Origin of the sequence: Nitratireductor sp. StC3 (assembly GCF_003015025.1) — a bacterium.
In the GTDB taxonomy this organism is placed as follows: Bacteria; Pseudomonadota; Alphaproteobacteria; order Rhizobiales; family Rhizobiaceae; genus Mangrovimarina; species Mangrovimarina alexandrii.
In genome coordinates this window covers 164,616-213,625 of sequence record NZ_PYBP01000009.1, presented here as the reverse complement: position 1 = coordinate 213,625, position 49,010 = coordinate 164,616, and the positions used below count along the sequence as shown (strand labels likewise).

At 65.9% G+C, this 49,010-nt stretch carries 46 protein-coding genes, 1 tRNA gene and 1 pseudogene (1 of these 48 only partly in view); 37 read left to right on the top strand and 11 right to left on the bottom strand.

What is annotated here, in order from left to right:
* Positions 1-393: 393 nt before the first annotated feature.
* Positions 394-470, bottom strand: a tRNA-Arg gene (locus tag C7T96_RS18275).
* Positions 471-879: 409 nt separating this feature from the next.
* Positions 880-1,791 (bottom strand): annotated as a pseudogene (locus C7T96_RS23940) (IS3 family transposase); the annotation flags it as partial.
* Positions 1,792-2,060: 269 nt separating this feature from the next.
* On the opposite strand from C7T96_RS23940, the gene uxaC reads away from it, so the two are divergent.
* Positions 2,061-3,470, top strand: coding sequence for a glucuronate isomerase (uxaC, locus tag C7T96_RS18265; RefSeq protein ID WP_106572677.1), 1,410 nt, complete (start codon positions 2,061-2,063; stop codon positions 3,468-3,470).
* 19 nt (positions 3,471-3,489) lie between these two features.
* Here uxaC and C7T96_RS18260 read toward each other — a convergent pair whose 3' ends face one another.
* Positions 3,490-4,452: an NAD(P)-dependent oxidoreductase gene (locus C7T96_RS18260; protein ID WP_158264413.1), complete on the bottom strand. Its 963-nt coding sequence runs from the start codon at positions 4,450-4,452 to the stop codon at positions 3,490-3,492.
* A 206-nt stretch (positions 4,453-4,658) separates the two neighbouring features.
* On the opposite strand from C7T96_RS18260, the gene C7T96_RS18255 reads away from it, so the two are divergent.
* From C7T96_RS18255 to C7T96_RS18225, 8 genes are all read left to right on the top strand, one after another.
* Entirely contained in the window at positions 4,659-6,335 is a 1,677-nt protein-coding gene (locus C7T96_RS18255; RefSeq protein WP_158264412.1) for a glycosyltransferase family 39 protein, read from the top strand.
* Positions 6,311-7,147 (top strand): glycosyltransferase, encoded by an 837-nt coding sequence (locus C7T96_RS24085; RefSeq protein WP_158264411.1) that lies wholly within the window; start codon positions 6,311-6,313, stop codon positions 7,145-7,147. Before C7T96_RS18255 ends, C7T96_RS24085 begins: the two co-directional genes overlap by 25 nt.
* A gap of 96 nt (positions 7,148-7,243) precedes the next feature.
* A complete protein-coding gene (hmgA, locus tag C7T96_RS18245) occupies positions 7,244-8,557 on the top strand; it encodes a homogentisate 1,2-dioxygenase (protein ID WP_106572674.1) in 1,314 nt (437 codons plus the stop codon).
* A gap of 99 nt (positions 8,558-8,656) precedes the next feature.
* Positions 8,657-9,238 carry a hypothetical protein gene (locus C7T96_RS23935; protein WP_146149207.1) on the top strand — a complete coding sequence of 194 codons (582 nt, stop codon included), beginning with the start codon at positions 8,657-8,659 and terminating at the stop codon, positions 9,236-9,238.
* Positions 9,231-10,181, top strand: a complete 951-nt coding sequence (locus tag C7T96_RS18240) for an MBL fold metallo-hydrolase (RefSeq protein ID WP_106572673.1) — start codon at positions 9,231-9,233, stop codon at positions 10,179-10,181. Before C7T96_RS23935 ends, C7T96_RS18240 begins: the two co-directional genes overlap by 8 nt.
* Positions 10,178-10,744: a DinB family protein gene (locus tag C7T96_RS18235; RefSeq protein WP_245414169.1), complete on the top strand. Its 567-nt coding sequence runs from the start codon at positions 10,178-10,180 to the stop codon at positions 10,742-10,744. The genes C7T96_RS18240 and C7T96_RS18235 overlap by 4 nt, the downstream gene beginning before the upstream one ends.
* Positions 10,745-10,793: 49 nt before the next feature.
* On the top strand, positions 10,794-12,407 hold the full coding sequence (locus C7T96_RS18230) for an FAD-dependent oxidoreductase (RefSeq protein WP_106572672.1): 1,614 nt from the start codon (positions 10,794-10,796) through the stop codon (positions 12,405-12,407).
* A gap of 2 nt (positions 12,408-12,409) precedes the next feature.
* Positions 12,410-12,607: a DUF2783 domain-containing protein gene (locus C7T96_RS18225; protein WP_106572671.1), complete on the top strand. Its 198-nt coding sequence runs from the start codon at positions 12,410-12,412 to the stop codon at positions 12,605-12,607.
* A gap of 23 nt (positions 12,608-12,630) precedes the next feature.
* Here the strand turns inward: C7T96_RS18225 and C7T96_RS18220 are convergent, their stop codons facing one another.
* Positions 12,631-13,266 carry an XRE family transcriptional regulator gene (locus C7T96_RS18220; protein WP_106572670.1) on the bottom strand — a complete coding sequence of 212 codons (636 nt, stop codon included), beginning with the start codon at positions 13,264-13,266 and terminating at the stop codon, positions 12,631-12,633.
* Between the two features lie 143 nt (positions 13,267-13,409).
* Between C7T96_RS18220 and C7T96_RS18215 the strand changes: the two genes are divergently transcribed.
* From C7T96_RS18215 to C7T96_RS18175, 9 genes are all read left to right on the top strand, one after another.
* Positions 13,410-14,555 (top strand): FAD-binding oxidoreductase, encoded by a 1,146-nt coding sequence (locus C7T96_RS18215; RefSeq protein ID WP_245414168.1) that lies wholly within the window; start codon positions 13,410-13,412, stop codon positions 14,553-14,555.
* A complete protein-coding gene (locus tag C7T96_RS18210; RefSeq protein ID WP_106572701.1) occupies positions 14,552-15,829 on the top strand; it encodes a TRAP transporter large permease in 1,278 nt (425 codons plus the stop codon). The genes C7T96_RS18215 and C7T96_RS18210 overlap by 4 nt, the downstream gene beginning before the upstream one ends.
* 46 nt (positions 15,830-15,875) lie before the next feature.
* Positions 15,876-16,856 (top strand): TRAP transporter substrate-binding protein, encoded by a 981-nt coding sequence (locus tag C7T96_RS18205; protein ID WP_106572668.1) that lies wholly within the window; start codon positions 15,876-15,878, stop codon positions 16,854-16,856.
* Positions 16,857-16,860: 4 nt separating this feature from the next.
* Positions 16,861-17,403 carry a TRAP transporter small permease subunit gene (locus tag C7T96_RS18200; protein WP_106572667.1) on the top strand — a complete coding sequence of 181 codons (543 nt, stop codon included), beginning with the start codon at positions 16,861-16,863 and terminating at the stop codon, positions 17,401-17,403.
* On the top strand, positions 17,400-18,854 hold the full coding sequence (locus C7T96_RS18195; RefSeq protein WP_106572666.1) for a M81 family metallopeptidase: 1,455 nt from the start codon (positions 17,400-17,402) through the stop codon (positions 18,852-18,854). Before C7T96_RS18200 ends, C7T96_RS18195 begins: the two co-directional genes overlap by 4 nt.
* On the top strand, positions 18,851-19,705 hold the full coding sequence (locus C7T96_RS18190) for an alpha/beta hydrolase (protein WP_106572665.1): 855 nt from the start codon (positions 18,851-18,853) through the stop codon (positions 19,703-19,705). The genes C7T96_RS18195 and C7T96_RS18190 overlap by 4 nt, the downstream gene beginning before the upstream one ends.
* Complete coding sequence (locus C7T96_RS18185; protein WP_106572664.1) at positions 19,702-20,694, top strand: ornithine cyclodeaminase family protein; 993 nt, start codon at positions 19,702-19,704, stop codon at positions 20,692-20,694. The genes C7T96_RS18190 and C7T96_RS18185 overlap by 4 nt, the downstream gene beginning before the upstream one ends.
* Before the next feature lie 138 nt (positions 20,695-20,832).
* A complete protein-coding gene (locus C7T96_RS18180) occupies positions 20,833-21,807 on the top strand; it encodes a complex I NDUFA9 subunit family protein (RefSeq protein ID WP_106572663.1) in 975 nt (324 codons plus the stop codon).
* A gap of 6 nt (positions 21,808-21,813) precedes the next feature.
* The gene (locus tag C7T96_RS18175; RefSeq protein ID WP_106572662.1) at positions 21,814-22,581 is read left to right on the top strand and encodes a sulfite exporter TauE/SafE family protein; all 768 of its coding nucleotides are present in this window, start codon (positions 21,814-21,816) and stop codon (positions 22,579-22,581) included.
* 72 nt (positions 22,582-22,653) lie between these two features.
* Here the strand turns inward: C7T96_RS18175 and C7T96_RS18170 are convergent, their stop codons facing one another.
* Positions 22,654-23,460, bottom strand: coding sequence for an undecaprenyl-diphosphate phosphatase (locus C7T96_RS18170; RefSeq protein WP_106572661.1), 807 nt, complete (start codon positions 23,458-23,460; stop codon positions 22,654-22,656).
* A 376-nt stretch (positions 23,461-23,836) separates the two neighbouring features.
* On the opposite strand from C7T96_RS18170, the gene C7T96_RS18165 reads away from it, so the two are divergent.
* The 10 genes from C7T96_RS18165 (at position 23,837) to C7T96_RS18125 (ending at position 32,824) form a co-directional block, all read left to right on the top strand.
* The gene (locus C7T96_RS18165) at positions 23,837-24,529 is read left to right on the top strand and encodes a glutathione S-transferase family protein (protein WP_106572660.1); all 693 of its coding nucleotides are present in this window, start codon (positions 23,837-23,839) and stop codon (positions 24,527-24,529) included.
* Positions 24,530-24,531: 2 nt separating this feature from the next.
* Positions 24,532-25,704, top strand: coding sequence for a tRNA epoxyqueuosine(34) reductase QueG (gene queG, locus C7T96_RS18160; protein ID WP_106572659.1), 1,173 nt, complete (start codon positions 24,532-24,534; stop codon positions 25,702-25,704).
* Positions 25,701-26,585, top strand: coding sequence for an SDR family oxidoreductase (locus C7T96_RS18155; protein ID WP_106572658.1), 885 nt, complete (start codon positions 25,701-25,703; stop codon positions 26,583-26,585). The genes queG and C7T96_RS18155 overlap by 4 nt, the downstream gene beginning before the upstream one ends.
* A gap of 71 nt (positions 26,586-26,656) precedes the next feature.
* The gene (gene mepA, locus C7T96_RS18150; protein WP_106572657.1) at positions 26,657-27,667 is read left to right on the top strand and encodes a penicillin-insensitive murein endopeptidase; all 1,011 of its coding nucleotides are present in this window, start codon (positions 26,657-26,659) and stop codon (positions 27,665-27,667) included.
* 95 nt (positions 27,668-27,762) lie between these two features.
* Entirely contained in the window at positions 27,763-28,182 is a 420-nt protein-coding gene (locus C7T96_RS18145) for a methylglyoxal synthase (protein WP_106572656.1), read from the top strand.
* A gap of 6 nt (positions 28,183-28,188) precedes the next feature.
* Entirely contained in the window at positions 28,189-29,217 is a 1,029-nt protein-coding gene (locus C7T96_RS18140) for a glucokinase (protein WP_106572655.1), read from the top strand.
* Between the two features lie 195 nt (positions 29,218-29,412).
* Positions 29,413-31,266 carry an ABC transporter ATP-binding protein gene (locus tag C7T96_RS18135; protein WP_106572654.1) on the top strand — a complete coding sequence of 618 codons (1,854 nt, stop codon included), beginning with the start codon at positions 29,413-29,415 and terminating at the stop codon, positions 31,264-31,266.
* 5 nt (positions 31,267-31,271) lie between these two features.
* Positions 31,272-32,078 carry a 4-hydroxy-tetrahydrodipicolinate reductase gene (gene dapB / locus C7T96_RS18130; protein ID WP_106572653.1) on the top strand — a complete coding sequence of 269 codons (807 nt, stop codon included), beginning with the start codon at positions 31,272-31,274 and terminating at the stop codon, positions 32,076-32,078.
* The gene (locus C7T96_RS24495) at positions 32,075-32,197 is read left to right on the top strand and encodes a hypothetical protein (protein WP_275069015.1); all 123 of its coding nucleotides are present in this window, start codon (positions 32,075-32,077) and stop codon (positions 32,195-32,197) included. The genes dapB and C7T96_RS24495 overlap by 4 nt, the downstream gene beginning before the upstream one ends.
* A gap of 9 nt (positions 32,198-32,206) precedes the next feature.
* Positions 32,207-32,824, top strand: a complete 618-nt coding sequence (locus C7T96_RS18125; RefSeq protein WP_106572652.1) for a 2,3-bisphosphoglycerate-dependent phosphoglycerate mutase — start codon at positions 32,207-32,209, stop codon at positions 32,822-32,824.
* Between the two features lie 64 nt (positions 32,825-32,888).
* Here C7T96_RS18125 and C7T96_RS18120 read toward each other — a convergent pair whose 3' ends face one another.
* Together C7T96_RS18120 and C7T96_RS18115 are read right to left on the bottom strand one after the other, a co-directional pair.
* Positions 32,889-33,563 carry a GNAT family N-acetyltransferase gene (locus C7T96_RS18120; RefSeq protein WP_106572651.1) on the bottom strand — a complete coding sequence of 225 codons (675 nt, stop codon included), beginning with the start codon at positions 33,561-33,563 and terminating at the stop codon, positions 32,889-32,891.
* 179 nt (positions 33,564-33,742) lie between these two features.
* Positions 33,743-34,330 (bottom strand): outer membrane beta-barrel protein, encoded by a 588-nt coding sequence (locus C7T96_RS18115; RefSeq protein WP_158264410.1) that lies wholly within the window; start codon positions 34,328-34,330, stop codon positions 33,743-33,745.
* Between the two features lie 156 nt (positions 34,331-34,486).
* Between C7T96_RS18115 and C7T96_RS18110 the strand changes: the two genes are divergently transcribed.
* Positions 34,487-36,355: an ATP-binding protein gene (locus tag C7T96_RS18110; RefSeq protein ID WP_106572649.1), complete on the top strand. Its 1,869-nt coding sequence runs from the start codon at positions 34,487-34,489 to the stop codon at positions 36,353-36,355.
* Between the two features lie 15 nt (positions 36,356-36,370).
* A complete protein-coding gene (locus C7T96_RS18105; RefSeq protein WP_106572648.1) occupies positions 36,371-36,742 on the top strand; it encodes a response regulator in 372 nt (123 codons plus the stop codon).
* 228 nt (positions 36,743-36,970) lie between these two features.
* Here the strand turns inward: C7T96_RS18105 and C7T96_RS18100 are convergent, their stop codons facing one another.
* Positions 36,971-37,375, bottom strand: a complete 405-nt coding sequence (locus tag C7T96_RS18100; RefSeq protein ID WP_106572647.1) for a response regulator — start codon at positions 37,373-37,375, stop codon at positions 36,971-36,973.
* A 12-nt stretch (positions 37,376-37,387) separates the two neighbouring features.
* Positions 37,388-38,758, bottom strand: coding sequence for an aminotransferase class I/II-fold pyridoxal phosphate-dependent enzyme (locus C7T96_RS18095; protein WP_106572700.1), 1,371 nt, complete (start codon positions 38,756-38,758; stop codon positions 37,388-37,390).
* 333 nt (positions 38,759-39,091) lie between these two features.
* Here C7T96_RS18095 and C7T96_RS18090 point away from each other — a divergent pair, with 333 nt between their 5' ends.
* Complete coding sequence (locus C7T96_RS18090) at positions 39,092-41,473, top strand: EAL domain-containing protein (RefSeq protein WP_106572646.1); 2,382 nt, start codon at positions 39,092-39,094, stop codon at positions 41,471-41,473.
* Positions 41,474-41,640: 167 nt separating this feature from the next.
* Here C7T96_RS18090 and C7T96_RS18085 read toward each other — a convergent pair whose 3' ends face one another.
* Complete coding sequence (locus C7T96_RS18085; RefSeq protein WP_106572645.1) at positions 41,641-41,823, bottom strand: hypothetical protein; 183 nt, start codon at positions 41,821-41,823, stop codon at positions 41,641-41,643.
* Positions 41,824-41,952: 129 nt separating this feature from the next.
* Entirely contained in the window at positions 41,953-42,627 is a 675-nt protein-coding gene (locus tag C7T96_RS18080) for a TlpA disulfide reductase family protein (RefSeq protein ID WP_106572644.1), read from the bottom strand.
* Positions 42,628-42,657: 30 nt separating this feature from the next.
* Between C7T96_RS18080 and argH the strand changes: the two genes are divergently transcribed.
* The 6 genes from argH to msrA all read left to right on the top strand — a co-directional run.
* Positions 42,658-44,058 carry an argininosuccinate lyase gene (gene argH / locus C7T96_RS18075; protein WP_106572643.1) on the top strand — a complete coding sequence of 467 codons (1,401 nt, stop codon included), beginning with the start codon at positions 42,658-42,660 and terminating at the stop codon, positions 44,056-44,058.
* 74 nt (positions 44,059-44,132) lie between these two features.
* Entirely contained in the window at positions 44,133-44,342 is a 210-nt protein-coding gene (locus tag C7T96_RS18070; RefSeq protein ID WP_106572642.1) for a hypothetical protein, read from the top strand.
* A gap of 62 nt (positions 44,343-44,404) precedes the next feature.
* A complete protein-coding gene (lysA, locus tag C7T96_RS18065; RefSeq protein WP_106572641.1) occupies positions 44,405-45,670 on the top strand; it encodes a diaminopimelate decarboxylase in 1,266 nt (421 codons plus the stop codon).
* Positions 45,671-45,807: 137 nt separating this feature from the next.
* A complete protein-coding gene (locus C7T96_RS18060) occupies positions 45,808-48,360 on the top strand; it encodes a TIGR02302 family protein (RefSeq protein ID WP_245414167.1) in 2,553 nt (850 codons plus the stop codon).
* Between the two features lie 108 nt (positions 48,361-48,468).
* The gene (gene msrB, locus C7T96_RS18055) at positions 48,469-48,939 is read left to right on the top strand and encodes a peptide-methionine (R)-S-oxide reductase MsrB (RefSeq protein WP_106572640.1); all 471 of its coding nucleotides are present in this window, start codon (positions 48,469-48,471) and stop codon (positions 48,937-48,939) included.
* Positions 48,929-49,010, top strand: the 5' end (the start) of a protein-coding gene (gene msrA, locus C7T96_RS18050; protein WP_106572639.1) for a peptide-methionine (S)-S-oxide reductase MsrA. The gene runs 449 nt beyond the window's last position; 82 of the gene's 531 nt are visible here — the first part of the coding sequence; its start codon is at positions 48,929-48,931; its stop codon lies beyond the right edge, outside the window. Before msrB ends, msrA begins: the two co-directional genes overlap by 11 nt.

The window sequence follows — 49,010 nt, the reverse complement described above, 5'->3', positions numbered from 1 at the left end:
CCTGATGCTCCTTCAAAACCCCGATGATCTGTTCTTCCGAGAACCGTGATCGCTTCATTGCCTGTCTCCTTTGTCGAGGAACAGGCTAACCCAAAATCGGGAACATCTCAGGGGAGCACGTCAGGGCGCACTGGTCACCGCATGCGGGCGGATCTGCATACATCGCAAGAAGATCAACGTCTCGACCGTTCTTACCGGTCTCAAGCTCGGGATCAAGGAAATAGAGGTGGTAGTTGGCTGATCAGCTTCATGAGCTAATCTGACATACATCGGCCTAGAGGAGAAAACACTATGGACAATCGGCAACCCGTTCGGCACGGGTTGTCACCCATGTCTCCGGTACATTCTGTTACCCATGTCTCTGGGCTGTACACGGGGCGGACAGGCGGAATTTGGCGCACCCATCAGGATTCGAACCTGAGACCTCTACCTTCGGAGGGTAGCGCTCTATCCAGCTGAGCTATGGGTGCTTGCCGTGTCGCAACTGCTTACGCAGTGCTTACGTGAAGTTTTTGCGAGCTGTAAGATCAGAACGAGGGGCTCGCAAATCCTTGTTCTTACTACTTCTTTTCGTCTCCTCTTTGTCGCCGAGCCCCTTGACATCAGCCTTCGGAGGGCAGCGCTCTATCCAGCTGAGCTACGGGTGCAGGCCGGTTGGCCGGCGGTCGTCGACGACGCGGGATCGAAAGCGCGGCGACGATTGTCGCTTCTTAACCGAAGCCGGGCGGTGCATCAATCAGGAAATCGCCGCCGACCCTCTTCGGGCCGTCCTCGGTCGCTGCCGAACGCGTGGGGCCCGAAGTCGTCTGAACCGCCCCGGGCTTGCCGCAGGCCGATGGATGTAAGCCACGCGGCCATGCCGGACGTTTCCAGAACTGTGTAGAAATTCGCTTCGGCCGCTGCTGGCGGGATGGTGCCGATGGGGTCCAGAAGACGGCGGCGGTCGAACCAGTCGACCGATTGGGATGCGGCATAGCGCACGGCGTCGAAGCCGTGCCATGATCCAAGGCGATGACTGGGCTCTGGCTTGAAGAGGCCGTTGATCGTCTCGGCGAGCGCTTTGTCAAAACTATCGCCGACGCAGCCGACCGACGGGTCGATGCCGGCCTCGGCCAGTCGCCCGGCCTATTTGATCGACAGGTCATGCGCCCCGCGATCAGAGCGATGCACCATCCCGCTCGCGGCCGTCGTTGAGGAACGGCCTCTTGCTGGGCATTCGGGACGAATCCGGCATGGGCCGTGCGGTTGACGCGCCATCCGGCAAGGCGGCGCGCGAAGACGTCGATGACCAACACCACATGGACGCAGCCGACCGGCATGGCGACATAGATGAAACCGCGCCCCCACAGCATGTTCGGGGCCGGCACGCGGACCTGGCGCTTCACCGTCTCCAGCGGGCAGGCTCGGCCTTGTCGGGACGCATGGTCTTGATTTTCTTGCCGCGAAGGACGCTTTCGAGGGCCACGTTGAATCCCTCCCGGCGCATCTGGCGCCAGACCTGGCGCTCGCCGTAGGTTTTGAAATGGGCCTCGAAAACACGCTCGATCTCGGGCCACGGTTCGCCATCACGCCTGGCCCGGTCCGAGAGCCGTTCCGGATCGACCCGCTCGGCCAGATGATCGTAACAGGTGGACGGGGCAAGCGGCAGATGCCTGCTGATCGGCTCGACCCTAAGTTCTCCATGGTGATCGCCGACCAGCGGCTCTCTTGCTGTCCTTGATGATCCAAAACCCTGCGAAGGGCGCGCTTGCGGATTTCGGGAGAACAGGTGTCGGTCGTCCCGCTCACGATGCTCCATCGCACCGGGGAGTTGAAGCCTCCGGCAAAGCCGGGCGGTTCAGGCCGCATGTGGTCCGTGTGTTGCAGTTCTCCTTCCAGGAGCCGATAGCGCGGCGGCGCTATGATCTCCGTTGCCCTTGCCACCGTTATCGCCGTCGGCGTCGGCAGCGACGGCTGGCGCGCGGTTTGGCCGGGCTTTTGTGGTGCCGCCGTGCCCGGCGAGTTGACAGGTCCGCGCCGTGCGAGGCTTGCTGTGCGCGAAACGGTGCTGGAGAGTCATTTTGGGTGCGTTGCTGGACGAAGACCGTCTGTTTCCGATCGAACCGCGCGCCCGCGCGCTGGCGCGGCGGCTTTACGAACTCGTTCGCGCCCTGCCGATCGTCAGCCCGCACGGCCATACCGACCCGCGCTGGTTCGCGCGCGACGAGCCCTTCGCCGATCCCGCCGAACTGCTTGTCATCCCGGACCACTACGTGTTGCGCATGCTCACCAGCCAGGGCGTGCGCCTCGACGCTCTCGGCGTCGCCAGGCTGTCGGGCGAACGGCGCGAAACCGACCGCCGCGCCGTGTGGCGGCTTTTTGCCGAGCATTATCATCTGTTTCGCGCCACCCCGACCCGGCTTTGGCTCGATCATACGTTCGAGACGCTGTTTTCCATGACCGTGCCGCTCGGGCCCGAAACCGCGGATTGCTACTACGACCGCATCGCCGAGCAACTGGCAGGGGCGGAGTTCCGGCCGCGCCGGCTTTTCGAGCGTTTCAACATCGAGGTCCTGGCGACGACGGAGGGCGCGCTCGACGATCTCGCCTGGCACGAGGAGATCGCCGCCTCCGGCTGGGGCGGGCGTGTCGTCACCACCTACCGGCCCGATTCGGTCACCGATCCCGATTTCGAGGGATTTTGCGCCAATCTGCGCCGGTTCGGCGACGTTACCGGCTCTGATACGCAAAACTGGAGCGGATATCTGGAGGCCCATCGCCGCCGCCGCGCCTTTTTTCGCGGCGCCGGAGCCACCGCCACCGACCATGGCCATCCCAGCGCCGATACCGCCGACCTGTCGCCGGCCGAGGCCGCCGCGCTTTACGACTTGGTGGCCGGCGGTCGCGCCGATGCCGGCCAGAAAAAACTGTTCCGGGCGCAGATGCTGACCGAAATGGCGCGCATGAGCGTCGAGGACGGCATGGTCATGCAGATCCATGCCGGTGCGCATCGCAACCATTCGCCGTCGATCCACCGGCTGTTCGGCCGCGACAAGGGTTTCGACATGCCGGCCCGCGCGTCCTATGTCGACGCGCTGAAACCGATGCTCGACGCGGTCGGGTTCGAGCCCGGCCTGGCGGTGATCGTGTTCACCCTCGACGAGACCGCCTATGCGCGCGAACTCGCCCCGCTCGCGGGCGCTTATCCGTGCCTCAAGCTCGGCCCGCCATGGTGGTTTTACGACAGTGCCGAAGGCATGTTGCGCCACCGCCGCGCGACCATCGAAACCGCAGGCTTCTACAACACCGCCGGCTTCAACGACGACACCCGTGCCTTTCCCTCCATACCCGCGCGTCACGACGTCGCCCGCCGCGTCGACTGCGCCTTTCTGGCCGAGCTCGTCCTGACCGGTCGGTTGCGCGAGGACGAGGCCGCCGACCTTGCCGCGGATTTGGCCGTCAATCTGGCCAGGGCCGCCTATCGGCTCTGACCGGCAAACGATGCCGGCCTCAGCTTTTTGGGCGGCCGATACCGATGCTCTCGAGCGCGTCGGAAAGGCTCGCACAATAGGGATCGATGCCGAAATCGGCCGGCGTGACGGCGTGTTCGTAGTCGAGTTCTCGGTGTTGCATGCAATAACGGTCCCACGGCGAAAGCCGGATGCGGAAGATGCGGATCGCCGATTCGGCCATCCAGTCGCGCAGCCGCAGGCGCCGCCCGACCGGGCGGCCGATATGGGCGCAATAGGCCGCGACGAAATCGTCGACGCTCATAGCCGGATTGCCGAGCACCAGCCGCTCGGTGCCGGCGCGTTCGCCTGGCGGCGCGTCGACGAGATGCGTGACGATTCGGGCGATGTCTTCCGCGTGGATGAAATGAAAACGGCCGTCCGCCGAAAGCCGGCGCACGAGACCCGCCCAGCGGCCGGCCTGGATCAAGAGCCTGGCGAAATGCGAATGGGTCTCCGGCCCGCTTCCGCCGATCACCAGCGTGGGAAACAGGCCGACCATGTCGAACCGCTCGGCCATGGCCTCCATGGCGCCGACGAGCTGGAATTTGGAGCGGATATAGTCGGTGCCCAGCGCGTCGGCGGCCGAAAGCAGGGCGCCGTTGCGGGCAAGCACGCTGGCGCTGGAAAAATAGATCACGCGGCCGCCATCGGCGACCAGGGCGGCAGCGGTGCGATTGGCGTCGAGATTGAGCTGAAAAGCTTCCGGTCCGCCCCAGGCGGCGGCAGCGAGCACCGCGGCGTCGATCGCGCCGATCTCGGCGCGAAAGTCGCCGAGCGCGCGCATGTCGGCCGTCACACGTGTGATGCGCGGGTGACCCCGCGTCCACGCCTCCAGCCGGGTGGGATCGCGCACCACCAGCACCTGCTCATGGGGTGTTTGCGCGGCGATGCGCGCCACGATGCGCCGTCCGACACAGCCGGTCGCGCCCGTGATCAGGATACGCTTGTGCGTCACTGTCATCCCCCTGCCGCAAGGCATCGGCGAGGCCCTCGCCCGGGCGTTGCCGCGGCGCCGACGCGCGGCTCGATTGACCTTGCGCCGAAAACCCGTCTATGGCTTGCCGATGGTTGGGCCAGGGGCGCAATAGCCCCGCCGGCTGGCGGATGCAATCGCGTCGCGGGCGCTGCGTCCGAAACCGGATGTCGAGAGGCCCTGGGAGAGGGTGCGTGCTGGCCAAGGTGATGAGGCGAGCCGTCGAGCGGCCGATGCTGGTGCTGACGCCGATCCTCGCGCTCCAGACCCTGCCCACCCTGTGGGCGAAAGAGGTTTGGTTTCCCGACGAACCACGCCATGCCGCCGCCTTCATGCAGATGATGGAAAACGGCCACTGGCTGGTGCTTCACATCGGCCAGATCCCCTATCCAGACAAGCCGCCGCTCTATTTCTGGATGCTGGCGGGGCTGAGCTGGCTGTTCGACAGTCGCGACCCGGCCCTGTTCCAGTTCGCCGCCGCGCTGTCGGCGCTTTTTTTCCTCGCCTCGACGGTTTACGCCGCGCGGGCCTTGTGCCTGCCGCGCAGCATCCCGCTGCTGGCCGGGCTCGTGCTCCTGACGGACCATTTTTTCATCGAGCGTGCGCATTTCCCGCGTATGGACCTGTTGTTTTGCACCTTCATCCTGTTGAGCCATGTCTTTTTCTACCGCGCGGCGACGGGACCGCGGGACCTCACGCCGCGCGCGGCGATGCTCGCCTTCGCCATGGCCGGCCTGGCGACGCTGACGAAGGGACCGATCGGGATCCTGCTGCCGCTGGCCGGCCTCGTTCTCTTTCTCGCCCGCGAACGCCGGCTCGCCGCGCTGCTCGACCGTGGCTACGGGGCGGGCCTAGCCGTCTACGCCGCCATGATGGCGACCTATCTGGCCGGTGTCGTCGCCGTCGAAGGTTTGGGCTTCCTGCACGCCATTCTCGTCGAGCAGACGCTTGCGCGCGCGCTCGATACCTGGATCGCGGCGGAGCCGTTTTATTATTATCTGCGCCGGCTGCCTGAATTCTGGCTGCCCTGGAGCGTGCTGCTTTTTTTCCTGCCCTGGCGCCGGCTGGGCGAAAGCGGGTTCTGGCGTGCGCTCTGGCGGCCGGATCAAACGGGTAGCGAGCACAAGGGGCGCGCCTATCTCTGGATTACGGCGCTCGGCAGCCTGGCGATCATATCGGCCTTCGACTACAAGGTCCGCTTTCTGGTGCTGACCTTCTATCCGCAGACAGCGATGCTGATCGCCTTGTTTCTGGCCGGGCTTCCCCGCGCCCGGCGCGTGGCCGTGTTTTCGCTCGTGCTCGCTTTCCTGGCGCTGCTTGTCGCCGTCCTGCCGGTTCTGCCGCAGGCCTTGCCCTGGCCTGAGCGGATCAGGGGCGAATGGGCGATTTTCGCCACCGGTCTGGTGGCGCTGGCGCCATTGTTCGTGTTGCGTCGGCGCGGCCCGCTGGTGTTTGTCGGCGGTCTGGCGCTTGGGCTGGCGCTGGTGTTCTTGCCTTACTACCTGCTGACGATCCGGGGGCTGAACGACACCATGTCGCCGCGCGAGCAGGGCGAGATCATGGGCCGGCACGCCGAGGCCGGTTACGCGCTCTATTATTACGATCCGCCCTTCAGCGAAGGCATGTTCGACTATTATGCCGGACGCGCCGTGCCGAATATCTGGGGCGAACGGGCGCTCGCGGATGCGGTGGCCGGCAGGCCTTGCGGCGTCGTCGCCATGCGCGATCGTTACTGGCGCTCCTGGGAAAACCGGCCCGAAGGGCTGGAACTGATCGACGAGCGCATTCTCGACCGGCGCAGGATCATGCTGCTGCGCTGGCGCCGTGGCACGGACGGGCAGGGGTCGTGTTCGATCCCGGCGGCGTCTTGAACGCGGCGCCCAACCCGTTCCGTCGCACGGTGGCGAGCACGCTCGCCGACCTCGGCAGCCTTGTCGGCATCGACCCGGTCGCGCCGCCACTGGCCGCGCCGGACGCCGCGGCGAAAATCCGCGTTTTCGTCAGCCTGACGACGATCCCGCCGCGCATCGACGGGCTCGGCCGCTGTCTTGCCTCTCTCTTGGCCCAGACGCATCCCCCCGAGCGCATTTTCGTCAACGTGCCGCGCGCCTATCGCCGTTTTGGCAGGCTGGACATGGTTCCGGCCTGGCTCGCCGACGGCGACGAGCGCATACAACTTGTCCGCTGCGAACGCGATCATGGCCCGGCGACCAAGTTTCTCGGCGCGCTCGATCGCGTGCCGCGCACGCCGGACACGCTGATGGTGATCGTCGACGACGACGTCGCCTATCGCGACTACATGCTGTCGACATTCGCGCGCGCCCACGCTGCCGATCCGCGCCGCGCCCATTCCTTCTTCACGTTCCGTTATCGCGGCGTGACCGTCGGCCAGGGGGTCGACGGGATCGCCGTGCCGGCGGAGGCGCTTGACGGCATTGTCGATTTCTGGGCCCGGATCGCCCACGACAAGGACGCCTTCTTCGTCGACGATCTGTGGCTCTCCTATTATCTGCAACGTGCCGGATACCCGGTCGCCAGCCTGGCGCGCCACCGGCCGGATCGCGACCCCGTCTACACGATCTACAACGATGCCGGCGCCTTGCTCGGCCTGACCGGCGCGCACCGGCGCTGGAAGGCGATGGCGGGAGCCAGGCGTGCGCTGCGGGCCGCCTTCGGCGCCTGAAACGGCTTGCGGTCCGGGCGCGACCGGCGTTTGATGGTTACATTTTCGGTGGTTACAAACGCAACGACTTGACCGCAACGCCGCAAGGAGGCGCGATTGGCCTTTTCCTACATGCCGGGCTTCGGCAACGATTTCGAGACCGAATCGCTTCCCGGCGCGCTGCCGCAGGGCATGAACTCGCCGCAACGGCCCGCCTACGGGCTTTACGCCGAGCAGCTCTCGGGCTCGCCCTTCACCGCGCCGCGCGGCACCAACGAACGGTCCTGGCTCTACCGCATCCGGCCGAGCGTCCGGCATACAGCGCGCTTTTCAGCCTTCGCGCAACCGCACTGGAAAAGCGCGCCCAATGTCGACGATCACCAACTGGCGCTCGGACAGTTGCGCTGGGATCCGGTGCCGATACCTGCTGTCGAGACCGATTTCGTCGCCGGCATCCGTACAGTGACCACGGCCGGCGATGTGCTGACGCAGGTCGGCATGGCCGCGCATGTCTATGTCGCCAATGTCGACATGGTCGACGATCATCTCTTCAACGCCGACGGCGAACTGCTTGTCGTGCCGCAACAAGGCGGCCTGCGCTTCGTCACCGAAATGGGCGTGATCGAGGTCGCGCCCGGCGAAATCTGCGTGCTGCCGCGCGGCCTGGTGTTCAAGGTCGAGCTGATCGACGGTCCGGCGCGCGGCTATCTGTGCGAGAATTACGGCGCCAAGTTCACCCTGCCCGACCGGGGGCCGATCGGTGCCAATTGCCTTGCCAATCCGCGCGATTTCAAGACGCCCGTCGCCTGGTTCGAGGAAAAGGACATGCCGTGCCGGCTGATCGTCAAATGGTGCGGTCGCTTCCATGTCACCGACATCGGCCATTCGCCGCTCGACGTGATCGCCTGGCACGGCAACTACGCGCCCTACAAATACGATCTGTCGACCTTTTCGCCGGTGGGCGCGATCCTGTTCGACCATCCCGACCCGTCGATCTTCACCGTCCTGACCGCGCCGTCGGGCGAGGAGGGCACGGCCAATATCGATTTCGTCATCTTCCCGCCGCGCTGGCTGGTGGCGGAAAACACGTTCCGTCCCCCCTGGTATCACCGCAACATCATGAGCGAGTTCATGGGCCTGATCCGGGGCCAGTACGACGCCAAGGAAGAGGGTTTCGTGCCCGGCGGCATGAGCCTGCACAACATGATGCTCGCGCACGGGCCCGACGCGACCGGTTTCGAAAAGGCCTCGCGCGCCGATTTGAAGCCGGTGAAGCTCGACGACACCATGGCCTTCATGTTCGAGACCCGCTTTCCGCAGATGCTGACGCGTTTCGCCGCCGAGCTCGAGACCTTGCAGGACAACTATATCGATTGCTGGAGCGACCTGAAAAAGCGTTTCAACGGCACCAAGGAAGGTGACTGGAGCTGAGCTAAAACGCTGTCATGATACCCATTTTCTTCGTGACGCTCCCCTAATAGGCGGAATAACTTATCGTTGGCGCTATCGAACAAGCGCCGGAGAGTTCACATGGAATCAGAGACGATAGGTTGGCTTGTCTTTATCGAGCGCGTCGTCGGTCACATCGCATGGCCCGCGGCTATATTAGCTTCTGGCATTTTGTTCAAATCGCAGATTGTTAGGGCATTGGGCCGGCTCAAGTCGATCAGGCATAAAGATACAGAAGTCACATTTTCAGATTTGCTTGACGAGGCATCTCAGGAGGCAGCATTGCTCCCTGCTCCGACGAATCCACCCGAGCTTCCAGTCCTTCTAGAACAAAAACTCATCTCTGATTTTCCCCACCTTGCTATCTCGGAAGCATGGCGTCGAATAGAGAACAGAATTGCTATGATTGTTTCTTCGGAGTGGCCAAGATTGCCTGAGCGAGAATTTCATGGGATGGCAGGTATCAAGAATTTACAACGCCTTGAGGTCGTTGAGAGTGGAGTTCTACGATTGCTCAATGATCTAAGGCGCGTGCGAAATGAGGCGGTTCACAGTTGGGATGGAGATATTACTGAAGGTCAAGCTCAAGAATTCGTCGCACTCGCCGCTCGAGTTGAGAGCGAATTAGAAAAAGCCAAGCAGAAGGTACCGAAAATTGACTAAGCAATTCGCCTCCGCCGGCGACCTGGCCGAAAAGAAGATCTCCTTCACCGAGATCGGCCGCGATCTGTGGGCTTTCACCGCTGAGGGCGATCCCAATACCGGCGTCATCATCGGCGACGATTGCGTGATGATCGTCGACGCCCAGGCCACGCCGCGTCTCGCCAACAAGGTGATCGAGAAGGTGCGCTCGGTCACCGACAAGCCGATCAAATATGTCGTGCTGACCCATTATCACGCCGTACGCGTGCTCGGCGCTTCGGCCTATGGCGCGTCGGAGACGATCATGTCCGACACGGCGCGGGCGATGGTGGCCGAACGCGGCCAGGAGGACTGGGAGTCCGAGTTCGGCCGTTTCCCGCGCCTGTTCGAGGGTCATGAATCGATTCCGGGTCTGACCTGGCCGAGCCTGACTTTCTCCAAGAGCGCGACCTTCTTCCTTGGCAAGCGCCGGGTCGATCTGCGTTTCCTCGGCCGCGCCCACACCGCCGGCGACATTGTGGCGTTCGTGCCGGACGCCAATGTCATGTTTACCGGCGATATCGTGGAGTACCACTCAGCCTGCTATTGCGGCGACGGCCATTTCGGCGACTGGCCGGCGACGCTGGAGGCGATCCGGGCCTATCGCCTCGACGCGATTGCGCCAGGGCGCGGCGACGCGCTGGTCGGCGAGAAGATGGTCAACGCCGCGCTCGACAACACCGCCGATTTCGTGACCTCGACTTTTCGGCCGATCATGCGCATCGCCCAGGGCGGCGGCTCCTTGAAACAGGCATGGGACGCCTGTCGCGCCGCCTGCGACCCGAAATTCGCCGATTACGCGATCTACGAACATTGCCTGCCGTTCAACGTGGCGCGCGCCTATGACGAGGCGCTCGGCATCGACACGCCGCGCATCTGGACGGCCGAACGCGACCGCGAGATGTGGGCAAGGCTGCAGGGATGAAGACGGCCGACGCCGACAGCGACGCGAAATCCGGCGAGGAAGGAGCCGCAATGCAGCCCTATCGCCTGATGGCGCTGAACAATGCCTGGGCCAATGCGCGGCTATACGGCGCGCTGCGCGGCCTCTCGGCCGCGGCCTTCACCGCCGCGCGTCCGGGGTTTTTCCCGTCGCTGGCCGCAACGCTCAACCATATCCACGAGGTCGATCTCTATTATCTCGACGCGCTCGAGCGTGGCGGCGCCGGGCGCGCGGTCTACGACCGGCCCGAGATCGACGATCCGGCCGCGCTCGGTGCCCTGCAGGCCGACGCCGATCTGCGTCTGGCGCAGTTTTGCCGGGCGCTCGACCCGGCCGCGCTCGCCGAGACCCGCAAGACCGAGCGCGCGGACGGCGCGGTGACGGAACGGGTCGACGCACTGCTGCTGCATCTTTTCCAGCACCAGATCCACCATCGCGGCCAGGCGCATGTGCAAGTGCAGCATGCCGGGATCGCACCGCCGCAGCTCGACGAATTCTATCTCGATTACGACCGCCATCCCACGGCCGCGCCCTATCACGGATAGCGCGTAAGGCAGGAACCGGGGTCGGGTCGATGGGAGGACGACCAGCATCATGAACCGCATCTTCGAAACCCCGCTCTATCCCTATGCGCGCTCGCCCGATCAGGACGCGGCCGGGCCCGTGCGCCATCCGGTCGTCGTGGTCGGTGCCGGGCCGGTCGGGCTTGCCGCGGCGATCGACCTGGCGCTGCACGACGTGCCCGTCGTCGTGCTCGACGACAACGAAAAGGTCTCGTTCGGCTCGCGCGCGATCTGCTTTGCCAAGCGACCGCTGGAAATCCTCGACCGGCTCGGTTGCGGGGCGCCGATGGTCGAGAAGGGCGTGACCTGGAACCTCGGCAAGGTCTATTTCGGCGAGCGTCGGGTCTACGGGTTCAACCTGTTGCCGGAGGCGGGCCACAAGCGGCCGGCCTTCATCAACCTGCAGCAATATCATTTCGAAAAATATCTGGTTGACCGGGTTCGCGAACTCGAGGCCGAGGGCAGGCCGATCGAGATCCGGGGTCGAAACCGGGTGACGGCGGTGGAACCTAGCGCGGATGGGGTGCGCATTGACGTGGAAACCCCCGAGGGCCCCTACCGGCTCGCCGCCGACTGGCTGATCGCCTGCGATGGCGCCGGCTCGCCGGTGCGCGCCATGATGGGGCTCGATTTCGTCGGCCGCGTCTTCGAGGACAATTTCCTGATCGCCGACGTGCGCATGGAGGCCGATTTCCCCACCGAGCGCTGGTTCTGGTTCGACCCGCCCTTCAACAAGGGCCAGTCCGCGCTGCTGCACAAGCAGCCGGACGGGGTCTGGCGGATCGACCTGCAACTGGGCTGGGATATCGACAAGGAACGCGAGAAGAAACCGGAAAACGTCATTCCGCGGCTGAAGGCGATGCTCGGCGAGGACGCACGCTTCGAACTGGAATGGGTTTCGATCTACACCTTCCAGTGCCGGCGCATGGAGCGCTTCCGGCACGGGCGGGTGGTGTTTGCCGGCGACGCCGCCCATCAGGTTTCGCCGTTCGGCGCGCGCGGCGCCAATTCGGGCCTGCAGGATACCGACAATCTGGTCTGGAAGCTGAAACTGGTGCTCGACGGGCTGGCGCCCGAAAGCCTGCTCGACAGCTATGACGACGAACGCCTCCATGGTGCCGACGAGAATATCCGCAACTCGACCCGGTCGACCGACTTCATCACGCCGAAATCCGAGGCCAGCCGGCTGTTTCGCGACGCGGTTCTCGACCTGTCGGAAAGCTTCGCGTTCGCCCGGCCGCTGGTCAATTCGGGCCGGCTGTCGGTGCCGTGCACCTATGACGGGTCGCCGCTCAACGGAGCCGATGCCGACGACATGCCTGCGCGTACCCGGCCCGGCTCGCCGGCAGCCGACGCGCCGGTGGCCGACGGATGGCTGCTCGACCGGCTCGGTGCCGGCTTCCGGCTTCTGACGATCGATCGCGACGCGCCCGACCGGCTCGATGTTGACGGCGTCGAGATCGCACGGGTCGCGCTGTCGGCGAGCGACGACCCGTCCGGCGCGCTCGCAGAGCGTTATCTCGGCGCGACTTCGGGCGCGGTCTATCTGATGCGGCCCGACCAGCACGTGGCCGCGCGCTGGCTGGCCTTTGACGAAGAGGCCGTGCGCGCCGCCCTCAAACGCGCGGTCGGGCGTGAGACATGACGATGGCGAAACTCATTACACAGCCCAACATTGCCGGTCCGGACGACTTCTATGCCGAGTTGCTGGCGCTGCATGACGGGCGCGACAAGGCTGAAAGCGACGCCATCAACGCGCGACTGATCCTGTTGCTGGCCAACCATATCGGCGACCGGGACGTGCTGCGCGAAGCATTCGAGGCGGCGGCCGGCGCGAAAAAATAAGCCGGCTATCGATCCTGGCATTGTTATGCCGACAATGCCTCCCGCGGCTCGAACGGACGTGTGCACACCACCAGCATGCGGGCGCCGTCGGGCCCGGCTGCGGCATAGAGATGGCCGCGGCCCGAATCGAAATAGGCGCTCTCGCCCGTGGCCAGCGTGACGGGCTCCAGGTCCTGGAAATGAATGGTCACGCTGCCGTCGATGACGAAGGCGAATTCTTCGCCGGCATGGCTGATGAAGCGGTCGAAGCGCATCGTCTCCAGCGGCCGCAAGGTACCCAGCATCGGCGTCATGCCCTTGTGCCACAGATCGGGAAACAGCATCTCGTAGGAATAGTTTTCCGTCTCATGCAGCCGGAACTCGCCGATGCGCGACACCGCGACCTCGCCCGGGCGGAAGCGTTCGCCATGTTCGGAAAACAGCGCCGACACGTCGACGCCGAGACCGTCGGCGAGCTGGCTGAAACGGTCATAGGTCAGCGCCATCAGGCCGCGCTCGACCTTCGACACGGTTGAGACGGCAAGCCGCGAGCTTTTCGCCACCTCCGCGAGGGTCAGGCCGCGCTCGTGGCGGATTTCGCGCAGCCGCTCGCCCATTCTGACACGGCGGTCGGCCGGCTCCATCCGTTTCGGGGTGCGTCGATCGGTGGGTTTGTCCATCGGCGAACTCTATGCGCGGGAGGAGGCCGCGTCCACAGATTTTCCGATGGGAAAATTTCGATTTTCTTATCGGAAATTTCTTGTTACGGTTTCGACATGCGCCGGGCGATAGCCCGCGACAGGGCTTTTGGGAGGAGGCTTGCGTGTCGGACCGTTTGCCGCAAGACGTCGACATTGCCGTGATCGGCGCGGGCATCGCCGGCGCCTCGGTCGCCGCCGAACTGGCGACAAGCGCGCGCGTGGCCTTGCTCGAGCGCGAGGCCCAGCCCGGTTATCACACCACCGGCCGCTCGGCGGCGTTGTTTTCGACCATTTACGGTCCCGCCCCGATCCGCGCCCTGTCGCGCGCCTCGGCCCCATTCTTCGATGCGCCGCCGGACGGTTTCGCCGCCGGGCCGTTGCTGTCGCCGCGCGGCGTGATCATGATCGCCCGCCAGGACCAGCTCGGTTCCGTCGAGGCGATGTTGGCCGAATTGGCGCAGGGCAGCGCGGTCGACCGGCTCGACGCCGCCGCGATCGCGGCGATGGTGCCGATGCTGCGCCCCGGCTATGCCGTGGCCGCCGTGCATGAGCCGGGCGCGCGCGACATTGACGTTGATGCGCTGCACCAGGGATATCTGCGCCGCTTTCGTGCCCGTGGCGGTCGGCTTGTAACCGACGGCGGCGTCGACGCGCTGGCGCATGACGGCCGTGGCTGGCGCATCGACACTCCTCGCGGCGCCATTCGCGCCGGCACGGTGGTCAATGCCGCCGGCGCCTGGGCGGACGAGATCGCCGTCCTGGCCGGCGCGACCCCGGTCGGGCTGGTGCCCAAGCGCCGGACCGCGATGATCGTTTCGGCTCCGGAAGGAGTTTCGGTATCCGGCTATCCGACCGTCGTCGACATCGACGAGCAATTCTATTTGAAGCCCGACTCCGGCCGCCTGCTGATTTCGCCGGCCGACGAGACGCCGTCGCCGCCCTGCGACGCCCAGCCGGAAGAGATCGACATCGCGGTCTGTGTCGACCGCATCGAGCGGGCCTTCGACCTCAAGGTGGCGCGCATCGACAACAAATGGGCGGGGCTGCGCAGTTTCGTCGCCGACAAGGTGCCGGTCGCCGGTTACGACCCGTCGGTGCCCGGCTTCTTCTGGCTGGCCGGGCAGGGCGGCTACGGCATCCAGTCCGCGCCGGCGTTGGCGCGTTTCGCGGCGGCGCTGGTGCTGCGCGCCGACCCGCCGGCCGACATTGTCGAGCACGGTCTCGATGTGCGCGATCTGGCGCCCGAACGCCCGGCGTGCCGCCGATGATCTGGCTCGTTCCGCTCGCCGCACTGGGGCTTTTGGCGTCGGGCCTGGCGCTCGCTTATGTGATCGGCGCCTCGGCGGTGCTTGCCTTCCTGGTGACGGACAATGCGCGCTATCTCGCCATTCTGCCGCAAAAAGTGTTTTCCCAGATCAGCGTCTTCGCGCTTTTGGCAATGCCGCTGTTCATCCTCGCCGGCGAGATCATGAACCGGGCCGGCGTCACCCGGGCCCTGATCGACCTGTCGATGGCGCTGGTCGGGCGCCTGCGTGGCGGGCTCGGCCACGTCAACATCATGACCAGCGTGTTTTTCGCCGGCATTTCCGGTTCGGCGGTGGCCGACGCGGCCGCGCTCTCCAACACGCTGGTGCCGGCGATGCGCGAGCGCGGCTACTCGGCCACCTATGCCGGCGCCATCACCGCGGCCTCCTCGATCATCGGGCCGATCGTGCCGCCCTCCATCATCCTGATCTTTTACGGCGCGCTGATGCAGACCTCGGTGGCGGCGCTGTTCATGGCCGGCATTCTGCCGGGGCTGCTTTTGACCGGGGCCTTGTTCGCGCTCAACGCCTGGTATGCCTGGCGCGACGACCATCCGCGCCTGGAGCGTGGCGAGGCGCCCGCCTTCGGCCCGACCCTGGTCGGGGCCCTGCCGGCGCTCAGCCTGCCGCTGATCATTGTCGGCGGCATCGTTTTCGGCTGGATGACGCCAACGGAAGCCGCCGCCGTCGCCGTGGTAGCCGCACTTGCCGCCGGCACCTTCTACACAGGCATCACCCGTCAGGGGCTTCTGGAGGCGCTGCGGCGCACGGCAACGCTCACCGGTTCGATCTTCATCATCCTGTGCGCCGTCGCGGCCCTCGGCCACCTGGCCGCGCTGGAGCGCATTCCCGAGGCGATCGCCGCGCTGGTCGCCGATCTCGGCCTCGGACCGATCGGTTTCATGCTGGCCATGAACATCATTTTCATCGTTGCCGGCATGGTGCTCGACATCACCGTGGCGCTGGCGCTGCTGGTGCCGCTGCTCGCCCCGGTCGCGCTCGCCGGCGGCGCCGACCCGGTCCATCTCGGCATCGTGATCTGCTTCAATCTGTGTATCGGGCTGGTCTCGCCGCCCCTCGGCGGTTGCCTGCTGATCGTCTCGGCCGTCACCCGCGTCGGCTACTGGCAACTCGCGCGCGCGGTCATTCCCTTCGTCGTTCTGGAGATGGCGGTGCTTGGCGTCATCATCGTCTTTCCGCAGATCAGTCTTGTCCTGCCCCGCGCCATGGGGTTGTGACGCAACAGGGCCGAACCGACAATAACGGCCAGAAAGGGAGGAGAACATGAAACTTCGACTTTGGATCGGAAGCCTCGCGCTCGCTGCCGCCGTCGGCCTCGCGCCGCCGGTGCTGGCGCAGACGGTCAAGGTGGCGCTCGACAGCCCGCCGGACCTCGAGCAGTCCGGCACCTATGTGTGGGCGCATGCCTTCGCGACCTATCTCAACGAGAACGGCATCGAGGCGGAGGAGTTCCAGCGCGGTGCGCTCGGCGAGGAGGCCGAGCGCCTCGATCAGGTCAGCCAGGGCCTGCTTGAAGTGTCGATGTCGGACGTGAAATCGGCCGGCACGCTCGATACGCTGATCTACGGCGTCTATCTGCCCTATTTCTTCGACGACCTCGGCGAGGTCGACGAGGCGCTTTACGCGGGCGGTATGCTCGAGAAGATCAATGCCGGCACGACACCCAAGGGCGTGCGGGTGCTCGGCGTCGCCCATCTCGGCCTCCCGGCCGGCATCTTCAACACCAAGAAGCCGGTTGCCGGCGTGGCCGACATGACCGGGCTGCGCATGCGCGCGCTCGACGAGATCCAGATCTCGCTGTTCGAGGCCTGGGGTTCGACCGGCACCATCGTGAGCTGGGCCGAAGTGCCGAACGCGCTCCAGACCGGGGTCGCCGACGGCTATATCAACCCGCCTTTCGTGCCGCTTCTGTTCGGCCATACCGGCTTCATCAAGCACTTCACCGATGCCGGGACTTCGCCCTCCGTCCGCCTCGCGATCGCGTCCGAGGACTGGTATCAGGGCCTGTCCGAGGAAGAGCGCCAGACGGTCGACGATGCCGTCAAGGCGGCCGACAAGGCCAATCGCGCATGGCTTGAAAAGCGTTCCGGCATTCTCGACGCGCTCGAGGAGGCCGGCATCGCCGTCACCCGCCTGACGCCGGAGGCCCGTGCCGAGTTCCGCGAAAAATCCCGGGCGGTCTACACCGCCGGTCCGGTCAACGCCGATCAGCTCGCCACCTGGTCGGCCTCTCTGGGACGCTGAGCGGATGCGGGCCGTGGCCGCGATCCTCGACCGGCTTTCGGCATCGCTCAACGCGGCCGCGCTATGGGGCGCGGTCGCGGCGGTGGTGGTGATGGTGCTGGCGGCGAGCTGGCAGGTCGTGGCCCGCTACATCCTTGCCGCGCCGCCGATCTGGACCGAGGAACTCGCCCGTTACGCCATGGTGTGGGCCGGCATGCTGGGCGCATCCTGCGCCTTTCGAGCCCATGCCGACCCGAACCTGTTTCCCACAATGCGCGACAAGGCCGGCCCGGTCGGCGCCTTGATGGCGCTGGCGCGGCTTGCCGGCGTGGCCGTCTTTGCCGCGCCGGTTCTTTATTATTCGCTCTTGAGCGCTTCCGGCGACCCGACACGCGGCTATCTCGCCCGTCTGGCCGGCCGCAATTCCGAGACGCTGGGCATCTCCATGGCCTGGTTCGGCCTCGCCATTCCGATCGCCTTCGCGCTGATCTTTCTACATCTCCTGGCCGATTTCGCCGCCCGGCTGTCGGCCTTTGATCCCGACGAACAGCAGGACAGCACGCCGTGAAAAAAGTCTTCATCGCCGGCCTCGCCACCGAGACCAACACGTTTTCGCCGATTCCGACCGGCCTGGCCTCGTTCGAGGAAACCTTTCTGAGCCGTGAGGCGACGCGGGAAACGCCGAACCTGTTTTCTGCGCCGCTGCATGTGTGGCGCCGCCGCGCCGAGGAACGCGGCTGGCAGGTGGTCGAAAGCCTCGCCGCCTTCGCCCAGCCGGCCGGACCCACGATCGGCTCTGTCTACGAGGCCTTCCGCGCCGAAATCCTCGCCGACCTGCGCAAGGCGATGCCGGTCGACATCGTGCTCTTGTCGATGCACGGCGCGATGATCGCCCAGGGCTGCGACGATTGCGAAGGCGATCTGATGGCGCATATCCGCGAGCTCGTCGGCACGGAAACGGTGCTCGGGCTCGAGATCGACCCGCACAACCATCTCACCCCGCTGATGCTCGAAGCCGCCGATCTGATCGTTTGCTACAAGGAATATCCGCATACCGATTCGCCGGACCGGGCCGAGGAACTGTTCACGCTCGCCGCCGATACAGCCGACGGCAAGATCCGACCGGTCATGCGCGATTATGACTGCCGCATGATGGGCTCCTATCAGACGCCGAAGGAGCCGATGCGCGGTTTTGTCGACGCGATGATGGCCCGCGAGGGACACGGCGGCATCCTGTCCTTGTCGCTCGCGCACGGTTTTCCCTGGGGCGACCACCCGCTGGTCGGCACGCGCATGCTTGCGATCGCCGACGGCGACGCCGACCTCGCCGCCGCAACCGCGCGCGAATTCGGCGAGAAATTGTGGTCGATCCGGGAAGGGTTGCGCTCGGACTTCCCGTCGATCGACGCGGCGCTGGACCGGGCGAGCGCGTCCAACGGCAACCCGGTCGTGCTGGCCGACTATGCCGACAATGCCGGCGGCGGCGCGCCGAGCGATGCCACCTTCGTCCTCCAGGAAGTGCTTAAGCGCGGGCTCAAGGACATCGTGCTCGGACTTTTCTGGGACCCGGGCGTGGTGCGCATGTGCCAGGAAGCCGGCGAGGGCGCGGTGATGCCGATCCGCCTCGGCGGCAAGGTCGGGCCGATGTCCGGCGACCCGGTCGACATCACCGTCACCGTCCGCAAGGCGGCCAGGAACCTTTCCCAGCATATGGGCGAGACGCTGATGCCGATGGGCAATATGGTCTGGCTGGAGGCAGACGGCGTGCATCTGGTCGTCAACGATCTGCGCACCCAGACCTTCCACCCCGAAGCCTTCACCCAGCTCGGTATCGATCTCGAGGCGATGCGCATCGTGGTGGTCAAATCCTCGCAGCATTTTTATGCCGGCTTCGCCCCGATCGCCGCCGAGGTGATCCATATGGCGACCCCCGGCGCGATCGCGCCCGATTTCGCCGCCATTCCCTTCACCCGCAGAAAGGGCGACTATTGGCCCAAAGTGGAGGATCCGTTCGTATGACCAACCCGCTGATAGCCGCCCGCGACCGTTTCGCCGCGTGCCACCCCGAACAGCGCGTGAGCCTGCGCGGGCGAGAATGGGGCGTGGTTGCGGCCGGCACCGACGGCCCGGCTCTCGTCCTGATTCCGGGCACGCTGGGCCGCGCCGATATTTTCTGGCAGCAGATCGAGGCGCTGGCCGGGCGCGCCCGGGTAATTGCCGTCACCTATCCCGACAGCGGCGGCGTGCGCGAGTGGGCGGGCGACCTGGCCGAACTCCTGCGGCAGCGCGGCGTGCGGGCGGCGACGGTGCTCGGTTCCTCGCTCGGCGGCTATCTCGCGCAATATTTCGCCGCCATTCATCCGGAGCTGGTCAAGCGGCTGCTCGCCGCCAACACGCTCGGTTCGGTGGACGAGATCAGGCAGTTTCCCCCCTACAATTCCGATCTCGACCAGGCGCCGATCGCCGAGCTGAGGGACGGTTTCGGACGCGGCTTGACCGCGTGGGGAAAAACCCATCCGGACCAGGCCGATCTGGTCGCGCTGCTGATGGCCGAGCAGGGCGGTCGTATCCGCGAAGCGGAATTGCGAACCCGGTTGAAGGCGCTTCGCGACGGACCCGATCTGCCGCCCGTTTCCCTGCCGCATGAGCGCATCGTCGCCATCGAGAGTGAAGACGACCCGCTGCTGCCGCAGCCGATGCGCGAGGCGCTGCGTGCGCGGCTCGACCCGGGCGTGTGCTACCGGTTCGCCTGGGGCGGCCATTTTCCCTACGTGGTCCGCCCGGCCGCCTATACCGGGCTCTTGGAAGAACAGCTCGATCTGGAGGTCACCGGCCAGGGCTGGGGCGAGGGGGCGGTGCGCCGGCAATGATCGTACTTTCCAATCTGGACGTCGCCGCCTGTCTGCCGATGCGCGATGCGATCGAGGTGGTGGAAACCGCGATGAAGGCGGTCTCCGCCGGTCAGGCCAATCTGCCGCTGCGCTCGCTCGTCGAAGTCGGCGGCGACAACCGCATGGGCGTCATGCCCGGCGCGCTCCTGCCCGGCGTTGCCGGCCAGCCGGCCTGTTTCGGCATCAAGCTTCTGAGCCTTTTCCCGCAAAATCCCGACGCCGGCTATTCCTCGCACGAGGGCGCCTATGTGCTGTTCGAGGGCGAACACGGCACGGCGATCGCGATGATGAACGCCGGGCTGATGACGGCGATCCGCACCGCCGCCGCCAGCGCGGTCGCCACCCGTGCACTGGCGCGGTCAAATGCGCGTGTGCTGACCCTCGTCGGCGCCGGCGAGCAGGCCGAGCATCATCTACACGCGATGATGTGTGTGCGCGATATCAGCCAGGTCCGCGTCGTCGGCCGGCGGGCCACGACCCGCGACGCCTTCATCGCCCGTGCCCGGGCGCGCTATGGCGATGTCGCCATCGAGCCGGCCGACGACGTCAGAACCGCCGTGGCCGGCGCCGACATCGTCTGCACCGTCACCTCCTCGGCGGAGCCGGTCCTGCAAGGCGGGTGGGTCGATCCGGGCACCCATCTCAACGTCGCCGGCGCGTCGGTGCCGTCGAGCCGCGAGATCGACGAGGACATGGTCGCGCGCGCGGCGCTGTTCGTCGACTACCGCGCCTCGACCTTCGCCCAGGCCGGCGAGGTCATCGCCGCGCTCGAAAGCGGCCGCATCGACCAGGACCACGTGCGCGCCGAGATCGGCGAGGTGCTGGCCGGTGCGCATGGCGGCCGCGGTACTGACGACGAGATCACCCTCTACCGCTCGCTCGGCGTCGCCGCGCAGGACCTCGCCGCCGCCTGGCACTGCCTGACCCAGGCGCGCGAGCGTGGTCTGGGCGTGAGTGCGACGCTCTGATACCGACCCGTGGCCGCGAACGGCCGAGCATGGGCGAATCGTCGCGCTTTGCCTTCGCGCCGAAACCGATTATGAAGCGGCGCAAGGACGCCATCTTCGGATGGCGCGGTTTCGGCTGCCGACGGAGAAGTTTGCGCCATGACGACAATCGTATCCAACCCCAAGCGCATCACGGTGTTCGGCGGGTCCGGCTTTCTCGGCCGCCATGTCGTGCGCGCGCTCGCCCGGCGCGGCTATCTCGTGCGCGTCGCCTGCCGCCGGCCCGACCTCGCCGGCCATTTGCAGCCGCTCGGCAATGTCGGCCAGATCCAGGCGGTCCAGGCCAATCTGCGCTATCGTTGGTCGGTGGACCGCGCGCTCGAGGGCTCCGACTACGCCGTCAACGCGGTCGGCATCCTGTTTGAATCGGGGCGCCAGCGCTTTTCGGCCGTCCAGGATTTCGGCGCACGCGCGGTGGCCGAGGCCGCCCGTGCCGCCGGCGTCGGCATGACCCAGGTTTCAGCCATCGGCGCCGACTCACAAGCCGAATCTACCTACGCCCGCTCCAAGGCGCTGGGCGAGCAGGCGGTGCGCGAGACCCTGCCCGACGCGGTCATCGTGCGCCCCTCGATCCTGTTCGGTCCCGAGGACGATTTCTTCAACCGTTTTGCCGGCATGGCCCGTTTTTCGCCGGTCCTGCCCCTGGTCGGCGGCGGACACACCCGCTTCCAGCCGGTTTATGTCGCCGACGTTGCGGAAGTCGTGGCGCGTGCCGTCGACGGCAATCTGGCCGCCGGCACGACCTACGAGCTCGGCGGGCCGGAAGTGCTCAGCTTCCGCGAATGCATGGAAAAGATGCTGGAGGTGGTTGAGCGCAAGCGCATGTTCGTCGATTTGCCCTGGTCGCTGGCGCGTCTGCAGGCCTGGTTCCTCGAATTCCTGCCAACCCCCCTCTTGACCCGCGATCAGGTCACGCTGCTCCAGTCCGACAATGTCGTCTCCGAGGCCGCGATCCAGGACGGCCGCACGCTGGACGGGCTCGGCATCCGGCCGCAGGCGCTCGAGACCATTCTGCCCACCTATCTGTGGCGCTACCGCAAGACCGGCCAGTTCGTCACCGGCAAGGTGGCCTGACCGGTCTTGGATCTGCCCTTCACCCTGCTGCCGGACGGGTTTGGCGTCGCGGCGGCGGCGATATTGGTGAGTGCCAGTTTCTTCACCTCGGCGCTGACGGCCACTTTCGGTGTCGGCGGCGGCGTGGCCATGCTCGCGCTGATGGGCCTGTTCATCCCCGTCGCCGCGCTGATACCCGTCCACGGCGCGGTCCAGCTTGGCTCCAACACCGGTCGGGCCTGGCATCAGCGGGCCAATGTGTACTGGGCAATCGCCGCCCCCTTTCTGATCGGCAGCGTGATCGGGGCGGCCGGCGGCGCCTTCTTCGTCGTGCAACTGCCCGACGCGCTGCTCAAGCTCGCGCTCGGCCTGTTCGTCATCGTCGTCACCTGGAGCCGCATTCCCGGCATCGGCCGGCTCGGGGCGGCCGGCTTGACGCTGGGCAGCGCGGTGCTCGCCTTCGTCACCATGTTCATGGGCGCGACCGGGCCGTTGCTGTCGGCCTTCTTCGCCCAGCTTTTCCCTGACGACCGCAAGGCGCTGGTGGCCACCCACGCGGCCGGCATGACGGTTCAGCACGCGCTCAAGCTCGTCGTCTTCGGGCTCGCCGGGTTCGCCTTCTGGCACTGGCTGCCGCTGATCGCGGCGATGATCGCCTCCGGCTATCTCGGTACGGTTTACGGTACGCGGCTGTTGGAGGCGCTGCCGGAGACGGCGTTCCGCCAAGGTTTCCGTATCGGCATCACCCTTCTGGCACTCGACATGATGCGGCGCGGTGCGATGGCGCTGTTGTAAACCACTTGAGGGTCTGAAAAGCGGTCCCCGCAGACGGGCCGGACCGTTCTGCCGCGATCGCCGTCGCGCGGTCTACCCCCAGACCAGAAGCGCGACCAGGCCGACGGAGCCCACGACCAGCCGCCACCAGCCGAACAGCCGGTAGCCGTGCCGGGAGACGTAGTCGAGCAGGTAGCGCACGACGATCACCGCCATGATGAAGGCCGTGACGAAGCCGACGGCGATGATCGGCAGGTCGGATGCCGACAACACGTCACGGTTTTTGTACAGATCGAAGACGAAGGCGCCGGCCATGGTCGGCATCGCCAGAAAGAAGGAAAACTCCGCCGCCGAGCGCTTGTCGGCGCCCATCAGCAACGCGCCGACGATTGTCGCGCCGGAGCGCGAGGTGCCCGGAATCATCGCCAGGCACTGGAAAAGGCCGATCTTGAAACAGAGGCTCGGCGGATAGTCCATCACGTCCGCATAGCGCGGTTCGAGCGCCAGGCGGTCGACCCACAGCAGGATCACGCCGCCGACGATCAGCATGATGCAGATCAGCATCGGCGTCTCGAACAGCACCGTCTTGATGAAGCCGTGTGCGGCCGCGCCCACGACGGCCGCCGGCAGGAATGCGATCAGGATGCCGGCGACGAAGCGCCTCGTGCGCGCGTCGCTCGGAAAGTCCACGAGCAGCCGCAGCAGCCGGGTGAAATAGACGCTGAGAATGGCCAGTATGGCGCCGAGCTGGATCAGAACCTCGAAGGCCTTGCCGGTCGACTCGAAGCCCATAAAATGGCCGGCAAGCAGGATATGGCCGGTCGAGGAGACGGGTATGAACTCGGTCAGCCCTTCCAGAAGGCCGAGCATCGCCGCGTCCACAATCGTCTGCTGTGCCATCAAATTCTCCGGCTCGTCTTCTGGGCGTCGCCTTGCGTGTCCTGATATGTGCCCCTAAGAGACTGGCCCTTGACGCGACCCTGCCGGAGGCGCGGGAGATTTAGCGCGCCGGTCTTTAAAAGGCCAGAGGCTTGGGCCAGTCGTCATGCGGGATGTGGAGCGCGGCATGAGGAACGATCACATAGTTGCAGGCTGGAGAAGGCGGTCGGGGCCGGTCCCGTCCGCGCCGCCGCGGATCCGGGATGGCCGATTTCCGCCACATCCTTGCGCGATGCGTTAGCGTCCCGCTTGCGCCGAGCCCGTCCAGGGCTTGCCGATGGCAAGTTCCGGGCGCAAACCTGCACTGTCGATTGGCTCCAAACCCACAGTCCGAATCATGCTGACACTGTTTCATCACCCGCTGGTCGCCTCCTGCCGCTACGTGCGCCTGTCCTGCGCCGAATATGGCGAGGACCTGCAGCTCATCGACGAGAAGCCGTGGTTGCGGCGCCCCGAACTGCTTGAAATGAACCCGGCGGGAACCCTGCCGGTGCTGCTCGCCGAGGGTGACACGCCGATCGTCGGCGCCGGCGTGATCGCCGAATATCTTGACGAGACGCGCGGCGCGCTGATGCGCGAGCGCCGGCTTTACGGCGACGATCCGTTCATGCGCGCCGAGATCCGCCGCCTGGTCGACTGGTATTTGGTCAAGACTGACAACGAAGTGACCCGCCATCTGGTGCGCGAGCGCGCCTTCAAGCCGCTGATGACCAGCATGCAGGGCGGAGGCTCGCCGGATTCGGCGGCGATCCGCGCTGCGCGCGCCAATGTGAAGCCGCACCTGAAATACACCAACTGGCTGGCCGGCACGCGCGACTGGCTGGCCGGCGACCGGCTCTCCTATGCCGACCTTGCCGCCGCCGCGGCGCTGTCGGTGCTCGATTATCTCGGCGAGGTGCCGTGGGAGGACTATCGCGCCGCGCGCGACTGGTACGGGCGCATCAAGTCCAGACCGTCGTTCCGTTCGCTGCTCGCCGACCGCGCGCCGGGCCTGTCGCCGGTGTCGCACTACGCCGATCTGGATTTTTGACCATGAGCCAGTCCGCGCGGCCGACAACGAGCCCCCTGCGGACCTTCCTCGATCGCGAGGCGGCCGCCGTTGGGTTCGACCTCGTGCGCGTGGTGCGGCCCGATGCCGTGCCGGATCTGCCGCAGCGGCTGCGGCAATTCGTCGATGACGGCTATCACGCCACGATGGGCTGGCTCGCCGAACGCATGGAGGCGCGCGCCGCCCCGCACCGGCTCTGGCCGGAGGTCCGCTCGGTGATCATGCTGGCGATGAATTACGGGCCGGACCACAACCCGCTCGCGGATCTCGCGCGCACCTCGTGCGGGGTGATTTCCGTCTATGCGCAAAACCGCGACTATCACGACGTGGTCAAGGGCAAGCTCAAGCAGCTTGCCGGCAAGCTGGCCGCGCGCGCCGGCGCCGACGTCAAAGTGTTCGTCGACACGGCCCCGGTGATGGAAAAGCCGCTGGCCGCCGCCGCCGGTCTCGGCTGGCAGGGCAAGCACACCAATCTGGTCAGCCGCGGCCACGGGTCCTGGCTTTTCCTCGGCTCGATCTTCACCACGGCCTTTCTGGAGGCCGATAGCGCCGAGGCCGATCATTGCGGACGCTGTCGCGCCTGCCTCGACATCTGCCCCACCAACGCCTTTCCCGCGCCCTACCGGCTCGATGCGGGCCGCTGCATCTCCTACCTTACCATCGAGCATCACGGCCCGATCCCGCGCGCGCTGCGTCCGGCGATCGGCAACCGCATCTATGGCTGCGACGATTGCCTGGCGGTCTGTCCGTGGAACAAGTTCGCCAGGCGCGCTTCCGAGGCCAAGCTGGCCGGCCGGGCCGACCGGCGCGCGCCAGCCTTGCGCGACTTGCTGACGCTCAACGACGCGGCCTTTCGCAGCCTGTTCTCCGGTTCGCCGGTCAAGCGCACCGGGCGCGACCGTTTCGTGCGCAACGCGCTGGTTGCGGCCGGCAATTCGGGCGACGCCGCGCTGGTGCCGGCCTGCCGAAGCCTGCTCGACGACACCGCGCCGGTGGTGCGCGGCGCCGCTGTGTGGGCGTTGTCGCGGCTTCTGCCGGCGCGGGATTTTCTCGTTCTCGACGCCGCACGCGGCGCCGATCCCGACGAGAGCGTGTACGAGGAATGGCAGGCGGCGAGCGCGGCCGCGCGCACCGGAAACGACAGGGAGTTCGCATGAGGCTGATGATCTTCGGCGCCGGCTATTCCGGCCGCGCCATTGCACGACATATGCGCGCCGAAGCCGAGTGGATCACCGGCACAACCCGCTCGCCGGAGAATTTCGGCCGTCTCCGCGCTGCGGGGATCGAGCCGTTGGTCTTCGACGGGGAAACGTCCGATCCGGAGCTGCGCGAACGCCTGTCACAGGCAACGCATCTCGTCGTTTCGATCGCGCCGAAGAGCGAGGCCGATCCGGTTCTGGCCGCTTTCGCCGGTCTTATCCGGCGCGACATGCCGGAACTCGCCTGGATCGGCTACCTGTCGACCATCGGCGTCTATGGCGACCATGACGGTGCGTGGGTCGACGAGGACACCGCGCCGCGTCCGGTCTCGCCGCGTTCGATCGCGCGCGTGGCGGCCGAAGAGGCCTGGCTGGCGCTCGGCCGCGAACGGGGCGTTCCGGCCGCCATATTGCGGCTTTCGGGCATTTACGGCCCCGGCCGCAACGCGCTCTTGAACCTGTCGAAGGGCACGGCCCGGCGCCTGGTCAAGCGCGGCCAGGTCTTCAACCGCATCCATGTCGCCGACATCGCCGGCGCCACCGCCCATCTCGCGCGCGCTGCGAAGGGCGGCATCTTCAACGTCACCGACGACGAGCCGGCGCCGCCGCAGGACGTGGTCGAGTTCGCCGCCGAAACGATGGGCGTGGCTCCGCCGCCGGAAATCCCGTTCGCGGAAGCCGAGCTGTCGCCGATGGCGCGCTCCTTCTGGGCCGAGACCAAGCGGGTGTCGAATGCGCGCATCAAGGCGGCGGGCTATCGCTTCGCCTATCCCGACTACCGCGCCGCGCTGAGCGGCCTGTGGCGGGACGGGGCCTGGGAGATCGAACCGGGCGCCTGAGCGTCGTCGCGTCGGCGGCACCGGCATGGTATGATTCGGGCAAGGTCGGGCGGCGAGAGCGGGAGCGCATCATGACTTTGAAGGCTTTTTTGCACGCAGGCGCGGTAGCGGCGCTGGTCGCCCTTGGCGGCGCCGCGACGATGCCGGCACAGGCCGGCGAGCCGCTCGCCAAGTCCCTGTTCGGCGCCAAGCGCCTGCCGGCCGCGACCACGCCGCGGGCCTGGGGCTTTTATTCCAAGGGGTGTTTTTCCGGCGGGATGGCGATTGCGGTCGACGGCCCCAACTGGCAGGCCATGCGCGTGTCGCGCAACCGCCGCTGGGGTCATCCGCAGATGATCCGGCTGATCGAAAGACTGTCGCGCGAGGCGGTGGCCGATGGCTGGCCGGGCCTGCTCGTCGGCGACATCTCGCAGCCGCGCGGCGGACCGATGCTGACCGGGCACGCCTCGCACCAGATCGGGCTCGACGCCGATATCTGGCTGACGCCGATGCCGGATCGGCGCCTTACCGCCTCCGAGCGCGAAAATCTGAGCGCGACCTCGGTGCTGCAGCAAGGCTCGCTCTACGTCGACGACCGCATCTGGACGCCGGCCCATGCGGCTCTGCTCAAGCGCGCCGCCGGCTACGCGGAGGTCGAGCGCATCCTGGTCCATCCCGGTATCAAGAAGAAGCTCTGCGACACGGTGACGGGCAACCGAGCCTGGCTCTCCAAGATCAGGCCGTTCTGGGGCCATCACTATCATTTCCATGTCCGGATTGGCTGTCCCGACGGCTCGACCGGCTGCCGTAGCCAGAAGCCGCCGCCGTCGAGCGACGGTTGCGACAAGTCGCTGGCCTGGTGGTTCACGGAGGAGCCCTGGCGTCCGGCCAAGGGGCCGGCCAAACCCAAGGCGCGCGACGTCATGGTGATGAAGGACCTGCCGGCCGCGTGCCGCCAGGTGCTCGAGGCGCCGGCGCCGGTGTCCGAGGCCGCCGTGACCATCGGCGGCGATGCCGTCGCCGCGCCGCCGATCGCAGCCAGCGCCTTTGCCGCCACGCCGCGCCGCGAAATTCCCTTGCCCGAGCCGCGTCCGCGGCGCTGAACCGGCCAATGCCCGGCTTTTCGGCGGCAGGGGCTTGCCCTAAACTTTTTAAACCGGTTTAAGAGCCGAAACGGACCGGCGGGAAGGGATCAGGCGTGTCGGAAAGGCTGCGTCTTGCGCTGATCGCGCATGACAAGAAAAAGGACGATTTGGTTGCCTTTGCGCGCCGGCACCGCGCGCGGCTGGCCGGCTGCACGCTCTACGCCACCGGCACCACCGGCGGGCGCATCGTGGAGGCCTGCCCGGAGCTGACGGTTACCCGCATGAAGAGCGGTCCGCTCGGCGGCGACCAGCAGATCGCCGCGCTGATCGCGGAAGGCGGCATCGAGGCGCTGGTGTTTTTCGTCGATCCGCTGACGGCGATGCCGCACGATGTCGACGTCAAGGCGCTGATGCGGCTCGCAATCGTCTATGATATCCCCATGGCGCTCAACCGGTCGACCGCCGAAGCGGTTCTCGGCCGTATCCGGGCGCCCGGTAAAAGCGATCCAGCTTCAGAAACGGACGGCAGGTAGGACGACATGCCCATGGCGGAGGATGCCGACACGGTTCTCAAATTCCCGATCCTGATCGGCGACATCGGCGGCACCAATGCCCGCTTCGCCATCCTGGTCGATTCCTATGCCGAGCCGAAACAGTTCCCGATCGTGCAGACGGCCGATTTCGCCACGATCGACGAGGCCATCCAGGCTTCGATCCTCGACCGCACCTCGATCATCCCGCGCTCGGCCGTGCTGGCCGTCGCCGGTCCGATCGACGGCGACGAGATCGCGCTGACCAATTGCGACTGGGTGGTGCGGCCGAAGGCGATGGCCGCCGCGCTCGGTCTCGAGGACATCGTGCTGCTGAACGATTTCGAGGCCCAGGCGCTGGCTGTGATCGCGCTCGGGGAGGAGCATATGGTCAAGATCGGCGGGGGAGAGGTCGAGCCCAATGCCGGCCGGATCGTGCTCGGCCCGGGTACCGGTCTCGGCGTCGCCGGCCTGGTCCATGCCTGCCATACCTGGATTCCGGTGCCCGGCGAGGGCGGGCATGTCGACATGGGCCCGCGCACCGCGCGCGATCTCGCCGTCTTTCCGCATCTGGAGCCGATCGAGGGACGGATTTCGGCCGAGCAGCTTTTGTGCGGTCGCGGCCTGGTCAATCTCTACCGCGCCATCGCGGCGGCGGACGGCAGCGAAGCGCCATTGTCCACGCCGGCAGAGATCACCGCCGCCGCTCTCGACAAGAGCGATCCCGTCGCCGAGGAGGCGCTGGCCATGTTCGTGGTTGGCCTGGGCCGGCTGGCGGGCGACCTGGCGCTGGTGTTCATGGGGCGCGGCGGTGTTTACCTGACCGGCGGCATTGCCCAGAAGATCGTGCCGGCGCTGAAGGAACCGGCTTTCCGTGCGGCATTCGAGGACAAGGCGCCGCACAGCGACCTGCTCGGGCAGGTCCCGGTCTTCGTCATCACCCATCCTTTGGCTGCACTGACCGGGCTGGCCGCCTATGCGCGCACGCCCGCCCGGTTCGGCGTCGAGATCGACAGCCGTCACTGGCATATCCGGTGAGGCCATGGCTGCGCCGGCTTGACGCCGGTGTTGCAGCGAAGGCATAGGCATTGCCCGGCGATGACGCTAAGAGGGGCATTCCCGTCGGCCGGCGGGTTGCCGCTACCGACCGCGTTGATGCGGCCGGACGGCGGCGCGCTTTTCTCCCGGGCGGCCGAAGGGTCTTCGACCCGCCCGCAACGATCGGAATAGCACGTGACGCCACAGGGATTGCACAGGCCATCGATCGATCCCGGCGAAGTCGTCGCGATCCTGCGCCGCGTGATACGCGAGAACGGGCGCGAATACCTGCCGCATTATGGTTTCGCCGTGCTCTGCCTGATCGCGGTGGCCGGCACCACCGCCTTCGTCGCCTGGATCATGAAGGATGTCGTCGACAGCATCTTCAATGACCGCCGCTACGACCTGATCGTACTGATCTGCGGCAGCATCGCCGCCGCCTTCGTGCTGCGCGGGCTGGCCACCTACGGCCAGGCCGTGCTGCTGGCCAAGATCGGCAACAATCTCGTGGCGCGGTACCAGAGGCGGCTCTTCGATCATCTGATGCACCTCGGGGTCGATTTCTTCGCCGATACGCGCTCTGGCCAGCTCGCCGCGCGCATCAACGAAAACGTCAACGGCATTCGCGATCTTCTGTCGATGACGCTCACCTCGATCGCCCGCGACGCGGTCTCGCTGGTGGCGCTGGTCATCGTCATGATCATCCAGGATCCGGTTCTGTCGCTGGTGGCGTTCCTCATCGGTCCGCCGCTGATCTACACCGTCAACCGGCTGATGCGCCGGCTGCGGCGCGTGACGCGCGAATCGGTCGAGATCAACGCCCATCTGATCGGCGCCATGCAGGAGGCCGTTCAGGGCATCGCCATCGTCAAGGCCTTCACGATGGAAGGTCAGCTCTCGGACCGGCTGTCGCGGCTGATCGACGATGCCGAATACCGCGCCAACAAGATCGCCCGGGTGTCGGAGCGCACCACGCCGATCGCCGAGATCCTGGCCGGTTTCGCGGTCGCCGGCGTCATCGCCTATGCCGGGTATCGTACCGCCTTCGCGCAGGAGCCGCCTGGCGCGGTGATCTCCTTCATCACCGCGTTGCTGCTCGCCTACGATCCGGCGCGCCGGTTGGCCCGGGTCCAGGTCAATCTCGAAAAGTCGCTCGTCAATGCGCGCATGATCTACGAGATTCTCGACATCGAGCCGCGCCAGCGCGATCGCGAGGGCGCGCCGGCGCTGGCGGTTGCGGGCGGCGAGGTACGGTTCGACAAGGTCACTTTCGGCTACACACCCGACATGCCGGTGCTGAGCGATGTCAGTTTCGTCGCCGCTCCCGGCCGCAAAACTGCGATTATCGGCGCCTCGGGCGCCGGCAAGACCACGGTGATCGCGCTGCTGCAGCGCTTCTACGACGTGTGGGACGGCACGATTTCGATCGACGGCCAGGACATTGCCGGCGTGACCAAGCAGTCATTGCGCCAGTCGATCGCCTATGTCTCGCAACAGCCTTACCTGTTCGAAGGCACGATCCGCGACAATATCCGCTACGGCCGCCCGGATGCCAGCGATGCCGAGATCGAGGCGGCGGCGCGCCAGGCTCATGCCGACACCTTCATCGCCGCTCTGCCATTGGGTTACGACACACAGGTGGGCGAAAACGGCATGACCTTGTCGGGCGGTCAGCGCCAGCGGCTGTCGATCGCGCGCGCGATCGTGCGCAACGCGCCGATCCTGCTGCTCGACGAGGCGACGTCGGCGCTCGACAGCGAATCGGAGGCGCGTGTCCAGCAAGCGCTCGAAACCGTGATGGAAGGCCGCACCACCATCGTGATCGCCCACCGGCTGTCGACCGTGATCGACGCCGATCATATCATCGTGCTCGAGGCCGGGCGCCTGGTCGAGGAAGGCACGCACAAGCAGTTGATGCGCGACCGGGATGGGCTTTATTACCGCTTTAACCAGATGCAGGGCGCCAGCACTCTGGAACTCGTGCGCGACGTTGCCGGCAAGCCCGGCACAGCGGCCGCGCGCAGGAAATCGGCAGGGAGCAAATCGTGAGCGCGATGAAACTGGTCGTTGTCGGCGCCGCCGGCCGCATGGGGCAGACCCTGATCCGCGTCATTCGCCAGACCGAGGGCGTCTGCCTTTCCGGCGCGGTGGAGAGGACCGGATCGCCCTTTGTCGGTCGCGATGCCGGCGAACTGGCCGGCATCGGCATGCTCAACGTCGCAATCAGCGATGACCCGCTGCCGGTATTCGCCGAGGCGGACGGTGTCCTGGATTTCACCGTGCCGGCAGCCACGGTCGAGTTTGCCGGCTATGCCGCGCAGGCCCGCATCGCCCATGTCATCGGCACCACGGGCTGCGCGCCGGAGGACGAGGCCGCGATCACGGCCGCCGCCCGCCACGCCACGATCGTGAAGTCGGGCAATATGAGCCTGGGCGTCAATCTGCTCGGCGTGCTGGTACGCCAGGCGGCGGCGGCGCTGGACGAGGATTTCGACATCGAGATCGTCGAGATGCATCACCGCCACAAGGTGGACGCACCCTCGGGCACGGCATTGCTGCTCGGCGAGGAGGCGGCCGCCGGACGCGGCATTTCGCTGGGCGAGCACAGCGTGCGGGTGCGCGACGGCCATACCGGCCCGCGCCCCAACGGTGCGATTGGGTTCGCCACCTTGCGCGGCGGCTCCGTCGTCGGCGAACATCAGGTCATGCTGGCCGGCGAGGGCGAGCGCCTCGTGCTGTCGCATCAGGCCGAGGATCGCACCATCTTCGCCCGCGGCGCGGTCAAGGCGGCGCTTTGGGCGCATGGTCGCAAGCCCGGGCTTTATTCGATGCTCGACGTCCTGGGTCTGGAAGGGCGATGACCCGCCACTGGGGCATGTATTTCCGTAAATCGCTGTTTTCGGTCGACGCGGTCGATTTCGCCGAAATCGTCGCGGCCATGCGGGTCGGAGATCAGTTTTCGCAATCGGCAAGCCAATAGGGAGACCCCATGTCAGGCACACTCGTCCTCGTTCGCCACGGCCAGAGCGAATGGAACCTCAAGAACCTTTTCACCGGCTGGCGCGACGTCGACCTGACGGAAAAGGGCCATGCCGAGGCCAAAGCGGCCGGAGCGCTGTTGAAGGCGCGCGGCACGACGTTCGACATCGCCTTCACCTCGGTGCTGATGCGCGCGCAGAAGACCTGCCAGCATATTCTCGACGCACTTGGCCAGAGCGATCTGAAGACCGAGCGCGATCTGGCGCTCAACGAGCGCGACTATGGCGATCTGGCCGGGCTCAACAAGGACGACGCGCGCGCCAAATGGGGCGAGGAACAAGTGCATATCTGGCGCCGTTCCTATGATGTCCAGCCGCCCGGCGGCGAAAGCCTGCGCGACACCGGCGCGCGCGTATGGCCCTATTACCTGCACGTTATCCAGCCGCACGTGCTGCGCGGCGAGACCGTTCTGGTCGCCGCCCACGGCAATTCGCTGCGCGCGCTGATCATGGCGCTCGACGGGCTGAAGCCCGATGAGGTGGTGAAGCTCGAACTGGGCACCGGCGTTCCGATCGTCTACCGGCTGAATGCCGATTCGACCGTGGCGTCGAAGGATATTCTGAAATAGCAGGGGCGACGGGCCGCCACGGTGCGGGCCCGGCGCCATCCGGGCCCTTTGGCGTCGGGCCTGCTTAGCGACGCGGGGCCTCTTTTGCCTCGGCGGCCCCGCCGAGGACCGCCCCGCCCATGGCTGCGACCTGGAAATCGACAACGGCCTTGGTCAGGCCCGAAACCGCAGTTGCAAGATCGGGTGCCGCCGGTGTCTGGCTGGTCGAGGCCGGCGTGGAGAAGGCGCGCGCCTTTTGGCGTTGCGCCAGCCGCCGCTTGAGGTCGATTTTGCCCGCGGCCTCCAGATTTTCGAAACGCAAGCCGGCATCGAACTTGCGCGCCAGCGCCTTCATTGCCTGGTTCTGCGGATGGGTGGTCACGTAAAGGCTGACATGGCCGAGCGCCACCGCGCGCTCGATAAGGCGCTCGAACAGCCGGCTGCCGATGCCCCGATGCTGCCAGGCGCGTTCGACGCTGAACGCGATTTCGGCCGATTTTTCCGGCATGTCGGCGCGCTCGTGCAATTCGGCTGCGCCGCGCAGGGCGTCGTCCTCGAAATAACCGACCACCAGTGTCCGCCCGTCAAAGCAGCGTGCGGCGTAGGCGGTCACGAAACGGTCGTCGGTTACGCCATTGAAGCGGTCGCGCCGGCTCGACGCGTCGAGCCGCAACAAATGCTCGCGGAAAAGCGGCAGGTCGCGCGGCGGCAGCACGCGGATCGTACCGGACAGAGACGGAAGCGGGTGGCGCCTGGCCATGTGTCAAACATCCTCGCGGTATTCCTCCCCGAGTCGTCGACTCTTTGCATGCCATGCATATTGTGCACCGCACACAAAAGAACAAGCCGCTGGTGGCGGCGTTCGCGAATGGCAGATACCTGCCTGGCGCATGGCTGTGGGCGGCGGGCCAAACCGCGTGGTCGGCCGCCGCGTTGCAATCAGAATTTGTAGCCGATCCGTGCGGTTACGGTGTCGAGGCGTGCGTCGATCAGCGTGTTGTCGAATTCCTCGAAATCGAAATGCGTGTATTGCAAGCCGAGCAGCAAATTGTCCGTCAGCGCGTAGTCGACATTGGCGCCGAGGGTCCAGCCCCAATCCTGCAATCTGATATTGGTGGTGGCGTAGACGGCGCCGCCATGTGCCGACACCAGAAGCCTGTCCATGGCGTAGCCGGCACGCAACTTGGCCGCCACCGCGTCATTGGCGTAGATTTTGATCGGCGCGCGTTCGAAGCGGATGTCGAGATTGGTGTATTCGACCTCCGCGCCCACGACCACGGAGCCGAACTGGTGCAGGTAGCCGGCATGGGCGCCGACGACCCAGTCCTCGCCGTGATCCGGGAAAGGCGGGACGAAGGACCGGTCGACATCGTTCATCCACGAATAGCCGACGCTGGCGCCGACATAGGCGCCCGTCCACCCGAAGCGTTCGGGAGCGATTTCAGGGGCTTCGATGATGTCGATATCGGCTGCCGAGGCAGTGCCGGCGGCTGCCAGCAGAAAAAGGCATGAAAGCGCCTTGCGCATCGAAAGGCTCCCTAACGATCCATAAACCATGTTGGGAAAATTACGCGCTTATGGTTTCCGATTGCTTAACGGGTGCCGGGCACGCGAAACCTTGTTTACGTTCTCTCAAAATTTGCGGCGCAAAATTGCAGATCAATCGGGACGAGGGCCGAAAAAATGGAAATTCTGCGCCGGCTTGACGCGCTGTTGGAATGGCTGACGCCGCCGCAATACCGCAACGACCTGCATGTGCAGAAACGCGTGCGCATGTTTTTGATCAGTCACATGTTCGGCCCGATCATGGGCGCGCCGATCCCGGTCTTCCTGGCCGTCGTCGACCCCAGCCCGTGGCCGCACGTGCCCCTGCTCGCCGCTTCGATCGCGGCGTTCTGGCTGTTTCCCGTCGCGCTGAAACTGCTGCCGAACCATTATACCGGGCTGGCGCTTTTGTCGGTCTTCAACCTGAATTTCGCAATTCTCTGGGGCTCGTATCACTATGGCGGGGCAAGTTCGCCCTTCCTGATGTGGCTTCTGGTCATGCCGCTGCTGGCGTTTTTCTATCTCGGCTCGAACATGAACACGCGCATCATCATCTTTGCGCAGATCGCCTTCGGGCTTGCTTCGTTCTATGCCGCTTTCCTGTTGGAAAACTCCTTTCCCGCGCATATCCCCGTCCAGGACATGGTGGAGATCGGCGTCATCTCCGCCTTCTGCGCGGCGACCTATGTGTTCTTCATGGCGAGCTACTATTCGCGGGTGGTCGATTCCCAGTCCGAACTGCTGAAGGAGATCGATCGCCACCAGGACACGATGAAGATGCTCAGGGCCTCCAAGGAGGAAGCCGAGCGCGCCAACGGTGCCAAGTCGGAGTTCCTGGCCAAGATGAGCCACGAACTGCGCACGCCGCTCAATGCCGTACTCGGCTATTCAGAAATCCTGCTGGAAGACGCCGAGCTCGAGGGGCGCGGCGAGGACATCGCCGACCTGCAGAAGATCAGCGCCGCAGGCAAGCATCTGCTCGCGATGGTCAACGACATCCTCGACATCTCCAAGATCGAGGCCGGCAAGATGGAACTCAACGTCGAACCCATCGATCTCGCCGGTCTCATCGACGAAATCGAGGCGACGGGCCGGCCGCTGGCCGCCAAGAACACCAACGCCTTCATCGTCGATCGCGCGCCTGATCTGGGCACGATGAACGCCGATGCCACCAAGTTGCGCCAAACGATTTTCAACCTTCTGAGCAATGCGGCCAAATTTACCCAGAACGGCGAGATCACGTTCTCGGCTCGTCGCGAGCGGCGCGGCGGGGCCGACTGGGTGGTGATCGCGGTCCGAGACACCGGCGCGGGCATCGCGCGCGAGCAGCAGGCCAATTTGTTCTCCAATTTCGCCCAGGCAAATCCCGCGATCGCCGCCAAATATGGCGGTACCGGGCTGGGGCTGTCGCTGAGCCAGAATCTATGTCGCCTGATGGGCGGTTGGATTTCGGTTGAAAGCGAACTCGGCAAGGGGTCGTGCTTCACCGTGCACCTTCCCGCCGGAACCGAGGCCAATGCCGAGGCCGGCGAGCGCGAGATGCTTGCCGATGCGATGGCCGAAACCCGCGAACGCAAGACCGGTTTCGCCGGCCTGTCGACCGGCGAGGGCAGCGAGCGGCAAAAGATCCTGATCGTCGACGACGACGTGGTGTTTCTCGAACTGGCCGAGCGCATGCTGATCAAGGAGGGCTTCAGTCCGGTTTGCACCGACGCGCCCGAATCGGTCCTGCAGATCGCACGCACCGTCATGCCGACCGCGATCCTGATCGACATCCAGATGCCGGGCCTCAACGGTTGGGACGTGCTCGACACGCTGCGCTCGGACCCCGTGACGGCGTCGATCCCGGTCTTCATGCTGTCGATCTACGAGGAGCGCCACAAGGCGCGCGAAAACGGCGCCTCGGGCCTGATCTCCAAGCCGCTCGACATCAACAAGCTGAAATCCGCCATGCGCGCCGTGCAAAAGCAGGAAGCCGACGCCGCGCCCGCACGCGCGACGGGCTAGCCAATCGAGGCGATCATGACTGTGGTTCTCATTGTCGAAGACAATCCGATCAATCGCGATGTTCTCGGGCGCCGGCTGGAACGCCGGGGCTATAACATACGCTTCGCCGAGGACGGGCCGGCCGGCGTTCGTGCCGCGGGCGAGGTGATGCCCGATGTCATCTTGATGGATATCGGGCTGGGCGAGATGGATGGCTGGGAGGCGACGCGGCGTATCAAGGCCGACCCCCGCACCGAGGCGATCCCAATCATCGCGCTGACGGCGAGCGCGTTCGAATCCGACCGGGTCAAGAGCCTCGAGGCGGGCTGTTGCGATTTCGACACCAAGCCCGTGGACCTGCAGCGTCTGCTGGGAAAGATCGAGGGCAGCCTGCAGGCCCGCCCGTGATCGAAGGGGGGCGGCGGGCAACCGCGCCCGATCCCGGCATCCCGCTGCCGGCTCCAATCTTGGCCGCCGAGCGCGCGCCAGCCTGACCGTGTGATCGATACGGCTCGGGGCGGCCGAGCCGCTTTCACGCCGGTCGGTGTTGTGGGGACTCGGGATTTCGAAAAGGGCAGCCCCGCCGCGCGCACGGGGCCGGCGCCGGCGATCGTTGCCGTCGGCGTTGCGCGCTGCTCAGGCGGCGGCCACGACGTCCCGCGCCAACAGCATGGCGCGCAGTTTCTGGAAATCGAGCGGCTTCTGCAGCACGTAGGGCACGGTCAAGCCGAGCGCCTCGGCCCTGGCCTGGGTCTGCTGGAGAACCGTCTCCTGCTCGCCGCTGACGATCAGGATCCGTCCCGCAAAACCGGCTTCGGCCAAAAGCCGCATCAGGTCGAACGCGTCCAGGTTCGGCATGTTGATGTCGAGCGCCATGATGTCGGGCGAGAGCGCTCGCGCGATGTTCAACACACCGCGCGAGTCGGAGGTCGCGAACGCCTCGAACCCGCAACGCTCGGCCACGCGCACGACGAGTTCGGCCGAGGCCGCGTCGTCGTCGACGGCAAGCAGGCGAAGGGCGCGCGAAGTCCGGCCGTTCATGGAACGATGTCCTCAGGCCGCGTTCGATGCGGCTTCCCAGCCGCGAACGGAACCGGGCGAGGGATCGTTTTCGCGATAGGAGCGAAATTCGAGATCGGCATGGCGCATGGCCTCGCGCATCAGCCGCACCAGCATGTCGACGTCCTCGGCAGAGTGATCGGCCATCACCTGCACCCTGAACCGCGCTCCTCCTTGCGGCACGGCCGGATACTCGACCAGATTGGCGATCGCGCCGACCGAGGCCAGTTCGCGCGAGGCGATCCGCGCCAGGCCCTCCGCCCCCACGCGCACCGGCACGATCGGCGACGGGTCGCCGAGCGTTTCCATGCCGGCTTTGGCCATTTCGTTGCGCATGTAGAGGATGTTGTCCATCAGCCTGCGGCGGCGCTCGCGCCCCTCCTGCGAGCGCACGATCTCGAACGCGGCCAGCACGGTTGCCGCCTGAACCGGCGACAGCGCGTTGGAAAAGGTCTGCGTGGCGCTGTAATATTTCAGATATTCGGCGGTTGCCCGGCTCTTGACGGCAACGAAGCCGCCATTCGAGGCAAACGTCTTCGAAAAGCTGCCGATAATGATGTCGACATTGTCGATCATGTTCTGCAGCCCGAGATGGCCGAGGCCGTCATCGCCGATGCAGCCGAAATCATGCGCGCAGTCGACCAGAAGCGTGGCGCCGTATTCGTCGCATGTCGCGCGCAGCGCGGCGATGTCAGGCGTGTCGGAATGCATGGAAAACAGGCTTTCGGTCACCACCAGGATGCCGTTTTCCCGATCGGTGTTGCGGATGCGCTGAAGCCGCCGCGCCAAGCCTTCGACGTTGAGATGACCGTGGAAATGGATGTTCTGCGTTGCGGCCCGGGCGCCTTCCTGAAGACAGGAATGGGCAAGCACGTCGAGCACGACATGGTCGTTGGGCCGCACCAGGCCCTGCACCGAGGCGAAGCCGGCCGACCATCCCGTCGGATAGAGCACGATCTCGCGCTCGTTCAGATAGTCGGAGATGGTCCGCTCCAGCTGCAGCGATTGGCGAGTATTGCCCAAAAGCGCCGCCGAGCCGGCACTGTGCACGCCGTATTCCTCGATCGCCTCGATCGCCGCTTCTTTGATCTGCGGGTGTGAGGCCAGGCTAAGATAGTCCTGCGAGGCGAAATTCACCCCGGATACCTCCTCGCCGCAGTCGGTGCGTGCCGAACAATGCGTTTTCGGCGCCGAGGCGGTGGATTTGGCGTAGGGCCACAACCCGTGTTCGCGCCGTTCATCCTGCCAGGCGAAAAACCCGTCGCCGCGTCTGATCAGTTCCGCGCCCGCCGGCTGGCGAAAGTCGCGCAGGCTGCCTTTCAGGGCTGTTTCCGGAATGGCCCGGCCTTGCTTGTTTGCGCTCATATCGAAGTCCCCGTGTTCCATGCTCGCATTTTTCTTTGACGAGACAATACCCGGGACACTTCAATTTCCGATTAAGTGGAATGGTTTATTTTGATTTACAGATTTTCGGAGAGAAAAAATTAACCAAGAGGCAAATGTATGAAAGAATATGTTTATATAAGAAATGCAAAATTTTAATTGAAATAACAATTAATTTCTTTTGAGTTGCGTTGGATTTTCAAATTCATAAAAGTATCAAGTGAAGAACGCCGTCTTTTTTCATGGAAACTGAAACTTAAGCAGGGAGCCCTAGTGTTTCTCGACACAAACCGTGGGGGTTGAGTTGTGCCGATAATGGGGGTCGTGCGCCGGTTGAGCGCCAGTTTCGAGCGCGCGGTGGGGGTGAGTGAACTCGATCCGTCGATCCGCGCGGGTTTGCATCGCCAGCAGATCAGGGCCATCGTAGAGGTTCTGCCGATCGCCGCGGCCGGGGCGATCGTCGCGGCACTGTCGCTGGTATGGGTCGCCGCCGGTACGTCGGCATTTCCGGCGGTCCTGATTTGGGCCGCGGCACTTCTGGTTTCGCTGCGAAGAGGACTGACCTTGTGGCGCGGCAGCGTGCACGACGGCGCCCCAGGCGACGGGACGCTGCGCGCCATCGTTACCGACACGCTGATTGCCGGAACGCTTTGGGGGCTCGTGCCGATCTTGCTGATAGGGCAGGATCAGGCGACGGTCACCCTGATCACGGCTGTGGCGATCGCCGGCATGTTGAGCGCCGGCGGCCTTATCCTGGTCACCCTTCCGCAGGCGGCACTGGCGTTTCTGGTGCCGATTTTCCTCGGCTCCCTCGTTGCGCTTACCCAGATGCAGGACGGTGCCACAGCGCTTGTTCTGGCCGTACTGCTGGTCTGCTTCATGGCCGTCATCATATTGGCGAGCCAGCGCCATGTGCGCGACTTCGTCGTGCACCGGGTGTCGGAAATGAAGATCAGCGAGCAGAACGAGATCATTTCCCTGTTGCTCAAGGAGTTTGAGGAAAACTCCTCCGACTGGCTGTGGGAATTTGATTGCGACGGACGGATCGATCGGGTTTCGGAGCGCTTCGAGGCCGCGGCCGGCCGCACGCGGGCGGCGCTTGTCGGTGTCGATTTCCTCGCCTTTCTGCAAGGCTTGGGCGATGGAAACGATCCCGTCATCCGCGGCATTAAGACCGCGATCGCCGACGGTGCGCCGTTTTCCGATGTCGAGATCCGGATCGGCGAGGCCCCCGGCGAAACCTGGTGGCGGATGACCGGCAAGCCGGCGCGCGACGAGTTCGGGGCCTATCGCGGCTATATCGGCACGGCGTCCGACGTGACCGCCGAAAAGCAGGCGGAACGGCGCATCAGTTTCCTGGCCCACAACGACGCGCTGACCGGGCTGGTCAATCGCGCCCGTTTCACCGAGCTCTTGAAACAGAACGTTGCCAGGTTGGAGCGCTACGGCTCGCCGTTCGCGGTGCTTTATCTCGATCTCGACCAGTTCAAGGCCGTCAATGACAGCATGGGCCACATGGTCGGCGACAGGCTTTTGGAAATGGTTGCGCGGCGTATCAAGAACATCGTGCGCGAAACCGACATCGCCGCGCGCCTGGGCGGCGACGAATTCGCGCTGATCCTGGCCAATGAATGCGAGACGGCGACGGTCGCCGGCCTGGCGGCGCGGCTGGTCGAGGACCTGTCCAGCCCTTACCAGATCGAGGGCGAATTCGTTTCCATCGGCGTCAGCATCGGCATCGCCGTCGCGCCGATCAACGGCATCCGCCCGGACCAGATTCTGCGCAACGCCGACCTTGCGCTTTATCGCGCCAAGGCCGAGGGGCGCGGCGCCTATCGATTTTTCGAAGCGCAGATGGATTCGGATCTGCGCGAACGCCGCATGCTGGAGGCCGAACTGCGTCAGGCGATCGCGGAAAACGAACTCGTCCTGCATTATCAGCCGCTGGTCTCGGCCGAGGACAATCGCCCCAGCGGCTTCGAGGCGCTGGTGCGCTGGAACCACCCGATCCGCGGTCTCGTTCCGCCGTCGGAATTCATTCCGCTGGCCGAGCAATCGGGGCTCATCAAGCAGATCGGCGATTGGACGATCGAGGCGGCCTGCGCCGCGGCCACGGTATGGCCGGGCGATCTCAACGTCGCGGTCAATCTGTCGGCGCGGCATTTCCAGCTTTCCGACATCGTGTCCGTCGTTCGCGACGCGCTGGACAAGACCGGCCTGCCGCCGCATCGTCTGGAACTCGAGATCACCGAAAGCCTGCTGATCGAAAACCCGGACGAGGTGATCGAGAAGCTCAACCGCATCCAGGCTCTGGGCGTGACGGTGGCGATGGACGATTTCGGCACCGGTTATTCCAGCCTCGCCTATCTGCTGAAATTTCCCTTCGACAAGATCAAGATCGACAAATCCTTCGTCACGGCCTCGTCCGAGGACGCGGTGGCGCGCGATATTCTGCGCTCGATCGTGTCGCTGGGACGCACGCTCAAGATCCACATCACGGCCGAAGGGGTCGAGACGCTCGAGCAGGTCGAGTTCCTGCGCGAGATCGCCTGCAACCAGTTGCAGGGTTTCTATTTCGCCAAGCCGCTGGAGGAACTGGATTTGGCCGGATATGTGCTGGCCAATGCGGCGACGCGGTTTGACGCGCGTGCGGACGATGCTGCCGGAGCGCAGCCCAGAACAGGTGCGACCGGTTGATCAGGCCGTGAAGGGAGGAGGGATGAGGCGGCGGTTCGTCGAATTGCCGCCCACGCCGGCCTGCTCAAGAGCGTTTGCAGGCGAAGTGGAAACCGGTTCGCCGTTCAAAAACGCGTCAAAACGATAAGTCGGAGCCGATCTGCGATCCTGTGAACAGCGGAACGGTTCTAGAATTCGAACGTCTGGCGGCTGTCGCCGAAAAGATCCCGGAACGGATCGTGCGGATGCGCCGCATGGGGATCGCCGTTGAACGGAGAGTCCTGTTCCTGCGATGGGTTCACGCTATCCCGCAACGCCGTTTCAGTGCCGGAACGGTCGCCGCGCGGCTGTTGTTTGTCTTCCCCGACCATAGTCCCCTCGATCACGCTACGCGTTGCCAAAAAATCAGATCTGCCCCGGAAGTGCGCCTGTATACGCCAAAACCGGCGGTAGCGCTCTCACAAATCCTTACGGGGTGTTACCTAATTGTGGCGTGTTACTTAATCGTTGCCGTGCATGGCGGCGCGGATCAGCGTCTTGGCATCGTCGGTGTGCCATTCGGCGGGGCCGTTCATATGCGCCAGCAGACAGCCTTCCGCGTCGATCAGCAGCGTGACCGGCAGGCCGAGCGCGAGCGAACGGGTTTTCAGCTCGTTGAACAGGCCGAGCGTGTTGTCGCGGTAGAAGCGCAGCGACCCGATGCCGATCTCGTCCAGGAACTTAAGCGGTTTCTCGTCGCTGCCGGTATCGACATTGACCGCCACCACTTCGAAATCCGGGTCGCCCATCTCCTTTTGCAGGGCGTCTAGCGCCGGCATTTCGGCCCGGCACGGCGCGCACCACGTCGCCCACAGATTCATCAGCACCGTCTTGCCCGAAAGCGCGGCCAGCGTGATCGGCTTGCCGTCCGGGTCGTTGAAGGCAAGGTCGGCCAGCGATTGCGGCGGGTCGGCGGCCAGCATCGCCGCGACCGCGCCCTTGGCCGCCGCGCCCACGGCCGTCGCTTGCCCCGTCTTGGCCTCGCAGCTTGCCGCGGCGACGTCGGCGCCCGGGCGGTCCGTGTTGCCATCGGCGGCCGACCTCACGTATACGGCGATCGCGCCGGCCAGAACCCCGGCGACCGCGGCGGCCAGGATCAGGCGCGTGGCGGGCATGTTCAGCATCTTCCAGTCCATAGGGCCTAACTCCGGCGTCCGGTTAGCATCATGAGCGACAAAAAGACCAGCAACGAAATGTGGGGCGGACGTTTTGCCTCGGGGCCGGCGGCCATCATGGAGGCGATCAACGCATCCATCGACTTCGACCGCAAGCTCTACGCCCAGGACATTCGCGGCTCGCTCGCCCATAGCGTGATGCTCGCCGAAACAGGCATAATCTCGGCCGAAGATCAAAGCCGTATCGCTCACGGCCTGAACACGATCCTGGAAGAAATCGAGGCCGGCACCTTCACCTTTTCGGCCGCGCGCGAAGATATCCATATGAATATCGAAGCCCGTCTGGCCGAACTGATCGGGCCGTCGGCCGGGCGTCTACATACGGCGCGCTCGCGCAACGACCAGGTCGCCGTCGATTTCCGGCTTTGGGTGAAGGAGGAGCTTACCCGCACCGCCGAGGCGCTCAAGGGGCTGATCGGCGCCTTCCTGGCGCGGGCCGAGGACCATGCCGGCACCATCATGCCGGGCTTCACCCATTTGCAGTCGGCGCAGCCGGTCACCTTCGGCCATCATTGCATGGCCTATGTGGAGATGTTCGGTCGGGACCTGTCGCGGGTGCGCGACGCGCTCGAGCGCCTCGACGAAAGCCCGCTCGGCGCCGCCGCGCTGGCCGGCACCGGCTTCCCGATCGATCGCACCATGACCGCTGAGGCGCTCGGCTTCCGCGGCCCGACCCGCAACTCGATCGACAGCGTGTCGGATCGCGACTTCGCGCTCGAGTTCCTGTCGACGGCGGCGATCTGCGCCACCCATCTGTCGCGCCTGGCCGAGGAGATCGTCATCTGGTCGACGCCGCAATTCGGGTTCGTGCGCCTGTCGGATTCCTTTTCCACCGGCTCCTCGATCATGCCGCAGAAGAAGAACCCCGACGCCGCCGAACTCGTTCGCGCCAAGACCGGGCGCATCAATGGCGACCTGCTTGCCCTGCTGACGGTGATGAAGGGCCTGCCGCTCGCCTATTCCAAGGACATGCAGGAAGACAAGGAAGCCGTCTTCGACGCCGCCGAGGCGCTCGAACTCATGCTGGCGGCGATGACCGGCATGGTCGCCGACATGACGGTCGACAAGACCGCCATGCGCAAGGCGGCCGGCGCCGGCTATGCCACCGCGACCGACCTCGCCGACTGGCTGGTGCGGGTGGCCGGCCTACCGTTCCGCGAGGCGCACCATGTCACCGGCCGCGCCGTGGCGCTGGCCGAGGACAAGAAGACCGCGCTCGAAAAACTCACCCTGGAAGAATTGCAGGCGATCCATGCCGGCATTACCGAGGACGTCTATTCGGTGCTGTCGGTGCGCAATTCGGTACGCAGCCGCACCTCGTTCGGCGGCACCGCGCCCGCCGAGGTGCGCCGCCAGATTCGCTACTGGAAAAAACGGCTGGCGCGCGCCTGACGCGGCGCCGCAAAAGGGGTGCATCGCAAAACGATCTCCGCTAAACACAGTGCTTCGTCATGACGAGGATTGCCATGTGCCTCCGCCGAACCGCCCTGCTGCTTGCCTTGCTGGCCGTCGCCGGCTCCCTGGCCGCGTGCGGACGCCGCAGCCCGCCGATCACGCCCTACGAGGCCGCGCTGGAAAAACGCGCCGAGGCCGAGAAGAAGGGCGAGGAACTGCCGCCGGCGCCCGAGCCGCCCGCAGCCGACAAGCCGTTCATCCTCGACGGTCTGATCGACTGACATGCAAGCTGCCCGGCGCCTTGCGGCCGGACTGATGAACATCTTTCTTTGCTGGACGTGACGTGAACCATTTCGATTATCGCGACGGCGTCCTGTTCGCCGAAGACGTGCCGGTGCCGCAGATCGCGGCTGCCGTCGGAACGCCGTTCTACTGCTATTCGACCGCCACGTTGAGCCGGCATTATAACGTGTTTTCGAACGCCTTCGCCGACCTCGACGCGCTGGTGTGCTACGCGATGAAGGCGAATTCCAACCAGGCGGTGCTGAAAACGCTCGCCGGTCTCGGCGCCGGCGCCGACGTGGTCTCGGAAGGCGAATTGCGCCGCGCGCTGGCGGCCGGTTTCGATCCCGGCAAGATCCTGTTTTCGGGCGTCGGCAAAACCGCCGCGGAGATGGATTTCGCGCTCCAGGCCGGCATTTTTTGCTTCAACGTGGAATCCGAGCCCGAACTGGAGTTGTTGTCGGCACGCGCGGTCGCGGCCGGGCGGGTCGCGCCGGTCTCGCTGCGCATCAACCCGGACGTCGATGCCAGGACGCACCGTAAGATTTCCACCGGCAAGGCGGAAAACAAGTTCGGCATCGCCTGGCAGCATGCGCGCGACGCCTATCGTCGCGCCGCCGCCCTGCCGGGGCTCCGCGTCAGCGGCGTCGACATGCATATCGGCAGCCAGATCACCGAGTTGCAGCCCTTCGACGACGCTTTCGCCCTGCTGACCGAGCTGACCCAGGCGCTGCGGGCCGACGGCCACGCCATCGAACATGTCGATCTCGGCGGGGGGCTCGGCATTCCCTACCGTTTCGACGACGATCCGCCGCCCTTGCCGGACGCCTATGCGGCGATGGTGCGCAAGCGCATGGCCGGGCTCGGCGTCAAGGTGATCTTCGAACCGGGACGCATGATCGTCGGCAATGCCGGCATCCTGGTGGCGAGCGTCATCTTCCTGAAGGAGGGCGATGCCCGCAATTTCCTGATCGTCGACGCGGCCATGAACGATTTGATCCGCCCGACGCTCTACGACGCCTATCACGACATCCGCCCGGTCGCGCAGCCGGGCCGCGATACGCAGACCCTGACAGTCGATGTCGTCGGCCCTGTCTGCGAGACCGGCGATTATCTCGGCCTGGAACGATCCCTGCCGCGGATGGGGTCGGGCGACCTGATCGCCGTCGGGACGGCCGGTGCTTACGGCGCGGTGCAGTCGGGCACCTACAACACCCGCCTGCTCGTGCCCGAGGTGTTGGTCAGCGGCGATCGCTGTCACGTCGTGCGCCCGCGCCCGACCTATGACGCGCTGATCGGCCTGGATTCCGTTCCCGACTGGCTTTAGAGCCGGCAGGCGGGTTTCGCGCGCCACTCAGCGCGATCACGATTGCGGGAATTGCCTCGTCTTCGCCGTCATTTGCGATATCTTGTGACTCGTGACGCGGCGCCGATCGGCGGCCGCGAGCCGAACAGGACGACGCAATGGCCACAGACATGGCGGGCCGTACCGGCGCAAACCGCTCCCTGAAGATCGGCCGGACACGCTTTTCGGCCGGCGTGGCGATGCTCGCCGAGCGAGGCTGGCCGCTTGTCCTGCCGCTCGTTCTGGTTGTTGGGCTCTTCCTCGCCGCCTCGTGGTTCGGCCTGTTTCGTCTCCTGCCGGACTGGGCGCGCATTGCCGCCGTGATCGGCTTCGGTCTTGCCGCGCTCGCCGCGCTCTATCCTCTGCGGTCCTTCCGCTGGCCGACACCGGCCGAGATCGATCGGCGCATCGAGCGCGCCAACCGGCTGCGCCACCGTCCGGTCACGGCCCAGGCCGATCGGCCGGCCGGCGTGGCGGACGACTTTTCCGATGCGCTGTGGCGCGAGCACCAGCGCCGTCTCGCCGAAGGGCTGGGCGCGCTTTCGGGCGACCTGCCGCGCCCGCGAGTGCCCGAGCGCGATCCCTGGGCCCTGCGTGCCCTGGTTCCGCTGCTGCTCGTGGTCGGTTTTGCCTTTTCGGCCAGTCCCTATGGCGGGCGCCTTGGCGACGCGTTTCGTCCGCATGCCGCGGCCGGCGCGGTGCCGGCGCGCATCGACGCCTGGGTGACGCCGCCCTCTTATACCGGCAAGCCGCCGGTTTTCCTGACAGCCGAGGCCAATCGCGAGCAGGAGGGGTTCGAAGTGCCGGCTGGAAGCGAGGTGTCGTTGCGCGTCACCGGCGGGTCGGGCGAGGAACGGCTTGCCTTCCGCGCGGCCGCCTTGCCGGAAGGGAGCGACGCCGCCATTGCCGTTGCCGCCGCGGTCGATGGCGAAGCGGCCCGGCCGGGCGTCTCCCGGTTTGTCTACCGCCTGGCCGAGGCCGGGTCGCTCGCCTTGATGGCGGGCACGCGCGAGCTTGACAGCTGGGCCTTCACCGTGATCGCGGACCGGCCGCCGCGGATCGCCTTCGTCGAAGAGCCGAAACGTGCGGTCAACGGCACGCTCGAACTCGTCTACGAAATCGAGGACGACTACGGCGCGGCTTCGGCGCGTGCGATCATCACGCAGCGGATGCCGCCGCCCGAAGGCGCTCGGCCGCTCTACGAGGCGCCGGACCTGCCGCTTTCGCTGCCGCGCCGGGGCGCGGACGAAAACCGCGCCAAGACCGCCCGCGACTTGACCGAGCATCCCTGGGCGGGCGTCGCGGTTGGCATGCGGCTGGCCGCGGTCGACGATGCCGGCCAGGAGGCGACGAGCGAAGACAAGACGCTCGTTCTGCCCGAGCGTCCCTTCACCAATCCGCTGGCGCGCGCGGTGATCGAGCAGCGCCGGCTTTTGGCGCTCGACGCCAACCGCAAGTCGCGGGTTCTGGCGCTGATGGACGCCGTCACGTTGAGGCCCGAGGATACGTTCGACACCATGGCGCATTATCTGGGCCTGGTGAGCGCGCGCGAACGCCTGGCGCTGGCCGAGGACGACGAGGCGTTGCGCGGCGTGGTCGATTATCTGTGGGAGATCGCACTCGGCATCGAGGACGGCGACCTGACGGCTGCCGAAAAACGCCTGCGCGCCGCGCAGCAGGCCCTGCGCGACGCGTTGGAGAACGGGGCTTCGGACGAGGAGATCGAGCGGCTGATGGCCGAATTGCGCGAGGCCATGCAGGATTTTCTGCGCGAATTCGCAGAGCGAGCGGCGCGCGATCCCAACATGGCCATGCAGATGCCGCAAGACGGCGAGCAACTGCGCCGCAACGACATCGACCGGATGCTTGACCAGATCGAGGATCTCGCGCGTTCGGGTGCCCGCGACAAGGCGCAGGAACTCCTGTCGCAACTGCAAAACATGATGAACAATCTGCAGGCCGGCCGTCACCAGCGCCAGCAGGGCGACGGCCAGCAGAGCGAGATGCGCCAGCAGATGGACAGGCTCGGCGAGATCATGCGCCGGCAGCAGGAGATGATGAACGAGACCCACCGGCTCGATCAGATGCAGCGCGGCCAGCGCGGTCAGCAACCCGGGCAGCAGCGCGGCGACAATGGCGAGCAGGGTCAGCAGGGTCAGGGCGGCATGAGCGCGGAGGAATTCGCCGAGGCGCTGCGCCAGTTGCAGGAAGGCCAGGGTCAACTGCGCGGCGAGCTTGGGGAATTGACCGATCGCCTCGAAGGCATGGGCATTCAGCCCGGCCAGGGTTTCGGCGAAGCCGGCGAGGCGATGGGCGAGGCCGGCGAGGCCCTCGGCGAGGGCCAGGGCGATCGTGCCGTTGGCGAGCAGGGCCGCGCGCTCGAGGCGCTGCGCCGCGGCGCGCAGGACATGATGCAGCAAATGCGCCAGGCCATGCAGGGCGAGCAGGGCGGTTCGGAGGAAGGCGGCCGCCAGCAGAACGCCGACCGCGATCCGCTGGGCCGACCGCGCGCCACGACCGGCCCCGATTTTGGCGATACGGTCGAGGTGCCCGACGAGATCGACGTACAGCGCGCCCGGCGCATTCTCGAGGCGATCCGCCGCCGGCTCGGCGATGCGCTGAGCCCCGAGCTGGAGAAGGACTATCTCGAACGCCTGTTGCAGCTCGAATAGTGCGGCCACGGCACCCTGCGCGGCCACGCAGGCCCGGTCGAGGCCGGCGGGGCTGGCAACGCTATGCCCCAATACCCATTTCACGTGCGGCAGGATGTGGAGCAGACCATGACCGGAAAGATCTACCGAAAGACTCCCGAGGCGCTTGAGCGGCTGAGCGCGGAGCAGTTTCGCGTCACCCAGCAAAACGGCACCGAACGGCCGTTTTCGGGCGCCTATGTCGACAATAAGGATGCGGGCCTCTATGTCGATATCGTCAGCGGCGAGCCGCTTTTCGCGTCGACCGACAAGTTCGAGTCGGGCTGCGGCTGGCCGAGCTTCACCCGTCCGCTCGCCGCCGCCGAGATCGTCGAGCATCTGGACGAGAGCCACGGCATGCGACGCGTCGAGGTGCGCTCGGGCCATGCCGACAGCCATCTCGGCCATGTCTTCGAGGACGGGCCGCGCGAGGCCACCGGCCTGCGCTATTGCATCAATTCCGCCGCCTTGCGTTTCGTTCCCGTCGCGGAAATGGAGGCCGAGGGGTATGGCGAGTTCCTGCACCTGTTCGCCGAGAAGGAGAACGCCGATGAGCGCTGATGTCGAACGCGCCGTGCTTGCCGGGGGCTGTTTTTGGGGCATGCAGGACCTGCTGCGCCGGCACCCGGGTG

What these genes read in the sequence shown, in the direction of transcription:
- C7T96_RS18260 (WP_158264413.1), bottom strand. Translation starts at nt 4,452, where the DNA reads ATGACAGTGACGCACAAGCGTATCCTGATCACGGGCGCGACCGGCTGT.
- C7T96_RS23935 (WP_146149207.1), top strand. Translation starts at nt 8,657, where the DNA reads ATGGAATCAGAGACGATAGGTTGGCTTGTCTTTATCGAGCGCGTCGTC.
- C7T96_RS18235 (WP_245414169.1), top strand. Translation starts at nt 10,178, where the DNA reads ATGAAGACGGCCGACGCCGACAGCGACGCGAAATCCGGCGAGGAAGGA.
- C7T96_RS18230 (WP_106572672.1), top strand. Translation starts at nt 10,794, where the DNA reads ATGAACCGCATCTTCGAAACCCCGCTCTATCCCTATGCGCGCTCGCCC.
- C7T96_RS18225 (WP_106572671.1), top strand. Translation starts at nt 12,410, where the DNA reads ATGGCGAAACTCATTACACAGCCCAACATTGCCGGTCCGGACGACTTC.
- C7T96_RS18220 (WP_106572670.1), bottom strand. Translation starts at nt 13,266, where the DNA reads ATGGACAAACCCACCGATCGACGCACCCCGAAACGGATGGAGCCGGCC.
- C7T96_RS18210 (WP_106572701.1), top strand. Translation starts at nt 14,552, where the DNA reads ATGATCTGGCTCGTTCCGCTCGCCGCACTGGGGCTTTTGGCGTCGGGC.
- C7T96_RS18205 (WP_106572668.1), top strand. Translation starts at nt 15,876, where the DNA reads ATGAAACTTCGACTTTGGATCGGAAGCCTCGCGCTCGCTGCCGCCGTC.
- C7T96_RS18200 (WP_106572667.1), top strand. Translation starts at nt 16,861, where the DNA reads ATGCGGGCCGTGGCCGCGATCCTCGACCGGCTTTCGGCATCGCTCAAC.
- C7T96_RS18190 (WP_106572665.1), top strand. Translation starts at nt 18,851, where the DNA reads ATGACCAACCCGCTGATAGCCGCCCGCGACCGTTTCGCCGCGTGCCAC.
- C7T96_RS18185 (WP_106572664.1), top strand. Translation starts at nt 19,702, where the DNA reads ATGATCGTACTTTCCAATCTGGACGTCGCCGCCTGTCTGCCGATGCGC.
- C7T96_RS18180 (WP_106572663.1), top strand. Translation starts at nt 20,833, where the DNA reads ATGACGACAATCGTATCCAACCCCAAGCGCATCACGGTGTTCGGCGGG.
- C7T96_RS18170 (WP_106572661.1), bottom strand. Translation starts at nt 23,460, where the DNA reads ATGGCACAGCAGACGATTGTGGACGCGGCGATGCTCGGCCTTCTGGAA.
- C7T96_RS18165 (WP_106572660.1), top strand. Translation starts at nt 23,837, where the DNA reads ATGCTGACACTGTTTCATCACCCGCTGGTCGCCTCCTGCCGCTACGTG.
- queG (WP_106572659.1), top strand. Translation starts at nt 24,532, where the DNA reads ATGAGCCAGTCCGCGCGGCCGACAACGAGCCCCCTGCGGACCTTCCTC.
- C7T96_RS18155 (WP_106572658.1), top strand. Translation starts at nt 25,701, where the DNA reads ATGAGGCTGATGATCTTCGGCGCCGGCTATTCCGGCCGCGCCATTGCA.
- mepA (WP_106572657.1), top strand. Translation starts at nt 26,657, where the DNA reads ATGACTTTGAAGGCTTTTTTGCACGCAGGCGCGGTAGCGGCGCTGGTC.
- C7T96_RS18140 (WP_106572655.1), top strand. Translation starts at nt 28,189, where the DNA reads ATGCCCATGGCGGAGGATGCCGACACGGTTCTCAAATTCCCGATCCTG.
- dapB (WP_106572653.1), top strand. Translation starts at nt 31,272, where the DNA reads ATGAAACTGGTCGTTGTCGGCGCCGCCGGCCGCATGGGGCAGACCCTG.
- C7T96_RS24495 (WP_275069015.1), top strand. Translation starts at nt 32,075, where the DNA reads ATGACCCGCCACTGGGGCATGTATTTCCGTAAATCGCTGTTTTCGGTC.
- C7T96_RS18125 (WP_106572652.1), top strand. Translation starts at nt 32,207, where the DNA reads ATGTCAGGCACACTCGTCCTCGTTCGCCACGGCCAGAGCGAATGGAAC.
- C7T96_RS18120 (WP_106572651.1), bottom strand. Translation starts at nt 33,563, where the DNA reads ATGGCCAGGCGCCACCCGCTTCCGTCTCTGTCCGGTACGATCCGCGTG.
- C7T96_RS18115 (WP_158264410.1), bottom strand. Translation starts at nt 34,330, where the DNA reads ATGCGCAAGGCGCTTTCATGCCTTTTTCTGCTGGCAGCCGCCGGCACT.
- C7T96_RS18110 (WP_106572649.1), top strand. Translation starts at nt 34,487, where the DNA reads ATGGAAATTCTGCGCCGGCTTGACGCGCTGTTGGAATGGCTGACGCCG.
- C7T96_RS18105 (WP_106572648.1), top strand. Translation starts at nt 36,371, where the DNA reads ATGACTGTGGTTCTCATTGTCGAAGACAATCCGATCAATCGCGATGTT.
- C7T96_RS18100 (WP_106572647.1), bottom strand. Translation starts at nt 37,375, where the DNA reads ATGAACGGCCGGACTTCGCGCGCCCTTCGCCTGCTTGCCGTCGACGAC.
- C7T96_RS18095 (WP_106572700.1), bottom strand. Translation starts at nt 38,758, where the DNA reads ATGAGCGCAAACAAGCAAGGCCGGGCCATTCCGGAAACAGCCCTGAAA.
- C7T96_RS18090 (WP_106572646.1), top strand. Translation starts at nt 39,092, where the DNA reads ATGGGGGTCGTGCGCCGGTTGAGCGCCAGTTTCGAGCGCGCGGTGGGG.
- C7T96_RS18085 (WP_106572645.1), bottom strand. Translation starts at nt 41,823, where the DNA reads ATGGTCGGGGAAGACAAACAACAGCCGCGCGGCGACCGTTCCGGCACT.
- C7T96_RS18080 (WP_106572644.1), bottom strand. Translation starts at nt 42,627, where the DNA reads ATGGACTGGAAGATGCTGAACATGCCCGCCACGCGCCTGATCCTGGCC.
- argH (WP_106572643.1), top strand. Translation starts at nt 42,658, where the DNA reads ATGAGCGACAAAAAGACCAGCAACGAAATGTGGGGCGGACGTTTTGCC.
- C7T96_RS18070 (WP_106572642.1), top strand. Translation starts at nt 44,133, where the DNA reads ATGTGCCTCCGCCGAACCGCCCTGCTGCTTGCCTTGCTGGCCGTCGCC.
- C7T96_RS18060 (WP_245414167.1), top strand. Translation starts at nt 45,808, where the DNA reads ATGGCCACAGACATGGCGGGCCGTACCGGCGCAAACCGCTCCCTGAAG.
- msrB (WP_106572640.1), top strand. Translation starts at nt 48,469, where the DNA reads ATGACCGGAAAGATCTACCGAAAGACTCCCGAGGCGCTTGAGCGGCTG.